The sequence below is a fragment of the Pedobacter sp. UYEF25 genome (assembly GCF_054061655.1).
In genome coordinates, this window is the sequence record NZ_JBSSEL010000014.1 from 1 (window position 1) to 57,671 (window position 57,671).

The window sequence follows — 57,671 nt, forward strand, 5'->3', positions numbered from 1 at the left end:
ATTAGAATTTGGGCGTCTTAACACGCTTTCCGCTAAATCTTTTCTTGGCCAAACGAGCCAAGAAAAGGATACCGCTCCAATCGTTGACGCGAGAAGTTACTTAGAAGACCTAAACATCAATCATGCTTCTCACACATTTTTTTCGCGATGGATCTTACAGTTTTCAGTACCGTCCCGCGTTCCTAAACGGGATTGAACCGGAAATCCTTTCGCCGAGGAACGAGGCAAAAGATTGCAGGGAAAAGCCCGAACGCCGTTCAAAATAACTGGAGCACTCCGTTTCCAAATAGAAGAAATTCTTCAAAGAGCATCAAAGAAATAAACCCTCCTCATTTTGGCTTATAAACAATACCAATAGTTTCTATTAGAATTTGGGCGTCTTAACACGCTTTCCGCTAAATCTTTTCTTGGCCAAACGAGCCAAGAAAAGGATACCGCTCCAATCGTTGACGCGAGAATTTACTTAGAAGACCTAAACATCAATCATGCTTCTCACCCGTTTTTGATGCGATGGATCTTACTGTTTTCAGTACCGTCCCGCGTTCCTAAACGGGATTGAACCGGAAATCCTTTCGCCGAGGAACGAGGCGAAAGATTGCAGGGAAAAGCCCGAACGCCGTTCAAAATAACTGGAGCACACCGTTTCCGGGCAATTAACTTATTAATGAAACCGTTATTCGAATTAAACAACACCAATCGTTTATATTAGAATTTGGGCGTCTTAACACGCTTTCCGCTAAATCTTTTCTTGGCCAAACGGGCCAAGGAAATCGTTGACGCGAGAATTTACTTAGAAGACCTAAACATCAATCATGCTTCTCACACATTTTTTTCGCGATGGCTCATACAGCTCAGCACCGTCCCGCGTTCCTAAACGGGATTGAACCGGAAATCCTTTCGCCGAGGAACGAGGCGAAAGATTGCAGGGAAAAGCCCGAACGCCGTTTAAAGTAACTGGAGCACATCGTTTCCAAATAGAAGAAATTCTTTAAAGAGCATCAAAGAAATAAACCGTCCTCATTTTGGCTTATAAACAATCCAGGTCGTTTCTATTAGAATTTGGGCGTCTTAACACGCTTTCCGCTAAATCTTTCTTGGCCAAACGAGCCAAGGAAAGGATACCGCTCCAACCGTTAACGCGAGAATTTACTTCGAGCATCTATTAGGATCTCTTGCAGGGCAAAGCCCGAACGCCGTTTAAAGTAACTGGAGCACATCGTTTCCCAAAAAAGAAAATCTGTCAGTTAACTTCTACGCAATAAGCGCTTATTTATTGATTTCCGTTAATCAAAACACATTTCGACAACATATTGCTATGAAATGGCGCATATATTTTGGATATTGGCGCCCTTTAGATGAAAATACTTTACGCAATTCAGGCAACAGGCAACGGACACATCAGCAGGGCGCGAGACATTATTCCGCTTTTGCAAAAACACGGCGAGGTGGATATTTTGTTGAGTGGCACGCAGGCAGATGTAGATTTAGGGTTTCCTATAAAGCATAGGTTACACGGTTTTAGCTTTGTTTATGGTACACACGGAGGCGTACACCACTATAAAACGTGGAAAAGCATGGACCTTTTTCAATTTAGAAAAGACATTAAAAGTTTGAAACTAGGGGATTATCAGCTAATTATAAATGATTTTGAGCCGGTAACCGCCTGGGCCTGCAAGCTCCAAGGATTGGAAAGCGTAGCCTTTGGCCATCAGGCATCGTTTAAATCTAAAAAAGTTCCCCGACCGAAAACAATTGATTGGGGAAAATTAATTTTAAGTCATTATGCGCCGACCACGCAACACATCGGTTTTCATTTTCTTAAATACGACAATTTTATTTTTACCCCCGTTATTCGCCAAGAGATAAGGGATTTAAAACCAGAAAACTTAGGGCATTATACGGTCTATCTGCCAGCAGTTGGCGACGAATTTTTAGTGGATTTGTTACAGCAGGTACCTGTTGCCTGGCAGGTTTTCTCTAAGCATAGCAAGCAAAGTTATCAGGCAGGAAATGTGACCGTACAGCCTGTAAACAACCTACTTTACAATAAAAGTTTAGCGGGTTGCACAGGTCTTTTAACTGGCGGTGGATTTGAAGGTCCTGCAGAAGCTCTTTTTCTACATAAAAAATTATTGGTTGCCCCAATGCGCTATCAATTTGAACAACAGTGTAATGCTTATGCACTTAAGCAGCTGGGACTGCCCATTATTTGGGGGAGCAATAAAAACTGGCTTCCAATGGTTAAAGATTGGGTGTGCAATCCACAAGATTTTAAGTTCCAGTTTCCGAATGAAACGGAGCAAATTATAAATGAAGTGGTCAGGAAATATGGGCGCAAGGATTGACAGGAAGTTTAAAGTGAGGCGAAGGCAAAATTAAAATTAAAGCAAAAAGGCCAAAGATGATTGCTGGCTATTGAAAGCATAACGATATTTTTACCATCGTTCTGCGCGCGCACTGCAAATCTCAGTCTCCCATCCGAAATCGTAAATAATTTCTTTACTTTGCCCATCTCTTTTAGGAATGATTAATCAGTTTAGAAAACTTACCCCCGTTAACATACTTTACTTGCTGTTATTTACGGCTTTTTTGCGCATTCCTATTCTTTATGAATTGCCTGATGAGCTGAGCAGCAACTTTTTAGGTCCTTTTGCGCATTTACTTATTAGGACAGATTTCGGCGACATCCTGTCGCCTTTCGCAAATGTGCTTCTCGCTGCCATTCTGACATTCGCACAGGCTTTAATTTTTAATACCGTTGTCAATAACCACAACTTGCTTGGCAAGCAGAGCTTTTTACCCGGCCTGCTCTACATCACTTCGGCGAGTCTCTTTATGCCATTCATGACGCTGAACCCTGTTTTGATGTGTAACTTTTTTCTCATTTGGGTTATCGCAAAGTTTTTGAGAGTGGGAAAAAGCAACAATGCATTGTTGATGATTTTCGACATTGGCCTTATCATCGGCGTTGGGAGTCTGATTTATTTCCCATTTATTGCCATGTTAGTGATGGTATTTTTAACGCTGCTGTTGTATAGACCGTTTAATTGGAGAGAATGGATGGTAGGGATATTGGGGTTTTTGACCGTCTTCTTCTTTTTAGCTGTGTTCTATTACTGGACTGATAATTTTGGCGTTTTCTATCAAATTTGGAAACCGCTTAGCAATAAATTTCCCACCATTTTTAAGATAGACTATAGCGACTATTTAGTGCTTGTTCCTATTTTGATCATCATTGTCTTGGCCCTACTTCAACTTAGACAAAGTTTTTTCAGAAGTTTTATCAGCACGCGCAAAGCCTACCAATTGTTATTTTTGATGTTTTTGGTGGCAGGCGCGAGTTTTTACCTTAATTCGGCCTTTAGAATTTGGCACTTCTTGCTTTGTGTACCACCAGGCGCAGTAATTCTTTCCTATTATTTCGCCAATGCAAAGAAATGGTGGTTTTACGAATCGCTATTTATAGTGCTGGTATTGTCGACGGAGTATTTTCTTTTTGTTTAACTTTTTTTAACAAAATAGACCGGCGATACTTGTTAAAGATTAATAGCTTTGTGCAATAATGTTACCTAAAGTATTGTTCTTATCTATTTTAAAACCGGAAGCGCTTAACAATTGGAGACGAATATTCTACAAGTTTTTAAAAATAGTTTGACGTTTTTTGGTTAATGAAGGTGTATGCGAAATTTATGTTTAGACATTGGCAATTCATTTACAAAGGCCGCGATATTTGATGGGTCGGTGCTTACGCATTTTAGCCGATTCGAAGCGTTTACCCTCCACGAACTTGAAACATTGCTGGAGGAATTTAATCCACATTATGCCATTATAAGTACAGTTGCCGATGCTGTTGAGCCTTTTGAGGAATTTCTAAAAGCACGCACGCATTACAAAAGGTTTTCTACGTTGACCAAAACCATTGTAGAAAACAACTATGAAACGCCCGCCACATTGGGCTTAGATAGATGGGCTGCCATGTTAGGGGCAAACGCCACTTTTAAAACGGAGGCGGTTTTGGTAATAGATGCAGGAACATGCATTACTTACGATTTGCTCACCGCCGACAGAAAGTATTATGGCGGGAGTATTAGTCCGGGAATTGCAATGCGGTTTAAGGCGATAAATACTTTTGCTGCAAGACTGCCCTTAATAACTTGGGATGCTGAAGCGGCAATTGATGAAGGAACAAATACCCGTACAGCCATTATAAATGGTGTTTTACAGGGCACAATTAATGAAATTAAGGGCTTTGTAGCCTCAAATACTGACAAACACAATGCTTTAAAGGTAATTATTACAGGTGGAGATGGTAATTTTTTGTTTAAGCAATTACAAAACAGCATCTTTGCGCCACAAATAATAATTGACCCTTTTTTAGTATTAAAGGGATTAAATGAAGCTATTTAGATTAAAATGTACAAAAAAATAAATTATATCGTTGCCATCATGGTGCTTGGTTTGGGTGCCGTTGCACAGGCACAGGTGACCACTTCCTCTCCTTACTCCAGCTACGGATTGGGAAATTACTCTGGTTCTTTTTTGCCGCAGTTAAGGGCCATGGGCGATATTTCTACTGCGATAAATAGATTGCCGGGATCTGGCTTTAATTACATCAACGTCGCAAATCCAGCTTCTTATGCCGGAATTAACTTTACTACACTAGATATGGGCATGAGTGGAACCTTTACTCAGTTTGATAAAAACACCACTAGCGCAAAAGATTTCAACGCTTCACTTAGTCATTTGGCTTTTGCAGCCCCGGTAACTCGCCGTTCGGGCTTAAGCCTTGGCCTTTTACCGTATACAAACTTGGGATATTCTTTCCAGAATACCGTTAAACAAGATACATTGTCTGTCAATCAACTTTACCGAGGCGAAGGTGGATTGTCGAAAGCTTTTTTAGGTTATGGCTACCGTTTTGGAGACCATTTGCGTATTGGTGGTAATTTAGAATATATTTTTGGAAATCTACAAACCTCTAGAGCTACCGAATACAATAGTGCTGGTGCCATTAACGCAAAACTGTTAAATAAAAATAGCATTGGTGGTGTCAATTTTTCTTATGGCGTCCAATACGACATTATAGCAGGTAAGAAAACGCTGATAACACTTGGTTATTCTGGAAGCTACAATGGAAAACTTAGTTCTACTCAATCCTTTTTTGCAACACAGTATACCTATAATGCAACCGGAGACGAGAACACTGCTGCAGATACGCTTAGCGCAGTTATAGGAAATAAATCTACCCTTAAATTACCTTTGATGCATAATTTTGGCATCTCGATGCAAGGCGAAAAGTGGTTGATCGGTGGCGATTTTAGGATGAGTAAATGGTCTGAGATGAACATTAATGGGGTAAATCAAAGTCTTCAAGACAGCTGGGGAGCTTCTTTGGGCGGTCAGTTTACACCAGACGCTGCTTCTTACAACAGTTATTTCAAACGGGTAGACTACAGACTTGGCTTTAAATATGATAAAACCTACATCAACATTGCCGGACAAGACGTAAATCAGTATGGCGCCTCCATCGGGTTTGGATTTCCGCTTCCGGCGGCCAATGCAGGAAAAACTTTCTACAAAATAAATTTCACCGCAGAAGCAGGTCAGCGGGGAACATTGGCCAACGACTTAATCAGAGAAAGGTATTTAAATCTACACCTTGGTTTTACGATTAACGATAAGTGGTTTCAACGCTACAAGGTTTATTAATGAAATGAAACAAATTGCTTTTTTGCTCAGCGCTTCTTTATTCATACCGCTTTTTTTAGCAGGATGTGTGGGCGATGATCTAAAAAACGTAAATGCCATTTCGTCTAAAAAAATAACTTTTTCTAGAGAGCGGACACTCGGTGTAGAGATTGTATACAGCGATTCTGCGCAGGTGAAGGCGAAAGGTGTGGCGCCTATTTTAGATAAAATCACTCCATCGTCTGGCGGTACCTACCAAGAAATGATTAAAGGAGTGAGTATAGATTTCTTCGACAAGGAAGGGAAAATAGACGGTACCCTAACTTCAGAATATGCCATTAAAAAGGATTCTGAGCAAAAAACAACTTTTAAAAAACACGTGGTGGTTAAAAATAGCAAAGGCGATACTTTCTCTTCTGAAGAATTGATATGGGATGAAGCTAAAAAGCTATTTTATTCAAATTTGCCGGTTACGGTAAATACGGTGGATGGAAACAGTGTGAGAGGCATGGACTTTGAGTCGCCCCAAGATTTTAGCACCTACAGAATAAGAACAGGGAGTGCAGAAATTAAGCCAAAAGAAAACCTTATTCCATAGTGCTTTCTAAGTAAAAAAACGAGAATGAGCACGGAATACCAGGCGACTTATTTTAGGTTTTAGGATAAAAAATAAGAGTTTTCTTTTTTAAGTCAATTTTGTATCTTGCGCCCTTTCAAAAAAAGATAATATAATAAAGTACAATATGGGAATAATGACATTTTTGCGCAATCGTGCCGGCTACATCTTGGTGTTTGCCATCGGTTTTGCAATTGTTGCGTTTTTGGTTGGTGATGCAATTAACGTGGGAAAGCCTTTTTGGGCTGCAAATCAAAAAGCTGTAGGCTCTATTGATGGGGTTACCGTAAACATAGATGATTTTGGTCCGAAGGTAGACCAAAGCTTAAATCAGTTTAAACAACAGTACGGCAACAACGTAAATCCTCAAATGACTGCCATGGCGGTAGATCAGGCTTGGAATCAAGAAATGGCCAGTGTGCTTTTAAATAAAGAATACGAAAGAACAGGCTTAACTGTTTCTGATGATGAGTTGTTAGACTTATTACAAGGTTCAAATCCAAGTCCGTTAATTAAGCAGTATTTTACAAATCCACAAACCGGGTTATTAGACCGTGCTTCTTTGATGAACTTCTTAAAGTCTAAAGATCCGGGCGCCATAAATCAAAGCAATTTGTTGCAACAGGAAGTTAAAAATCAGGCCTTGCAGAATAAATACAGCAACCTAATCCGTAACTCAATTTATGTAACTTCTTTGGAGGCGACAGACGAATACAACAACAGAAATAAGTTGGCGAACTTTAAATACACAGGTTTGGATTATGCCTCGATCCCAGATGCATCTGTAAAGCTCACAGAAGAAGACTACAATACCTATTACAGCGAAAATAAGGAACGATTCGACAATCCTCAGGAAACAAGAAGTTTTGAATATGTAAATTTCAATGTGTTGCCAACCAATGCAGATTCTGCATCTGTAAAAAAACAAGTGGATAAAATCTATTCAGAATTTCAAACTGCTCCGAACGACTCTTTGTTTGCAGCAATTAATTCTGACGTAAAAGTTCCATACACGTATACCGCAAAAGGAAAATTAGATCCTGCCGTAGATTCAGCTGTATTTGCGCTTCCTGCCGGAAGTTTTTACGGTCCAAAATTAACTGGCAATTCTTACAAAATGGCGAAAGTGATAGATACTCGCTTTTCGCCAGATTCTGTAAAAGCAAGTCATATTTTATTGGATCCTGCAAAATTAGGTGGAGAAGATCAAGCAATGAAACTTGCAGATTCTTTGAAAGCAGTGATTTCAAAAGGTGGCAATTTTGCTGAATTGGCAAAACAATACAGCATAGACGGATCGAAAGATAAAGGTGGCGAACTTGGTACATTTGCTCGTGGCGCGATGGTTCCAGAATTTGAAGAGGCTGCATTTAACGGAACACCCGGGGATTTAAAAGTGGTTAAATCACAATTCGGAATACATATCCTAAAAATCGAGAAACAAATTGGCTCGCAGAAGGTGGTTAAGATTGCCTACATTGAGAAAGCATTAGATCCAAGTAGCAGAACTAGAGACGCAGCTTATAAAGCAGCAAGCACGTTCCTAACCGATGTTAAAGGAAAAGATTTTGCGAAATATGCAAAGGAGAAAAACTTAAAAGTAGAAGTTGCAGATAAAGTAACGGCTGTACAAGGCTTTGCACCAAATTTGGACAATCCACGTAAAGTCATCCAAGCCGCATTTGCGGCAGATAAAGGGGATGTGTTGCCAGAAATCTACAACATGACCAATTCCTTTGTAATTGCGCATTTAACGGATGTTAAGCCTAAAGGCATTTTACCTTTAGAAGATGTGAAGAAAGAAATTGAACCAATGGTTATGGCCGCTGCGAAGGCAAAACTGTTGACCGATAAATTTAGCAAAGCTGGTACAGGAAGTTTGGACCAGATTGCCGGCAAAGTAGGGAGTAAGATTGAGCCAGTCCAAAATATTGTGTTTGCCAATCCGGTATTGCCTGGCGTTGCTCAAGAAGCTACTTTGGTAGGTAGTGTATTTGGCAGTCAACCTGGTAAATTATCGCAACCAGTTACTGGCGACAAGGGCGTATACGTGTTTAGTGTGGAAGGGTTTACGAATCCTGCGCCAATAGCGAATATGTTCCAGCAAAAGCAAACGATGTTACAAGCAGTAACTCAACGCAGCTTAGGCGCAGCATTTAAGGCCTTGCAAGACAACGCCAAGATTAAAGACAATCGTGTGAAATTCTATTAATTAGAAATATGTAATTTTGTAGCCGCAGCAAGTTTTGCTGCGGCTTTTTTTTGCTCAATATGGAAATTCAAGAAAATTTTGTTAATAAAGTCTTAAACAGTGGATTGATTACGCTAAACTTAGAAGAGTTTTATCACCAAGGTGAGCGTGTCGTTTATGACATCAAAGAAAACCTGTTTCAAGGGTTGATGCTGAGAGAAAAAGATTTTCGTGAATTTATCAAAGCCCATAACTGGGCTCAATATCAAGACAAGAATGTGGCTATTATTTGTTCTGCGGATGCAATAGTGCCCACTTGGGCCTACATGCTATTGGCCAACCGATTAAAAACTTACGCCAATGAGGCGGTTTTCTCTGACCTACAAGGATTGGAAACCGTGCTTTTTACCAAAGCATTGGCTAAGATACCACTCGAAAAATATGCCAACGAACGTGTGGTTGTTAAAGGCTGTGGAGCGATAGAAATCCCTGTTTCGGCTTATGTGGAGATTACAAATCTTTTGTCACCTATCGTAAAAAGCATTATGTTTGGTGAGCCATGTTCTACCGTACCCGTGTTTAAACGTAAAGATTAAATCCTGCGCAGCAGCTGATGGGCGTGAAATACTTTTAAATTCGATAAAACAGTTGAAGTTTTAATGAAATAAATAATTGGATTGTTTTTTGCGTTGTTTTACAGAAAACCTAAGAATTACCGAAGCGAATCACCATCCAAAAGCAAGTAAATGAAAAAAATCATTCTTCTTTTTACAAGTCTGTTTCTAATAGGCTATGCCCGAGCACAGCAAATGGAAGTGGTAAAAGAGCCTGTTTTTCAAAACGGCGAGGTGCTCAACTATAAGCTAAAGTATGGCTTTATTACGGCAGCGGAAGCAAGCATTAAAGTATCAAACTCGGATTTGAAATTTGATAACCGTCCTACTTTTCGGCTATCGGTTGATGCCCACACCTCTGGCACCTTTGATCTCTTTTATAAGGTTAGGGATCGATATGATTCTTACATCGACAAAGAAGCGCTCACCCCCTATTTTTACCAAGAAAATATTCGAGAAAGCAGTTATCGTCGGCAAGATAAAGCACGTTTTTACCAAGAAGGAAAGAAGGTGGTTTCTAATCGCGGCACATTTACTCCGCCCACAAATCAAACTTTCGATTTGGTATCTGCGTATTATTTTGCACGAAGTCTGGACATTTCCAAGTTAAAAATTGGCGATAAATTTAAAATTAATTACTTTTTACAAGATGACATCTCTGCTTTGGAAGTGGAATATATGGGTAAGGAAGTGGTAGATACAGAACTTGGAAAAATTCGCTGTTTAAAATTTAGTCCATCTATAAAACCTGGACGCATTTTTAAAAAAGACAGCAGACTGTATCTTTGGGTAACTGATGATGGCAACCGAGTACCAGTAAAAGCAGAGGTAGAGATTTTGGTTGGTGCGGTAACCATGGAATTGAAATCTGCCTCTGGCTTAAAATATCCGATAGCGAAATAAAATGATGATTGAAGTAGACCAAGTGCTCGTGCATGAAGACGTAATAACAGAAAGCTTTGTGTGCAATTTAAGTAAGTGTAAAGGCATTTGTTGTGTAGAAGGCGATGCTGGAGCACCTTTAGACCAGTCTGAAACCAGCATTTTAAAAGAAATTTATCCCAAAATAAAGCATCTTTTAAATGAAAAAGGGATTAAGGCGATAGAGGAACAGGGCACTTCTGTAGTAGATCTTGATGGCGACTTGACAACGCCCTGTGTGGATGGAAATAAGGAATGTGCCTACGTTTTGTTTGAGGGAGGCATTACCAAATGCGCCATAGAAAAGGCTTACGAGCTCGGCATTGTAGATTGGCAGAAACCACTTTCCTGCCACCTTTATCCGATTCGCATTACAAAATATCCAGAATTTGAAGTGCTAAACTACGATAGATGGCACATTTGCCATGATGCATGCACACTTGGTAGCGCATTGAAAGTACCCGTATACAGCTTTTTAAAAACCCCGTTGATTAGAAAATATGGGGAAGCGTGGTATAAAGAGCTTGAAGAATCTGTCGAAGCAATGCGCTAAGCAGGCATAAAAAAAGCCCCGGTTTCCCGAAGCTAAGTTCCTTAAAATTTTTTTTTTATATGACCCAGTTCCATCCATAGGTATCTGGTGCTAGGCCATATCTGATGTCGTTCAGCGTTTTAGCAATGCCGTTTGAAATTGGTCGAGAGGCAGGATTAGGCAACGTGTACAACTTACCTTGATAACCTATTTCGCCCAATTGAGTCACCGTTGCGGCAGTTCCTGCAGCAAAAGCCTCTGTTAATGTGCCATTCTCTATCCCTGCTATCACTTCCTTTACAGAAACCCTACGTTCTTCCACCACTATGCCTTCTGCTTTAGCGAGCGTAAGTATCGTGTCTCTCGTTACCCCATCTAACACCGTGCTACGGATTGATGGCGTAATCAATTTTCCATCTATTACAAATAACAAATTTGCTGTTCCAGCTTCCTCTATGTACTCGTGCGTGTTGGCATCAGTCCAAATAAGCTGGTCAAAACCTTGCTTTTTTGCTTCTTCAAACGGATAAAGAGAACGGCCATAATTGCCGGCAGTTTTTGCAAATCCTACTCCACCTTCATCTGCACGGGTATATTCTGTTTCTATTTTTACTTTTAATGCTTTATTGTAATATGGTCCGGTAGGTGTGGTGAGCAAAGCAAATTTATAGTTTTCTGATGCGCGAACGCCTAAATATGGATCGGTAGCGAACATTACAGGGCGGATGTATAGTGAATAGCCCTCTTGAGCCGGCACCCATCGCTCATCTAGTTTAACCAATGCAGCCAAACCCTCCATAAAAATATTTTCTGGCAAGGTTGCCATAGACATTCGTGAGGCAGATTTGTTAAAACGCTCGAAATTTTTCTGGGCTCTAAAAATGCTGATTTTTCCGTCAGGCAAACGATAGGCTTTTAAACCTTCAAAAATGGCCTGACCATAATGCAAAGCAGAAATTGCCGGACTCATTGCAATTGGACCGTAAGGCACAATCTGAAGATTTGTCCATTGTCCATCTTCAAAATCCGCCGTAAACATATGGTCGGAAAAAACCTTTCCGAAAGGCAGCTCACTAAAATCGGTGGTTGTTAAACGACTTTTATTTGCCTTGGTGATGCTTATGTCTAACGTATCTGTCATATTCTTTATTTTTTAGGTGCTAACAGCTGACATGGATTGGATTTAAATCCACAAAATCAACTTTAATTCGCAGGCAGCAAAATTAACAAAAATTGTGTCTTCTGAATTTAATCTTTATTTTTTCTCTAAATGATGGCGTCCATTACCCAAGCTTTCCCCCAATCTGCCAATTGTGATTCGGTAAATAAAAAAGGATAAAAAATTCTCTTTTGAAATCTGGGAGGCAGATATTTTTGCCAATTGGTGCCACCTGTTGCTACGAGTTCTGATGGCTTTTTATCCAAATATCTAACCGCAGACTTATAGTGCACCAAAGGCCAGTTTACATTTGCGAGCATGTCGAACCTGCGCATTTGATTTGCTAGTTCGTTAAGGTCATTGCCCTGCCCATCTAATTTATGGTATAAAGCTGCAAAATTATTTTGGACATGATCTTTTGCAAATTCTAAAAATGTTGATCCGTATTTTTTAATAAATTGTTTTAGGGTAAGCGTCTGCTTGCCAGTGGCAAGTTCTGTCGCACCAAATTTCCAATAAATGTGTTCAAATTGTTCCACTATGCTGGCGGTCTGCAAACTTTCGCGTTTTTCTTTTTGTACCAAGCGGCCAAAATCAGTGGCGGCAATTTCTATCAATCTATATTGTGCCGATTGAAAACCGCTGGCAGGAAGGAGCGACATTCTGAATTTTAAAAACTGTGCTTTCTCCATTCCGTCTACCATCACCTCGAAGGAAGTTGTTAAGGCGGTGAAATAGGCATTTATCCGCTTTAAGCGCGAGCAGAAAAAATCAGCGCCCAATTGCGGATGGTTACAGATCTGATTGCACTCATGCAAAGTGAGCTTAAAATACAGCTCGGTTATTTGGTGGTACATGATAAAAATCTCCTCATCTGGCAATGAGGTTTTAGGCGTCTGTAAGCTTAAAAGCGTATCTAAATGAATGTAGTCCCAGTAGGTTAAAAAATCTGCATTCAGCAACCCATCCAAATAAGCCGGCATGTCTTGACCAAGAGCGGCATATTTCTGCTGCAGCAATTCTATCTTTTCATTAATTTCGTCAGAAAACTTCATCAAATAGGTAATTTAATAGGTTGATCGCGTTTTTTTAATGGGCTATGTATCCTACCACATTGGCTTCCAGTCATTCTATGCGATGGCTTTCGAATCATAATTCAATCTGCCTGATCATATTTTTAACATTAAGTTCGATGATGTCTGTCATACAACTACAATTTAGATAGCTTAGGTCTTTAAAAAAAGCTGCCATTCCCTCCTTTAGCTGAAGTACATTTTCTGGTGGGGAAAGCTGCTCATGCTTAGATACGTCTCTCAAATCCTTAATTCTATGCCTTTCGCTTCTTACCCGATGTACGATGGAAGACCGCTCCTCTTGCTGGTACTGAAGCACCGTTTTATCGGTCAGTTTTTCCATGCTCATTTTTACATATGGATAATTTTCTTTGAAGAACTGCGGCTGATAAATTTTAATATTGCCCTCGTAAAATTCTTGGTCGAAATCTATTGCACGTATTCTAAATTGAATGTCGTCAAAATCGGGCGTTATTTGAACCACAAAATTATACGCCCTCATGTCTCCCAACAGCATAATCAGACAACGTTCATTAAATTTAACAAACTCTTTAGCGATGCGTGTAGGATTGTACCCAGGGGTAAATAGCTGTCCTTTGGTAAACACATCGCCCGGAATGCCTGCAATATGCTCCTCTACCAACGTATCTCCATCCACCACATAATTTACATGATTGGGAGAAAGGATTTCCTCCATTTCTAGGCCGTAAATTCTAGAGGCGTCTGCCTTCTTCACATAAAAATAATCATATACATCGTTTAACCGATTTACGATTCTAATGCGGAATGGATGCGTATTGCCGAACGTACAATATTCTATTTTATCTATGTATTTATGCTCGACAATGCGCAGGTTTCCGGAAGCCTTTAATTTTGCATAGAGTACTTTTAGGCCGTCATGTACGCGAGTTAATTGGCTCTGCGGATAAATTGGAGACTCCCAAAGAGAATCTTTACCAAACTTATCCATAATTGGAAAGGCTTCATCAAACGCAAGTAAGTCATTGTATTTGATCGGCATTTTTGCATCTCTTTGGTAGCTTTTCAAATACTTTTGCAAGGCTATTGAGATTGGATAAATGGGTTTCTTCTTAGATATTTTTACTTCCTGATCCATAACTAGGTTAATGTAAGAAAAAATTATAGCAAACAACGGTGCGGGAGTCTATTGGGCGAAAAATTTTTTGATCGAGCGAAAATCTAAGCTCACAAGCGCTTAAGAACCAAATTAAGTGCAATAGAAATAAACCGATGATGCTGTTAGTCATCCGATTAACATCTTTAATCTTTGCCCGAAAACCGTAGCTTGAAACCTATCGTACATTAAGGCAAATATTCAAAACTTAAAAAATAAAAAAATGAAAAAATTAGTTCTATCAGGAATTGCCATCTTAACGTTGGCGTTCACAAGTCAAGTTTTCGCTCAAAAAAATCCAATGGTTGGTGGAGCATCTATGTACGCTACAAAAGACATCGTAGACAACGCAGTAAACTCTAAAGACCATACAACTTTAGTTGCAGCGGTTAAAGCAGCAGGTTTAGTTGAAACATTAAAAAGCGCAGGACCATTCACTGTATTTGCACCAACTAATGAGGCATTCGACAAACTTCCAGCAGGAACTGTTGAAACATTGGTTAAACCAGAAAACAAAGCTACGCTAACAAAAATCTTAACTTACCACGTTGTTGCAGGTAAAATGGATAGCAAAGCAATTGCAAAAGCAATTAAAAAAGGCAACGGAAAAGCAGAATTGACAACTGTAGAAGGTGGTAAACTTACTGCTTCTATGCAAGGTGGAAAATTGATGTTGACAGATGAAAAAGGCGGAATGAGCACAGTAACGATTGCAGACGTTTATCAGAAAAACGGTGTAATTCACGTTGTTGATACCGTTTTAATGCCGAATTAAGATATTTGGATTGAGTTTGGTTTATGACCGTTTCTACTTTGGGGGTAGGAACGGTTTTTTTGTTAGTGAAATGTCTATTCTTAACCTATGGCTTTCAAAACGATCCTAGGCAGATTATACAAAATAACACCACCTCTTCCTTTAAAAGAGGTGAACAAGACAATCTTATCCGAATGAAATTTACAACTCAATTATTAAGCAGTATTTTTATAATGGAATAAAATTTACACTTTTGCTGATTGAGTTTCAAAAACTAGATGTCAATATTATGAGCTTCATTTTAAAACCTGTAGATACCGTAGAACAGATTAGTCCAGAAGATTTTAAGAAAAATTATCTGGATAAAAGACGTCCATTGGTTATAAAAGGGTTAACAAAAGATTGGCCTGCTAGAGAAAAATGGACGACCGACTATCTTAAAGAGATTGCCGGAGATTTAGAAGTGCCGCTGTACGACAATTCTAAGGCAGATCCATCAAAACCTATAAATGCGGCGACCGCTCACATGAAGTTTGGGGAGTATTTAGATTTGATCAAACGCGAACCAACTGAATTAAGGATATTCTTTTTTAACCTTTTTAAAAAGGTTCCAAGTCTTATCAACGATATTAAAATTCCAAAAGATTTGATGGGCGGTTTCATAGAGAGTATGCCTGCAATGTTTTTTGGAGGTTCTAACTCTTTTACTTTCTTACATTACGACATTGATTTGCCGCACATTTTTCACACTCATTTTGGTGGCAGAAAACACATCATCTTATTTGACAATGAGTGGAAAGAACGTCTTTACTGTTTGCCGAATGCAACTTATGCGTTAGAAGATTACGAAGTTGACAATCCCGATTTTAAAAAATTCCCTGCTTTAAACGGCGTTAAAGGTTATGAGACGTTTTTAGAACATGGCGATACCTTATTTATGCCTACCGGAATGTGGCATTGGATGAAGTATTTAGACGGGTCTTTTTCGCTAAGTTTGCGGGCTTGGGATGCCTCGATTGGCCGCAAAATTGCAAGCGTTTGGAGTCTCTTCACCCACGGCGCAGTAGATAGCGCGATTAAAATGATGTTTAAGGAAAAATATGCTGGTTATCGCGAGAAACTGGCCGTCGTTCGTGCTGAAAAAGCATTGGCTAAAAATAGGCCTTGATCGGCTTTCGTTCTAAAAATAAGGCAGACAGCTGTTTTAAATTTGCATTTGAATTAATTTCCGTTGCCTAACCTATCAATTAACACTCAGGCAAGCTCAAGGGTATGTTGATGGCCAATCCGCCGTCGGAAGTTTCCTTGTATTTTACGTTCATGTCTTGAGCGGTTTGCCACATGGTTTTTACCACGGCATCTAAACTTACCTTAGCCTTATCAGGGTTGCTTTGCAACGCAAGCTGACTGGCTGTAATGGCTTTTATAGCACCCATGGTATTTCGCTCAATACATGGCACTTGTACCAAACCGCCTATCGGATCGCATGTTAAGCCTAAATGATGTTCCATTGCGATTTCTGCAGCCATCAACACTTGTCGCTGGGAACCGCCCAAACATTCGGTAAGCGCTGCTGCTGCCATGGCAGATGACACCCCGATTTCGGCCTGGCACCCTCCCATGGCGGCAGATATGGTTGAGCCTTTTTTAAAAATACTCCCAATCTCTGAAGCGCATGCAATAAACTGGACAATCTTATCTTCCGTATACCCATCGCAAAAAGCCATAAAATATTGAAGTACCGCCGGAATTACGCCTGCAGCCCCATTGGTTGGCGCGGTTACTACACGGCCAAAAGACGCGTTTTCTTCATTTACCGCAAGGGCAAAACAACTTACCCAATCTAAAATATAATTAAATCCATTGCCTCCCATTTTAATGGCATTGAGCCAACTGTCATAATCATGATAGTCGTTGCTGCCGATCAGTTTTTTATTCAGTTTAGCTGCGCGTCTGCCAACCTCAAGGCCACCGGGTAAAAAGCCTCCAGTGTGGCAACCTCTATAAGTACAATCTCGCATCACTGCGAAATGCTGTAAAATACCTTTTCTCGTTTCTGCTTCCTTTCGCCAAGCGAGTTCATTTTCCAACACAATTTCACTCACTTTTAATCCGGTAGATAAACACCAATGAAGCAATTCCTTTGCATTTTCAATCGGAAACGGCAAATCTACCATATTACTGTCGTCTGTAAGCTCACCTTCCTTAACCACAAAACCTCCGCCGATTGAAAAATAGGTAGCGGAGAAAGCTGTACCATTTTTTAAAAGGGCTTGAAACGTTAAACCGTTGGGGTGAAAAGGAAGGGTTTCATTGAAAAGGTATAATAAATCCGAGTCATAATCAAACGGAATTATTACATGGTTTGCAAGCGTAAGCTGCTTGTTTGTTTTGATGGCATAAAAGGTTGGCATTACCAATTCCACATCGAACGTTACAGGATCTGCACCGGAAAGGCCTAAAAAAATAGCGATGTCTGTTCCGTGACCTCTACCTGTTTTTGCCAAAGATCCATACAGCAAAATTTTTATCCCCTCTATTTCTACCAATAGATTTTTTAATTGTAGCGAGGCAATAAATTGCTGTGCTGCACGCCAAGGGCCAAGCGTATGAGAGCTTGATGGACCAATGCCTATTTTAAAAATATCGAAAACAGAGATTTGCTCTTTCATTTAGCTAATTAATAAATTTCTGACTAAGAAATTCAAATATACCATAAGCAACTGTTTTTTTATATATTTAGACCAAACCTCATTCATTATGAAACTATCCTTTCTGACGCTCGTTTTTGTTGGCTTAACTTTAACTGTTGCCGCGCAACAAATCGAAAAGGTTTATCTCTTAAAAAACGATGGCAAAGAAGTTCAAACTAAAGATGAAGCAGATTTTATTAGGATAATTCAGCCACTGGACTCGACAAAGATGCGATTTGAATTTAAAGAACTATACAAAAATGGAAACCCAAAGACGCTCGGCTATTTATCTGCATATGAGCCTGAATTGAAGTTTGTAGGTTGGATTACAAGGTTGGACAGCAATGGGAAACGGCAAGAAGTTAAAAATTATCAAGATGGCGAGCCCGTAGGGATATCGACCGACTATTATTCTAACGGAAAAGTTAAAAGAAAAACCGAATTCCCTGGTTCAAAAGATGCTAAAACTCTAATCGAGAATAATATAAGTGATTTTTCTGACGATTTTCCGATGGAAAAGCGGATGTTTGAGGCAGATTCTACAGGCAAAGTATTTGTTGAAAATGGGAATGGGCATTTTCGTGAAGTAATTGACAGTGGCGAGGAGGAGAAAATTGAAGAAGGAAATTATATAAATGGTTATAAAAATGGCACATGGACTGGTTTTTATCCAAATCGACATGAGTCGTTTGTGGAAACCTACGTTAACGGTAAGATGCTTGGAGGAGAAACTACAAAAGACGGGGAAAAGTTTAAATACAAGGTAATAAGAAAAAAGCCAGAATTTCGAGGAGGAATTGCCGCTTGGTACCGCTATATTTCGAAAAATACGAGATACCCTGTCGATGCTACTGGAAACAGAATTAAGGGGGTAGTAAAAACTCGTTATCTAATCGCTGGAGACGGAAAAATCTCTGATGTGGAGATTGATGAGTCTAAAAATAGAACGCTAGATTTAGAAGCATCCCGCATTTTATATAAATCTCCAAGATGGCGGCCCGCACAATTTAGGGGCATTCCATTTAATTACGCTTACAATCAAAAATTTGACTTTCGACCTTAAGTTTACGAAGGTGCTAAAAATCAAACTCCACCAGTTTTTTATCATTTAACATTTTATCTACAAAACGCTTGTGATTTTTAGGACTTCCAATCGCAATCCAAACACCGCTGATTCTGCTGCCTGCCAATTGTTGTTTTCCTCGGGTAAATTTTAATTTAGAAGATCTTATTTCTTCTTCATAATGGTCTAAACTTTCGTTCTCGTAAATTTTTACGATTCGATAAACACGTCTGGTAAATCTGCGTTCGATAAGTTTTTCTATAAACGGAAAAACCAGTAGTGCTAAAATTACAACTACCGTTACACTAGTCGCTTGCTCAAAAAACCCTGCACCTACAGCCATTCCTATCGCAGCGACAATCCAAATGACGCATGCCGTTGTTAAGCCGTTCACTTTATTATCCTCTTTAAAAATTACACCTGCACCTAAAAAGCCGATCCCTGTAACAATGTTCGAAGCAATTCGATCATGACTATTCAACCCAATTTTTACAGAAAGAATTGTAAATAACGCGGCCCCCAAGCCGATCATAATCATGGTTTTTAATCCAGCAGATTTGCTATGATATTCTCTTTCAGCGCCGATCAATCCACACAACAATATAGTAAGTAAAAATTTGTTTACTTCACTTTGTGTGATAAACTGGCTGTGCTCGAACAATTGATTCATCAGCGTAAAGCTAATAAAAATCGTAGCATCTTAATCCGTTATATTCCCCATACTCGCCACTACTGGGGAAATACTTTTGATAACTCAGACCAAGTTCTGTGGTGCCGTCTGTATTGCTATAGTTTAATTTAGATGTGGTTGCATCATGACTTATGCCTACGCGAAATTTTTCTCGGTCATTGTTCTTGCCGAAAATATCGAATATAGCGGAGACCACAACCGCAGCATTCCCGTCTGACGTTCCGTTTTTTCTAAACCAAGCACCTACATTTACTCCTTTGTATTTGAATTGACCGCCAAAGCTAAAAGAAGTTATATTTGCTTGCTTATAAATCACTACAGATGGGATTATATAAGTTCCGTCTTGATTATACCGTTCTGGTTCTAATGCTATTTTATAGCTCAGCGTACCAGAAAGCCTGACTGGTAATTTTGTATTGATGCCTGTTAAAGATTCATCGGGGCGGTTAATGTGGTGAGCAGCCAACCCCAACATGGCTTTCCCGTAAACAAGATTCGTACCTGCAGCCGCATCAAAATAAAATTTACTGTCGATGTCGGGGCGTTCGGCTCCAGAAGCTAATCCAGAGTTATATCCGTATGTTGGATCTATTTGATCGCCAAAAACTAATTTGCTCCAATCTAACTTTAGGTTTGTAATGCCACCCTGAAGTCCGAAAGAAAGCGTGAAATTATCTCCAGGAATGATGTAGGCATAACTTGCTGCAATGTTATTTTTAAGCAGGTAGGCTGTTCCTTCGCTGCTGCGGTTAAACATGATGCCAAAACCGCTTCTAATTTCCGGAAAGTTCAAATCTCCAGACGCATGCACGTAGGAGTAATCGCTCTGAAGTCCGGTCCATTGATTTCTATAAAGCGCATTAAACCTTATGCTGCCTTTAAACTGGCCAGTAAGTGCGGGGTTTAAATAAAGTGGCGCATTGTAGAATTGTGAAAAAATCTGATCCTGCGCGCTGCCATACAACGATGCAAGGAGTAAAAAAACGATGGCTAGCGGTTTCTTTTTCATTATCTTATTAAATAAATTCCCCCTGCTTTTCGCGCTGGCTCGCCCTTATAAGACATGCCCTTCCATGCGGATCCATTGGTAAACTTTACTTCGGCTTTCCAGAAATAAACACCCTGCGGTTGAGGCACTCCTTTATAGGTTCCATCCCAACCGATAGATGGCGCTCCATCGCTTAGCTCGGTAGTTTCAAATACCAACATGCCCCATTTATTGAAAATGCTCAGCTTGTATTCTTTCATTCCGACTCCTTTTGCCTTAAAAGTTCTGATTTCGTCTTTTGCACTTCCGGGCATAAATGAATTTGGCAAATACAAAAATCCGGGCACACCGATAATGCGTACCGTTTGATAGGTTGTGCTTGCGCAACCGCCTTTATTGTACACTTTTAAATTCACTCGATAAATACCTGTATCTGGATATAAATGAACCGGATTTTGTAATCTGGACGTTACGCCATCCCCAAAATCCCATTCCCATATTACGCCTTCTGTAGAGCGGTTCAAGAAAGAAAAAGTATAATTTGGAATGGTGATTGAATTGCCTGGGTTTACTTCAAAGTCTGCCACCGGCGGCGGAACAAGGGTTATGTAATTTGGCAAAGTTGTAGAAGTTGTGCAGCCAAGTTGATTTGTTGCTGTTAATGTTACCGTAAAACTTTTACCTACACCAGTGTAAATGTGTGTCGGAGCATTATCGGTAGATGTTTGGCCGTCACCAAAATCCCAAAGATATCCTATTCCAGATTGAACCGTATTTTTAAAGGTTACTTTCAGTCCATCGCATCCATCTGTCTTATCGGCTGCGAAATTTAAGACCGGCTTATCATACACCACAATGGTTTCTGAAGTGGTTGCCGTAGAGCACCCGTTCGTTGCAACCAGTGTGACGGTATAGTTTCCTCCAGTGCTAAAAACGTGATTGAGCACCTCCGGCGATTTTGTAGTAATGGTAGTGCTTTGCTCGCCTGTAGTATTGTTAACAAAGGTGTACGTAAAGACATTTGCACCACTTGTATTGTTGTATAAATTTACGCTTAGCGGTGCACATCCCTGTTTTTCGTTGCTATTTATCACCAATTCTGGTACGATAGTATTTGGCGAAATGGTAATGGTATACGATGAAGTGGCTCCTCCGCAGTTATTTTCTGTACGCATGGTAACCACGTATTCCTTAATTTTGGAAGTGGTATATACATGGCTTACCAAACTTTTATCCGTTAAAGGTCCGGAATTTGTGCCATCGCCAAAATCGAAATAATACGTATTTGTATTTCCTGGAGATGTATTGGTAAAATTGATGGTTGCAGGGGAGCAAGCCGTCGTTCGGTCTGGCGAAAAAACCGATATGGCTTTTGCTTTTACCATTACGGTGCTTGTTTTTACGATGGTATTACAAGGTGTAGACGCTGTGAGCGTAACGGTGTAGGTTATGTCTTTACCTGTTGGGTCGGCTTCGAAAACAACTGTGCCTGGATTTGCAGCCGTAGATTTTTGCCCGTTCCCAAAATCCCACGCAAACGTTGCATCGGTTAATGGAGAAGAAGTATTCTTGAAAGTAACACTTAGCGGTCCGCACCCATCACTTAAATCTTGGGTAAAACTTCCCTGTAAAATATCGTAGGTAGAAAACGTGTGCTCGAAAATAGCAACATTACAACCATTTAAACTAGTGGTGACCAGCTTGATGGTTACTGTTTTATTTCCGCCAATAATCGTATAGACAGGAAAAGCAAGGCCAGTTCCAATTAAGGCATTGTCGGCATACCAAGTATATGTTTCATTGCTGGGATAACTTTCGGCGGTAATGCTTTTCGCATCTAATTCGAAAGGACTACAACCCTTATCACTAGTAAAATTAAATGTTGCTTTTGCAGGCTGGATGATGGTAACTTTTACCACATTACTGATGTTTTGGGCCGACCCGCAAGTTGCGCTCGTTACCACACGACGAAACCAACCATTTATAACCGTACCAGAAAGATCTAAATTTCGGTTATTTCCTCCGGAAATGTCTGACCAGTTTAGTCCAAAATCTGTGCTTTTTTGCCATTGGTAAGCGTAATTTCCATCTCCGCCGGTAGGAGCACTTCCCTGAAGCGGACTCAGTGATTTATCGAAACACACTACTTGATCGGAAGATATTGTATTATCGGCTAACGGGAGCCTGACTTTTAAATTGACTATGTTGCTAAAAGAAGTACAAATATTGCTATTTACCAATCTCCTGATGCTAATCGTTTCAGTAAAATTTAAACTTAAGTCCTTGTTGGTTTCCCCTGTAATTACGCTCCATGTAGCGCCGTTATCTGTGCTTTTTTCCCAAGAAAAAGTAAACTGACCGCCAACCCCTCCCGTTGGAACGTTACCAGTAAAAGTAGCGTTTGTTCCATTGCAAATGGTCACATCTTTACTGCCAATTGTATTGACAATGGGGGGATAAAAAGTTATTTTGACCTCATCAGAACTTGCCGAACAAGGTGCAGCGCCTATAATTGCCCATCTAAATGTATAAGTCTCGCCCGCAATTAAACCGGTTACCTGGGTATTGAACAAGCTCGGGTTTTGGATTACTACACTAGGCTGCCCAGATTCTAAAGTCCATTTTCCGGTTCCCGCACCCGCGTCGTTACCTGAAAGCTGAATGCCATTTCCACTGCATAAACTCATGTCTTTCCCAGCATCTGCAACTGGTACTGCAGGATAAACAGTGATGATTTTAGTAATTGGCGCTGCCGAACATTTTCCGGAAACCGCCGGGATAATTGTATAGGTAACGGTGGCGTTAGTGCTTCCGGTGTTTATAAGCTTATCATTGATAAAAGCATCGGTATTCGCTACGGCGCGAGAACTATTGCCAGTTACTGTTCCATTAATTGTGCTTGAATAAGCATAAGTAGTATTTGGAAGATTAGAAGCCAGCGTAATGTTGGTATTTGTACCGCTACAAATGGTTGCAGCAATTGCAGTTGCTGTAACAACAGGCAAAGGGCTTATATTAACCACCAAACTAAATGATGCTCCATTACAACCATCATACTGGGGAACAATGGTATAAACAACTTGGGCATTCTTGGTTAGATCTGTGTTAGTAAGTTGATCTGTTATTAACCCTGTGCCGCTTGTAGAATATCCCGTAGCATTCGCAGATCCTGTTGCTGTCCACGTAAAAATACTACCAGCAACATTGTTAGTCGGTTGGTATTTTAACACCTCGGTCGTGCAGATATTTAACGTTGCCTCGCTAGTCAGATCTAATTTGGGCTTAATGGTTAGGATAATTTCATCATCAATGGTTTTACACGGAGCAGCTAAAGCTGTTGTCGCCCTTAGGGTTACCGTCACTATTCCAGAGGTTCGCTCTTGTAATGTAGGCGTATAAGTGGCATTGAGTGCATCCCGATTTGGAAAAAAAACTCCGTTTCCGCCCACCCAACTGTGCCCAACCGAATTGTCGGATATTGCAGCATTTAACGTAAAACTGCTTTCTTTAAAGCAGATGCTTTGGTCAGGACCAGCGTCTACCTTTGGAGCAGGTTTAAAAGTGAGTTTTTGAGTCGCAGATGCTGTTCCGCAGCCATTTTGCTGAACCACAGTGACCGTGTATTCCGTGTAGTCGTCGAACTTGATTGATGGGTATTGTGAATGGGCATCTCCTTTTTCAAAACTATAAACACCTGTTCCGGTTACGGTCCAAGTATAAGTATCTGCCTGCGGATTCGGACTTCCAGTAAGCAAAGTATAAGTCGGCCCGGTAGTAACGTTGTTAAAATCATAGGTTGTCGGGTTACACAAAGTCACCTCTGGAGAAAGCGTTGCTTTCGGAGTTGTATTAACGACTACCGTTTGAGAGGCAGAAGAAACCAAACCGCAACTAGGTGTAGTGATCTGTAATAAAATTTTATATACACCGGGTTTGGTGAAGCTAAATTCCGGCTGTTTGCTCTGCAAATTTGTCCCTCCAATTGTTGCCACCGCAGGCGTAACCACCCAATTGTAGGTGTTGGCGCCAGAGCAAACATTATCTATGATTGACTTATCTATTGGAATTAATGTAGATGGCGTACATAATGTTGTTGTTGGAAGGGTAAACGCCGGCTTTGCAGGATCTTGAATGCAAGCCGTAGCAATAAACGGATCGGCATCGCAGGCTCCGGGATTAGAGGACATTAACGTTATTGTATGCGAACCTCTATCGAATTTATGGACAAAATTATAATTTATTTGCTTGTCTCGTTCTACTACGACACCATCTACCAACCAAGTATATAAAACATCATTTGGAGTACATTCCGGACCATTAGAATTTGGATTTTGCCCCGCAAAAGATGTATTCTTAAAAACAATGTTAGTGTTTGTACAACCCGGAGTTTGGAAGGTAAATGAATTTACTGGCCTGAGCACTACCTTTGCAGTTGTAGAAAGGGCAGTTCCGATGCTTGCGCAAAACTGATTGCTTGCGCTAATGGTGATGCCAAAAGCATTAGAAACATTACCGAATGTTGATCCACAGGAGGATTTAAGGTAAAGGTGGTCGACCGTGTTCTGATTGTTAATAATGTCACATATGGTATAAGAATCTGAGCTGCCGTCTCCCCAGTTTACGGTATAAATATTACCAGGAAAATTCTTCGCGAAACCCGTTGTATTGATTCCGTAGGTTAGCTTTGTTGGCAAACAAACTACGCTCTTACCAGAAGTTTCGAAAGCGATTGCATCATTGTTATTTAAAAAGAAGTATGCCCTTGTGCTTACTGTTCCATTAACTGTAGCTTTAATAAATGCAGTATAATGAGCAGGTTTAGCTATAAAACTTACATTTTGATTTTGGCTAAAAGCCAGATTGCTAATTCCGCTGTTAACTTCATTTTTTATACTTGCAGAAACCGTACTGCCAGTGGTAGAATTATTGGTAATGTTAAATGTTCTATCGTTATTGTTGGCAGAACAGACGCCAAAAACTTCTGGCTTTCCATCTCGTAGATTCGTTGCCATTTGTGGCGATGAATTAATCTCTGCTAAAACAGGAGTTCCTAGTTGAACAGTAAAAGGCTGTGAATCGTTAGAAATTAATACTGGGATGGTAGATTTTATCCGAATTTTATAACTTCCCGGAAGGGTGGTTATAGGTATTTGTCCATTAACAAATGTGGCGTAAAAGCCATTGAAGGTTCCAATTAGAGTTTCTGTACCGTTGGAGGAAACTAGGTAGGAATTAAAAACATTTCCTTGCTGCATACAAGTTCCACTACCAAGCGTAAAAGTAGCTGCAATGCCACTTCCTGGCGTATATGGTCCTGCATCAACCGTCGCGATAGACAGTTGCGAAAAAACCTTTATGCTTAAAAATAACAGGATTGTCGATAAAAAAACAATCCGAAAAAACTTTCCGAATTTCGGTGTCATTATGTCTCAATCAATACGAAGAGCACTAAACCTTAAAAGTGATATTGTCTAGTTACGGACAACGCTAGCTTCTAAAATGTTGGGTAAGATTCTTCGATAAGTTCGCTGGTTTTAATAAACCCACGAAATGTAAATAAAAGCCAAAGCGAACTTTAAAAATTTACACGAAAATATACTCCCATTTTGTTTGATTATTTCAACAGCCTGTCTATCAATTTTTTAAAATAAAATGGCCATCAAAACATCTGTCTTGACGGCCATTTTTTACACGAAATATAATTTGTTTATAAACGGAGCTTACATCATGCCGCCCATACCGCCGCCGCCCATTGGAGGCATTGATGAAGCGCCACCTTCTTCTGGCTCATCTGCTAAAACCACTTCGGTTGTTAACAACATGGCCGCAATGGAAGCTGCGTTTTCTAAAGCTACTCTGCTTACTTTTGTTGGATCGATAACGCCGGCTCCAATTAAATTCTCGTACACATCAGTACGCGCATTGTAACCGAAATCATCTTTTCCTTCTTTAACTTTCTGAACCACAATAGAACCTTCAACACCAGCATTTTCGCAAATCTGACGTAATGGTTCTTCAATTGCTCTACGAATGATTTGAATACCTGTATTCTCATCTTCGTTTTCACCTTTTAAGTTAACCAAAGCTTCTACCGCACGAATAAATGCAACTCCACCACCTGCAACAATACCTTCTTCCACTGCCGCTCTAGTAGCGTGCAAAGCATCATCAACACGGTCTTTCTTCTCTTTCATCTCCACCTCACTTGCAGCACCAACGTAAAGTACCGCCACACCGCCAGCTAACTTTGCCAAACGTTCTTGCAATTTCTCTTTATCGTAATCCGAAGTAGTGGTTTCTATTTGAGCTTTGATCTGGCTAACGCGAGACTTAATGTCCTCGCTATTGCCTGCACCATTAATTATAGTCGTGTTGTCTTTATCTACAACTACTTTTTCGGCTGTACCTAAATAAGTTAAATCTGCATTTTCTAATTTGTAGCCTCTTTCTTCTGATACCACAATGCCACCAGTTAAAATAGCGATGTCTTCTAACATTGCTTTTCTACGATCTCCAAAACCTGGTGCTTTAACAGCAACAACTTTTAATGAACCACGGATTTTGTTTACTACCAAAGTTGCCAATGCTTCGCCATCTAAATCTTCAGAAATAATGACTAAAGGTTTGCCAGTTTGAACAGTTTTTTCTAAAACAGGCAACAATTCCTTCATGTTACTAATCTTCTTATCGTAGATTAAAATGTAAGGAGTTTCTAATTCTGCTTCCATTTTATCTGCATTGGTCACAAAGTAAGGAGATAAATAACCTCTATCAAATTGCATCCCTTCTACTGTTCTTACTTCAGTTTCCGTACCTTTTGCTTCTTCAACAGTAATTACACCATCTTTACCAACCTTAGCCATTGCTTCTGCAATCAGCGCACCGATTACTTCGTCGTTATTGGCAGAAATAGACGCTACTTGCTTAATTTTGTTGTTGTCTTCACCAACTGTCTGAGACTGTGCCTGAAGATCCGCAACCACAGCTTTAACTGCTTTATCAATTCCTCGTTTCAAATCCATAGGATTTGCACCAGCAGCTACATTTTTAATTCCTGTAGTAATGATTGCTTGCGCCAATACAGTAGCAGTTGTTGTTCCATCACCCGCAATGTCTGCTGTTTTAGAAGCAACTTCTTTTACCATTTGAGCGCCCATGTTTTCAACGGCGTCTTTTAATTCAATTTCTTTCGCAACGGTTACACCATCTTTTGTAATTACTGGCGAACCAAATTTCTTATCGATAATTACGTTACGTCCTTTTGGACCTAAAGTTACCTTTACGGCATTTGCAAGAATGTCAACACCTCTTTTCAGGGCGTCGCGTGCTTCTACATTGTATTTAACTTGTTTTGACATTTTATATAGATTTGAGGTATGAGCAAGGAGAATCGAGACAAATGCATCTAACCCATTGCATACCTTTTTATTAATGATATATTTTTTGCTTTAAGTTTAGAGCTTTTCGCCTTTAAACTCAACTATCCAACTATCGCGTAGATATCTGTCTCGCGCATAATTAAATAATCTTTACCGTCAATAGGAAGTTCTGTACCACCGTACTTTCCGTACAATACTACATCTCCAACTTTTACAGATGGTTTTTTACCTTCAGCATCTTCATCGGATACCGACATTACGGTGCCTCTAGATGGTTTTTCTTTCGCTGTATCGGGTATATAAAGACCAGAAGCAGTTTTTTCTTCGGCCGCTGCCGGCTCTACAATTACCCTATTAGCTGTGCCAGCAATTGGTTTAAGATTTAACGACATAATTATTTTTAGTTTTTAATTTGATAAAAAAATTTATTACAATTCAGTCAACACTTTTTATGCCAATGGTGATGTATTGACAAATTTTCACCAAACTGTCAATTATTTCCTTTTGCTGGCAAATCGGAAAAAGTCTACGTGCCATGATGGCAGACGAGCAGAGGTTAGGGTTAGGAGTTAAAGGTTGAAAGTCGTGTTGCACAGTGATATTTCTCAAGGAGGATTCACGACTTGGTGAACGATAAAAGTCGAAAGTTGCGGGGCTTAGCGCATGTCGAAATTTTTCTGAAGTTAAGGTTGAAGGTTAAAATTTAAAAGTCGGATTGCACGAATGTATTTCTTAAGAAAGAATACACGATTTTTTTAAAGCCCGGCATGACCCTAAATCCGCAAAACATTCTATTGTTTAATAGCTAATTGCCCACAAGCTGCATCAATGTCCTTTCCTCGACTTCGCCTGATGTTTGTATTTATGCCTTGATTTTTAAGATGGTTTGCAAAAGCATCTATTTTATCACCTTCCGCATTGGTATAATCGGCAAAGGCGATGGGATTGTATTCTATTAAATTTACTTTACATGGAATGTGCTTGCAAAATTTGGCCAGGTCGGCGGCGTCTTCAAGCTCATCGTTAAAATTGTTAAAAACGATGTATTCATAGGTCACAGGATTTCTAGTCTTTGCAAAATAATATTTTAATGCATCTGCCAACGCGGCCAAAGTGTTTGACTCATTGATGGGCATAATCTCATTCCGCTTTTTATCATCTGCCGCGTGCAGCGACAAGGCAAGATTAAACTTTGCGCCATCATCTGCCAATTTTTTAATCATTTTTGCAATGCCAGCAGTAGAAACCGTGATGCGCTTATAACTCATGTTTAACCCATCTGGAGCGGTAATCCGCTCAATAGATTTCAGCACATTTGCATAATTTAGCAGTGGCTCGCCCATGCCCATATACACAATGTTGCTTAATGGGGTTTTATAATTCTCCTTCGCCTGCTTATCAATCAACACGACTTGGTCGTAAATTTCATCGGCATTTAAATTCCTTTTCCTATCCATATACCCTGTTGCACAGAATTTACAACTCAAACTACAACCCACTTGGGAACTTACACAGGCCGTCATCCGTTCATCTAACGGAATTAAAACGCCTTCTACAATATTGCCATCTGCCAAACGGAAAGCATTTTTTATCGTATCATCATTACTAACCTGGGAATTGCTGATTTTGACCGCATGGATGGCAAATTTCTCTTCCAGCGTATGGCGCAAGTCTTTAGAAAGATTACTCATTTCCTCAAAAGTTATGGCAGATTTTTCCCACAACCATTGATAAATCTGCTTTGCTCTAAAGCCCGATTGATTTAACACAAGCAAGTGTTCTTGCAATTGAGGCAAGGTTAAGGAACGTATATCTATTTTTTTGTTTGCAGAAATTACCATAATATTTATCGCCGCACAGGCTTAAAACGAGCATCGCAAAGTTAAGGAAAAAAAGGACTAAAGCGGGAAACCCTAAGACTAATGCGCACCTAGCTTGTAAATTCGGTGTAAGAAGGTCTTTTTTAACAAGCTAATGTAAGATTGAAATGTATACTGGTCAACTTTTCGCACAACTTCATTCAACTGTAGCTTGCAACTTTGCCAAAAACGTTATCTGCTGCCGCCAGAATAAGGCTTTACTATTCTTTTTCCTTTAAGTGTTTTTCTTTTACCAGGTGCAGCAATGGTTTTAGCGCTAGATTTCTTACCTGGTTTAGCAGTTAGTTTTTTACCGGCAGTTTTATGCTCAGGTTTTGGTTTTGCAAAAGTCCTTTTTGGTTTATCGTCTTTAATTAAATCTACACCTATTCCCCAAGTACTGGTTTTTTTCTTAGTATTCTTTGGTTTTGCAGTTCCCTGCGATGAAGATTTTTCTACACTTTCCATCAACGCGTTCATTTCATCTTCAGTAAGTTCCCTAAACTCGCCAGAAGGAATGCCTTTCAACGTGATGTTCATGATGCGTGTGCGTTCTAATTTGGTCACCTCATATCCAAAATGTTCGCACATCCTCCGTATTTGTCTATTCAATCCCTGAACCAAAATCAGGCTAAAAACAGTTGTACTTATCTGCCTAACTTTACATTTCCGAGTGTTCACACCTAAAATCGGCACACCGCCGGCCATCTGAATAATGAAATCTTCGGTAAGGGCTTTATTTACGGTAACCACGTATTCCTTTTCGTGTTTGTTGCCAGCTCTTAAAATCTTGTTAACAATATCGCCGTTATTGGTTAAAAAAATTAGACCAGAAGAATCTTTATCTAATCGGCCAATTGGGAAAATGCGCTCACTGTAATTTACGTAATCAACAATGTTTGCCGGTACATTTTTTTCTGTGGTACTAGTAATTCCAACAGGCTTATTAAATGCAATTAACACAAAAGCATCTTCTTGTTTGGGTTCGATGTTATGACCATTTACCATCACACGATCTCCAGCAACCACTTGGTCACCCACCGTTGCGCGTTTCCCGTTAATAAATACATTCCCTTTTTCTATAAATCGATCTGCCTCTCGTCTGGAACACAAGCCGCTTTCGCTGATAAATTTATTTAAACGTGTGGAAGAATTGGAATTCATGCTACAATTTTACTCAAAATTTTTTCTGTTCGATTATCAAAAGCTGTAAATAACTAACTTGCAAATAAAATTAGCTAAAATGAGGGCGGTAATACAAAGAGTGACAGAAGCCGTTTGTAAGGTTGATGGTAAAATTACAGGCGAAATATCAACTGGATTTTTAGTCCTTTTGGGCATAGAGAACGCAGACAAATTAGAGGATCTGGATTGGTTGGCAAAGAAAATTGTTGGACTTAGGGTTTTTGGAGATGAGCACGGATTGATGAACAAAGCCCTGGCCGATGTTGATGGGAACATTTTGCTTATCAGTCAGTTTACGCTGTTTGCCGCAACTAAAAAAGGCAACCGGCCGGGATTTACCCGTGCAGCAAAACCAGAAGTTGCCGTTCCTTTATATGAACAAATGATCTATAAAATATCAGCGTTGCTCAATAGAAAAATAGAAGCAGGAATTTTCGGTGCCGATATGAAAGTAAGTTTATTGAACGATGGACCGGTGACGATATTGATTGATACAAAAAATAAAGAGTAAAATTTTCGCTTAGAAAGACGAAAACCAACACAGTACTTTGTCCGATAAAACTAAATATATGCCAGCCAATTCATTACTTGGAAAAATAACTTATTCTCAAGCGAGTTTGGCTGCCCTTTTCTCTTTCATCGCATTAAAATTACTCTTGCCGTGCTTGCTGGTCAATCCAATTTATGAATTGCACCGCGACGAATTTTTACATTTAGATCAAGCAAATCACTTGGCTTGGGGCTTCCAATCAGTGCCTCCTGTAACGTCTATTTTTGCATTATTAATTAAATTTTTGGGAAAGAGCGAAGCGGTAATCCGTTTGATATCTGCAACTATTGGCGCAGCAACATTGGTGTTTACGTGGAAAATAGTTGGCGAACTTGGGGGTAATTTATATGCAAAGAGTTTATCGGCTATTGCATTAATTTGCTCAACCATTGGCCGATTAGACTTACTTTTTCAGCCAAATGCTTTTGATATATTGAGCTGGACCGCACTATATTTTTTTTTAATCAAATTTATTAAGACCAAAAAAACTGCCTTTCTTTATTATTCAGCGATCTGTGTAGGCATAGGTTTTTTAAATAAGTACAGCATTTTATTTTTATTAGCGGGTTTACTTCCTGCACTCATCTTTTCTTCTCAGCGGACGATTTTTAAAAATAAGCACTTCTATTTTGCAGCTTTCCTTACATTGCTAATTATGTTGCCGAATTTGCTTTGGCAATACAATCACAATTTTCCAGTGGTTTGGCACATGAAAGAGCTGGCGAAAACACAGTTGGATAAAATTAATAGAATTGATTTTTTGAAAGACCAATTGCTTTACTACGTCAATATTATTTTTATTGTGTTTGCAGGATTGCTTTCGTTGATGTTTTCTAAGCCCTTTAAAGATTACCGCTGGATAGTCATTGGGTTTGGTTTTTCAATCTTCCTTTTCATCTATTTTCGAGCCAAAAGCTATTATGCGGCAGGATTATATCCGATAATTATTGCTGCTGGCTGTGCTTATTTTGGGCGGGTATTGGATAGGCCATCTTTGCGATATCTAAAGGTATTGACCTTAATTATTCCAGTTATTTTTTTCTTATTCATATTAAGAGTGTCCTATCCATTTCTAACTCCGAAAAGGATTGTTCAAAAGCAAAAGATTTTCAGCAAAGTTGGTGTTCTAAAGTGGGAAGACGGTTTACAACATGAATTACCCCAAGATTTTGCAGATATGCTCGGCTGGAAGGAATTGGCCGACTTAACAGACCTCGCTTATACAAATGTTAAAGACAAATCTACTGTTTTGGTTCGGGCCGATAACTATGGAGAAGCGGGAGCAATTAATTATTATTCTCGTTTTAAAGACATCAATGCTGTTTCTTATCACGCAGATTATTTAAATTGGTTTAAACTGGATAAGCCAATTATAGATGCTATTTTTATTTTTGGCCCATACGACGATGATCCTAAACGGAATAAGGAAAAGCCTTTCTTTAAGAAGATTACCAAAATTGGCGAAGTCAAAAATCCTTACGCTCGAGAAAAAGGAACCAGCGTTTTCTTGCTCGAGGGTGCTAGTGAAGACGTTACTACCATCATAAAAGAAGAAATTAAACAACAACAACATGACTATTGAAGAAGCGCAACAAACGGTTGACCATTGGATTAAAACCACAGGAATACGTTATTTTAATGAGCTCACTAATATCGCGATATTGATGGAGGAAGTAGGCGAAGTAGCCAGAATTATTGCAAGAAAGTACGGCGAACAATCTTTTAAAAAAAGTGATGAAGCAGCAAACCTTGCGGACGAACTGGCGGATGTACTTTTTGTATTGATTTGTTTAGCAAATCAAACTGGTGTAAATTTAACAGATGCGCTACACAAAAATTTAGAGAAGAAAACAATCAGAGACGCAACGCGGCATAAGGAAAATAAAAAAATAAATCCTTAACGTTGTGGTGCTAGAATGGGTTTAAGACGCTACAAATTCCATCAAAGTTCTGTAGGCCACAAATTTATTCGCAAACTTTGCGTTAAGTTCTTGCTGAAGTGCCGGAGCAAATTCTGCTAGATATTCCTTATACTTTTCTTCGCTCGTTGCAACATATTGAGTACAATAAGTAACGCCCTCATTAGGAGAATCCAAGACGCGCAACAACCGATACGAAATAAATTTTTCTGTATCCATAACTGCAGGAACATGAACTTTTTGCATCCAATCTAACCAATCATTTGCAATACCTTCCTCTAAAATTAAGGTAACATTGTATAAAATCATACTGTAAAGTTAGAAAACGAATATTGTTTTTGGAGTTTTTCCAGCTAAATACCATCGTTACTCCTAAGCGCTCTAAATCGTTTGCGTGCGTCGGATACAAACATGCTGCCAGAATAATCTGTAATCAGTTTTTCAAAATAGATCTTGGCTTTATCTTTATCTTTCAACTTGGTCTCATATAAATCGCCGAGCATAAATAGTGCATCGTCGGTAAAAATTCCATCTTTGTATTGAATTGCCAGCTTTGTTAGCGTTTCTATTGCTTTGGTGTAATCAGCTTCGCTGATGTAGATTTGAGATTTGCTCATCAATACCGCATCTGCTAAGCTATTTTTTGGATAAACAGCATTTACGCTATCTAATTTTTGAATGGCTTGTTGCGTTTTATTTCTAAAAATCAGCATTTCTGCATCGGCGTACATCTTCAGTGCACTGCTGTCTTTAGGATCCTGGTTGTTATCCGTAATAAGTAAGCTCAAGTTTAGTGCATCATTTGCAATGAGCTGCGAAGTTGCCGCTTTAAGCACTTGACATTGCGACAATGCATATTCGAAATTTCCTTGATAGAACGACAATTTTGCGCTTTTAAAACTCGCTTCGTTTGCAATCTGTTGACCTTCAAACTGTTTTGCGACCTGCTCGTAAGTCAAAAATGCATCCCAAGGTTGTCTATTTAAAATATAGATGTCTCCCAATGATAGTTTGATTTCGCCAATAAGAGTTTCTGGCAAACCAGGTATTTCCAAAGTTTGTTCTAAAATTTCCTGCGCCTTCTTTGGATTATTTAAATAGTAAGCATTGAGCTGTGCAAGCTTTTGAGCCGCAAAAAGTGTATTTTTATTTTTGCCATACTTAGCCAGCAAATCTTCATATGCTCGAGCTAGTTTATTTACATCCTCTTCAGGTTTTACCCCTTCTATCAACAAACTGTATTTGGTATTCAGCAGCGCTACTTTGGCGGGAAGAAAGTAAGAATTTTCTTCCCCTTTAGCCACCAAATATTCATAGCCCTTAATTGCACTATCGAAAGCATTGTTGTTGGCAAAAACTTCCAAGGAGTTGAACAAGGTAGACCCATCATCTTTTGTTCTTTTATCAAATGCAATTAGTTGCCTTAGCGCCATATCGTATTGCTGCATCTGGATGTAATTCCAGGTTAAAAGCTTTACGTAAACCGTTGCATCGGGTTGTTTTTGGATCTTTTTTAAAATACCCGTTTGAAAATTTATGTAATCCGCATTGTCGTCGAAAGCGTTTGAAAGAACGCTTTCTGCCTGCGGCAAGAGTTCTGGCATAGTTGCCAACGCATCTAAATAAGCTTGCATTAACATTGGCTTATCTTTCCTAAACCGATAAAGATTTATCAGTTCGAAGGTAAAAGCGTTTGGATCTTCCAACAATACCCTGCCGCGTTTAAAGGTCTCTGCGGCTTCATCATAATTTCCATATTGATAGAAAGAATTGGCTAATATCCGAACTCTAAATTCGTCTTTCGGCAATTGATTGATCAATTTCATGAAAATTTTACCGGCATTTTTCTCGTCGCCTTGTTCCTGATAGATTTTACCTTGGGCAATTACATAATCGTCGTTTGTTGGATCTGCATTCGCTCGTTTTTTTATCAATGATTCTGCTTTGGCGTATTTTTTTAATTTTAGCAGCGTGCTAAAATAAACATTGAAGAAGAGGTCGCTATTTGGTTTTTCGAATACTTTCTCGAACAAAGCTGCAGCTTTTTCAAATTCGCCATCTCTATAATATTGTATGGCTAAACTGCTTTCGCTATCTGCGATCTGAGGCCTTTGACCAATAACTTGCGCAGAAACAGCGGTTGAAAAAAAACAAAGAAATACAAAAAAACACCTCAACATAGACCAACTGATTTGCGCCATAAATATAAGAATAAAGCGCCAAGGAAAAATGCCCGCTGCTTCACTTCTCGAAAAGAAAGCGTGTGCAGCGCTTGGTTATAAAAATGTTACTCTATGCTATGCAGTTTTGGTAAGTTAAAATGCTACATTGAGTCCCTAATATCAGTTTAAACTCTTTTTCATTAAGTGGCTGAAAGAATGAAATGGTTTCTGGTTTATTAATAAGATTCTATGTTAAAAGGAATAGGTATCATCATTTTATCTGCATTACTTTTCTGTTGTAAGAACAAGGAAACAGCGAATACTATACCTGTTGATGATTTTTTTAAATCGCGTGATAAGGCCTATTACCGTGTATCGCCAGATGGGAAAACCCTAGCCTACCTACAATTACAAAATAAGAAATCGGCGCTTTTCGTAGAAAATCTTGCTACAGGCCAAAAGAAACAGCTCACCAATTTAACCGATAAAGACATAAGCTTTTATTTTTGGACGAGCAGCAACGAACTTATTTTTTACGCTGAAGAAAATGGGAAAGATCGAAAATCTAATTTGTTCTTAGTCAATAGAAATGGGGGCAAACTTTTCCTGTTAAACGCGAGCAAAAAATCTAGCCTTCGTGTAATTGAGGATCAATTGATAGACGACAAATACATTGTGGTACTTTCCAATAAAAGAGACTCAACCGTTTTTGATGTTTACAGACTTAACGTGCGCGATGGAAGTATGCAAATGGCTGCAAAAAACCCAGGGAATGTTACTAGTTGGATGACCGATAACAAAGGGGTGTTGCGAATTGCGATAGCGAGCGATGGCGTAAATGAAACGTTATTGTTTCGTAAAAATGAACAGCAGCCATTTAAGCCCGTAGTAACCAATAATTTTAACAGTAGCTTAATGCCCATTGCTTTTTCTGAAAAGCAGCCTGACGTAATTTACGCAATTTCTAATGTAAACCGTGATAGGAATGCGTTGGTAACCATGAATTTATCTACCGGAAGAGAAGATAGTATTCTTTTTGCAAACGATAGTTTAGACGTCATTAGCGCTAAATACTCTCAAAAAAAAGGGAAAATATTGTTTGTGACCTGTGAGACCTGGCGGAAGGAAAAATTCTATCTTGATGACAGTACACGCTTGGCAAATACTAAAATAGACAAGCTGTTGCCAGGTTCTGAATGGAGGATTATAGATAAGGACAACGATGACCATGTCTTTGTTATCAGAACGTTCACTGATAGAAATCCAGGCTCCTATTATCTTTATACCAGTAGCAATAATAAGCTTAAAAAACTGGCCGACATTAATCCATCTATAAATGAGGAGGACATGAGTGCAACCAAACCCATTAGTTTTAAAACAGATGATGGGCTGACAATACATGGTTATCTCACACTTCCAAAAAAAGAAAGACTCACAAACTTACCGGTTGTTGTGCTGCCCCACGATGGGATACGAGGACGGAGTAGTTGGGGCTATGACGCCGAAGTACAGTTTTTAGCGAACAGAGGTTATGCCGTTTTACAAATCAATTACAGAGGCTCGTCCGGTTATGGAAAAGCATTTTATTCTGCCGGTTTTAAGGAATGGAACGGAAAGATTCAAAGTGATGTCAATACTGGTGTAAAATGGTTAATCAATCAAAAAATTGCCGATCCAAATAGAATTGCCATTTACGGCAACGGACTTGGCGGCTATTTGGCAATAAATTGTCTTTACAAAAATCCAAAAATGTACCGTTGTGGAGGTTCCAATTCTGGTGTTATCAATCTCTTTAGCTATCTGAAATCCATTCCTCCTTATTTTAAATCATATCTTCAAATGTATTATGAAGTGATCGGCAACCCGATCTCCGATTCAGAAGCTTTGCGCATGGCTTCTCCGGTTTTCCATGCCGATGAATTTGAGAGACCTGTTTTTATTGCTCAAAACCCCAATGATCCTGAAGTAAATGTGGCAGAAGGCATTCAATTTATTAAAGAACTTAAAAAGCGAAATGTACCAGTTACTTACGTCGAAAAAGAAGACAGTGCAAACCCAATTTTGAAGCAGCAAGCCCGAACAGAATTATACAAATCGCTAAAAGTATTTTTAGAGGAAAATTTAAAATAACAATGGCCGAAAAAGGGAAAAATGGATACCGGAATAGCTTAAGGCTGGGTGTTATTTTCTTTGTCTTAATTTCAATAGCTTTCATTACATCCTTGTTTTTGGCTTTTAAGTACAGCAAAAAATCTATAGAAAATGATTTCGCCTCAGAGAAAATAAATGTACTAGAAGAAAGTTTAAAACCTTACGCCGATTTTTTCCAGAATAAACTGCCTGAAATTTCTTACTATAATGGTTTTCTAGACTCCGCAACCGCTGCAAAATTTATTGGTAGCGTACTCATAAAATATCCTTTTGTTTCTAAAGTGGTTTTTTACGATACAGAAGTTAAAAATACGCCAGTAAAAGACGGAATGAATGTGGAAAAGCTTTCTATCGGGCCAAAATCCATCTATCAATTTGGTAAAAACGTTAGGGCAGATTCTGTAAAGTTGTTTTCTTTGGACAATACACGACGTTTTAAAGTTGGAGATGATTTTAATTTGATGGCTTATAAACTCGTCACTTTTGTAGATCAGTTAGACACTTCGCTAGTCCCGAATCAAGAAGATTTATTCACTAATTTTTCGGTTATTTCTCCGAACGATAGCCGAATTACCTATCTAAATATTCCCAGACTAGAGGACTTAAAAGTTTATAAAAAGATGATCAGGAAAAAATTGGATCCATCTCCAATCTATCAGCAAGATATGATGGTTTTTCAGTTAAACCCTTATTTGCTCAAGGTTATTAACACGCGTAAAAAACTTTATGAAACTGTAAAAGTAGTGCCTATTACGTATGATCCGATTAACAATTTACAAACCAACATTAATACCGACATTGCGCTGCCCGGTGCTTTCTCCAATTTTAAGCTGTACTTTACTTCTTCCAAAGCTCACATTAAAAGCGATGTTTTAATTTATTTCTTTCCAATTGCCGGGGTATTACTGCTTATTTATGGAGTACTGTTGCTGGTTGCATTTTTAATCTACAGAAATTTGCGCATAAATGGTAAAATATTTGAGCTGCAATATGACTTCGTAAACAATTTAACGCACGAGTTTAAAACACCAGTTAGCGTAATAAAAATTGCCGGCAACAATATAAAGAGCGGTTCTTCGCTTAGTCCTTCAGAGTTAAACCATTATGGCAAAATTTTAGACGAAGAAGCCGATAAGTTAAATGGATTAATTAACAAATTGTTAGCATTTACTCAGGTAGAAAATAGATCTATTCGGCTAAATAAAGACGAAGTAAACATCAAAGATTTTATAGAGGATACCATAGATACGCATCAGTTAAAGCATGATGATTTTCAAATTGAATATGAAATTACAGGTTTTAAAACTTTTATTACAGATCCTGTGTTACTAGGCAGCCTGTTCGATAACTTGGTAGAAAATGCCTACAAATATTCTAACCCGGGGAAAAAAAATCTTCAAATTAAGGCAGTATTAGAAAAAGGCTTTTTAGTTTTCTATTTTAGAGATAAAGGAATAGGCATCCCGCGAAGCGAATTGAAAAATGTGTTCAAAAAGTTTTTTAGGGTGCAAAACGAATACAATCAAACAGGAAGTGTTGGCTTAGGCTTAGCCTTTTGCAAAGAATTGGCTAATTTTATGCAAGGCGATATAACAGTTGAAAGTAAACTCGGTGTAGGTACTGAATTTAAAATTGTATTGCCTTATACGCACTAATTTACATGTATTATCAGTTAGATAATTAGGCTAAAGCACTTTAAAAAGAAATGATTTATTAAAGTATTATAACAATGACAAAAGAAGTTAAAATATTAATTGTTGAAGATGATGAAAATTTAAGATTCTTAATTTCGCATCGGTTAAAAACTGAAGGTTATTTAGTTTTGGAGGCAAAAGATGGAGAGGAAGGTGAGCGCATAATTTTAGAAGAGCAGCCCGATATTGTATTGTTAGATTGGATGTTGCCAGGTAAGCAAGGCGCCCAGGTGTGCGAAAGCGTTAGGAAAAAAGGCTTCGAAAACTTAATTATTATGCTTACTGCTAAAGCGCAAGATGTAGATAAAATAGATGCATTTAGTTTTGGCGCTTCTGATTATTTAACCAAACCGTTTAGTATGGGTGTATTGGTAGCGATGCTAGACAGTAAGGTAAAATTCGTAGTAAATAAAGATGTTACAGAGATCCACCGATTTGCCGACATGGAGCATCATCCAAATATCCATTCTTTAATTAAGAATGGTAAAAAGATAGAATTAACTATTCTGGAGAACCGAATCTTGCTTTATTTTTTACGTAATGCAGGCAAGGTTGTTAGCAGAGATGAGTTGATGTTGGCCGTTTGGGGATACAATTCCGATGTGAATACAAGAACATTAGACATGCACATTGTTAGGCTTAGAAAAAAAATAGAACACAACCCCGATAGTCCGCATTTATTACAAACAGTACGCGGAGTGGGTTATAAATTCGATGCAAATTGATCCACAAAGGTTAGATTAACGCCAAAAATTTAGTGCAAATGGGTAGAAGCCAGGAATTTATTGGGAGCAATCAAAAAATACATCACTTTGCCCGCAAAATTTGCGCCTTTAAATCTATCCTTTTGTCTCCTTAAAATGGCTTAGAGTATCGATCAAAAGTTCAAAAATTGACATACATTTTTTTCGGGGCGTTTTGGGTTCTTGAATTATTCCTTTGGTTGTGCAGAGGCCGCAGCGAAAGGATTTAGTTACTGTCCTTTGTGTTAGCGAGTAGCCAGATGTATGCAGGTGAAAGCGCCCAAATCTCCTTAATAATTTTTTGAAAACTTTAGCCTAAATGTTTCTGGCGGCTTCAGGCAAAATTTTGCCGGAATCGCTCATTTTTCGCAATCTGCCGCTACAGCTTAGTTTTGGCACGCGATGTATTCCCGGAAAAAAAAACCGTATACCGCGAACAAAAAGTATGAGCCATAGTTATGAACCATGCTAGCGCTCCTGATTGGAGTGGCATCCTTTCCATCGGCCTTTTCGGCTGTGGAAAGATACAACGGAAAGCAGGTAAAAGCGCCCAAATCTCTTTAATAATTTTTTGAAGCCTTAAGCCTAAATGTTTCCGGCGGCTTCAGGCAAAAATTTGCTGGAGTCGCTCATTCTCCGCAATCTGCCGCTACAGCTTAGTTTTGGCACGCGATGTATTCCTTGAAAAAATAACCGTGTACCGCTGACAAAAAGTATGAGCCATAGTTATGAACGTGGCAGCGATTGGCCATAAATATTGTAAAGTTGATCCTGACTTCGAAGGTATTTCTTCCTTTGTCTGCGTTTAACTTCTTAGATTTAAGCCCGTTTCAAGGTAAAAATTGTAATTTCCGGCAAGATTCCTACCCTACCTGGATAACCCAAGAAACCATAACCAACGTTTACGTATAACTGCTGGTGCGCTTCTCTGTAAAGTCCTGCCCATTCTTTATAAATGTATTGAATTGGACTCCACTGGATTTCTTTGAAGCGCAGTCCGAATTGCATACCGTGTGTATGTCCGCTAAACATAGCGTCTATTTGTGGATATTGAGGTAAAATTTGTGCACGCCAATGAGATGGATCATGACTTAATAGAAGCTTCACCGGCAAATCGTCGGTATTTTTTATGGTCGGCTCCATTTTTCCATATTTTGGAAAACGGCCCATTCCCCAATTTTCGACTCCTAGGATGCCTATCTCCGCTCCATTTACCTTTAATCGCCTATTTTCATTCCTAAGTAAACTGTAGCCCATTTGTTTATGCACGGTCACCATGTCCTCTAAATTTTTAACCTTTGCAGGCGAGGACTGCGCGCCGAAGAAGTAGTCGCCATAATCGTGGTTTCCCAAACTAGAAAAAACCCCCAATGGCGCTTTCACTTTAGAAAACATCTCTTGATAATCTCTCACCTCTTTGGTAAGGTTATTCACCAAATCTCCAGTAAAGAAAATGAAATCAGGTTTTTCCTTCATTAGCATTTCTACACCTCCTTTTACCGCGGTTTTATTATAAAAACTGCCGGAATGTATATCGGAGATTTGTCCAAGGGTGATCCCTTCGAAAGCTGAAGGCAAGTTGGGTAATATTAGGTCTACCCTTTTTATCGTGTAATCGTAAGCGCCAGAAATAATGCCCCAGCTCAGTGATGTTAGTGGCACCGCTGCGGTAATTAAACCTGCCTTTACCAAAAAAGAAGATCGAGAAATTGGTGCTTCGATTGATAATGCCGGATTGCCATTTGCCTTTGTTTCGACTTTTGACTTAACAAAATATCTCTGTAACTTAATCCAACCTCGTCTAATGTCATCAACAATTAGAAAAGGCAACATGACAAATTTACAAGCCACTGTTAGAAAGAAGGCAACGAGAATAATTGCACGAAGTGTTAAAATTAAATCTAGATAAATGCCACAAAATACGCCTATAATCAGGAGTGCGCTATATAGCCAATAAGCGACAGAAAAAACCTTTCTCGTAGAAGGTTTCCATTTATTAAAAGTTGATAAAATGGCTGAAAAGAAGTAAAAATCGAAAGCAGTTATAAAAATACAAGCAGCTATGATGAGGGGTAATCGACCCATGTTAAAGTTTATCGTTGTACAAAAATGGGCAGAATTGTGTTACTGCCCATTATAAATCATTATTGTATTTTATCTGAAATCATCCTCGTCCTGTTCGCTGTCAAACTCTTCGTTAAACAAACTCCCAAACATATCGCTAAAACCAAAACCCCCACTTACATAATTTTTATTTAATTGAGAATATTCTGCCAATCCGTGCAGCACAAATTCCATCAAAAGCAAGGTTTGACTTTCGCTCAACTTTGGATGAAAACGTTTAACAAGATCAAATAATTTAGGAACTTCCATCAAAGCCTTCTTATACTGTATGTTGCTTAGCGAGTCCGTTAAATCTAAGTTATTACCTTCAGTAAACCACTCTGTAATTTCGTTGTAAGGGTTAGCAGTTTTGCTTTTCTTAGCTTTTTCCGGGTCTGGAAAAAATTTAGTAAACATGCTTTTAATGGCTTTGCCAATTAGGATAGAAGCCACGTGAGCCGGACCTTCCAGTTCTCCTTCATAAACAAGCTCTATTTTTCCGGTGATGGCGGGAATAATTCCTGCTAAATCTGCAAGCCGCACTACCGTGTTTTTTTCTCCCGCAATAAGCATTCTGCGTTCCGCAGTACTAATTAAGTTTTCGTAAGCGGAAATGGTTAGCCTAGCCGAAACGCCAGATTTTTGATCGATAAATTCACTCTTTCGGGCTTCGAAAGCAATTTGTTCTATAAGATCTTTTATCAATCCATCAGCTTCGATTTTTTCTTTCTGATCTGCAGAAAGCCTAGCTTCTTGAAAAGTAATTTTTCTAGAAATCTCTACACTCTTTGGATAATGTGTAAGAATCTGACTTTCGATTCTATCTTTAAGCGGAGTGACAATACTTCCTCTATTGGTATAGTCCTCCGGATTTGCAGTAAAAACAAATTGGATATCTAAAGGTAAACGCAATTTGAAACCGCGGATTTGGATGTCCTTTTCTTGCAGCATATTGAAGAGCGCCACCTGAATTCTGGCCTGTAAATCCGGTAATTCATTTATTACAAAAATACCTCTGTGCGCCCGCGGTATCAATCCAAAATGAATAACTCGCTCGTCATTGTAGGTAAGTTTTAAGGTTGCGGCCTTAATAGGGTCTACATCGCCAATTAAATCTGCCACGGTAACATCGGGTGTAGCCAACTTTTCTGTATAACGCTCGCTTCGGTGCAACCAAGCAATTTCTGTTTCATCGCCTTTGGTCGCTATCTCGTTTCTCGCAAACCAAGAAATTGGATTCAAAGGATCATCAAAAATTTCGCTACCAACAATATACGGCACATATTCATCCAATAAATTTACCATCAACCTAGCAATTCGGGTTTTTGCTTGTCCGCGCAACCCTAAAAGCAGGATGTTGTGTCGTGATAAAATTGCTGTTTGCAACTCAGGAATGACAGTTTCATCATAACCAATGATGCCTTGAAATTCTGATTTTTTATCCTTTAAAACTTTAATTAAATTCTCTCTAAGTTCTTCTTTTACCGATCTAGTCTGGTAACCAGTGCTTTTTAATTGGCCTAATGTGGTATTTTGCATATGTGTTGAAGGAGTAAGGAACAAGGAGCAAAGATAAAAGACGCTTTGTAATGGATAGTCTATCTTCGTTTCTCGCTGCTAATTCTTTTATCTAGTTAATTATTTTAATGTTAATTTTTATTTAAGGAAAGAGGACGTGCCTAATATAGCTTATTGGTTTTTTTTCCTAGTTCTTTATGCTCAGGTCTATTTTACTGTTCTTCTTCTATTTTTGATGTAATCCTCGAAAATATATTCTCCCAACCCGGTTAAGGAGCTGTAAAATGCGCGACCGCCATTAACCTCAGTAAATTGCCTTACAAATTGTTGCAAATAAGGGTCTTTCGCAATCATAAATGTGGTAATGGGAATTTTTAATCGTTTACATTGCGCTGCCATATTTAAGGTTTTGTTAATCACCTTTCTATCTAAGCCCATGCTATTTTTATAATATTTGCCACCTTCTTTTAAACAAGTTGGTTTGCCATCAGTAATCATAAAAATTTGTTTGTTATGCGTTTTTCGCCTACGTAACAAATCCGTAGCCAACTCTAAACCTGCATAAGTGTTTGTATGATACGGACCAACTTGTAAATACGGCAAATCTTTTACAGAAATTGGCCAAGCATCATTTCCAAAAACCACAATGTCCAGGGTATCTTTTGGATATTTTGTTTTTATAAGTTCCGCCAATGCCATTGCAACCTTTTTGGCAGGCGTAATTCTATCTTCTCCATATAAAATCATGGAGTGAGAAATGTCTATCATTAGAACGGTTGAGGTTAAAGTCTTAAAATCTTTTTCCTCAACTTCCAAATCTCTTTCTGTGAGCGTAAAATTGCCGATGCCGTGGTTAATTTGGGCATTATGGATAGAGGCTGTCATGTCGATCTGATCCAGACTATCGCCAAAATTATATTCCCTCCTATCGGCATTTTTTTCTTCACCAATACCACTTTGATTGCTGTTGTGATTTCCTCTACCGCTTTTTTTAAGCTTACCGAAAATCTCCTCCAGCGCAGACTTTCTAATGGTCTGTTCTGTTTTGGCGGTGATCTTTATTTCCCCGGTTTTGTTGTCTTCGGTTAAATAGCCTTTATCCTTAAGCTCGTCGATAAAATCACCCATACCGTAATCGTTATTGGTAATTTTATACTGTTTATCTAGCTCATTTAACCAGCTTAAAGCCTCGTCGGCATCCCCGGCAGTATAATTAAGCAGTTCACTAAACAGTTTTAGCAGTTCATCAAAACCACCTTTTGGAGCGTCACTGGGTACATAATCTGAAAAACGAAAACCTCTCATGTGTTGTATTAACGGATAATCTAAGGTAAAAGTTTCACTGTGCATTAGTTTAAGCAGGGTGTCATTTTTAATCTTTTACATTTATATCCAGCATGATCTTTAAAGCGGATCGAGACTGGAGATCTTACGCCCTTTTATCGCCGAATTGTAGCTATATCTAAAGACGTAATCTGGTTTGTTTATTTATCTTTGCAATTGATATGCGTAAAACAATATTGTACGTTTTTCTTCTAACTCTATGCTATAGCGGCGCATCTGCACAGCTTTCTGAAAAACAATTGTCACAGGTAAAAGTCGATTTAATTAGGGCCGTAGAAAGTAGCAAAACGACAGACTCTTTATTTGATAAATTAAGTGAGCTGCAGCATAAAACGCCTTTGCTGGTGGCATACGTTGGTGCACTACAGGCGTTGAAAGCAAAGCATGTTTGGAATCCCTACAACAAGGTTGCAAATATCAATCGATCGCTAAAAACCTTGGCTCAAGCCGTAAAGATGGACAACAATAGTCTTGAGATTAGGTTTATTCGTTTTTCTGTCGAATACCATACTCCCGCATTTTTAGGTTTTGGAAAAAATTTAGAGGAGGACAGAAAGGAAATAATTAAGCATTACCGTACCGAAAATTTTAAATCAGCAGGAGACCAACTCGTTAAAAATATTGCAAAGTTTATGATAGAAAGCGACCGTTGTTCAGTCGAGGAAATTAAAATCTTAAAGAAATTTATTTAAATGACTTATACCTATCTGCTTATTAATTTAGGAGTTATATTTTTCCCGCTCATACTGTCATTCGACAAGAAAGTGCATTTCTTTAGTAAATGGAAATTTGTTTTACCGGCTATACTACTCACCGGAGTTGTTTTCCTAATTTGGGACCTCCTTTTTGTTAAACTTAATGTTTGGTCTTTTAATCCAGATTATATTATTGGAATTAAGTTTTTCGGGCTTCCTCTGGAGGAAATATTGTTCTTTTTAACTGTTCCTTATGCCTGTATTTTTATTTATGAATGTCTTAATGCGTATTTTCCATCCAACCAGCTGCAAAAGTACAGTCTGGTTTTAAGCAATTTATTACTTGGGATTTGCATCGCTTTTCTATATTTTGGATACAGCCGCTGGTACACCGTTATCAACTTTGGCTTTTTATTAGTTGTATTGGGATATGTAGAATATCTAAATCATAATCTGCGATTTATGTTTAAATTCTATCGTGCCTATCTTGTTGCATTAATTCCTTTTTACATCGTCAACGGATTTTTGACGTCCATTCCAGTTGTTATCTATAACAATGCAGAAAATATCGGAATCAGGATTGGCACGATTCCTTTTGAAGATCATTTTTACCTGATGGCCCTGCTGTTGATGAATATTTACTTATATGAAGTGCTTAAAAACCGAGGCAAAAATAAATGAATTTGCAACAGTACACCTTACAGCAGCTTGCGCTTAGAAACGGACAAGATAAACCACAAATTTGGGTGGCCTACCAAGGTTTAATTTATGATGTAAGCCAAAGTAGACTTTGGCGGGAAGGAAAGCACTACGAACATTGGGCAGGCCAAGACCTAACAGAAGAATTGGCAGAGGCGCCACACACACAAGAAGTCTTTGAGAAGTTTGAGGTAGTTGGGAAATTGTAATGCCAATATTGGGGAAGGTTTCCACTTCCCCAACCGGCGCTACAATTCTATATCAAAGGCACTCAACTTGATAAACTGAGCAATTCTTTCAGCTATTTCTTCGTCGGTAAGGTTTATCAATCTTTCCGCTCCAAACTTCTCTACACAGAAAGACGCCAGGGCAGAACCATAGATAATGGCGTTTTTCATATTGTTAAAATTTATCGTCTCAACCTTTGCCATATAGCCGATAAACCCTCCCGCAAATGTATCTCCAGCGCCTGTAGGATCGAAAACTTCGGCCAAGGGTAAAGCGGGGGCAGAAAACACTTCATCCTCGCTAAACAGCAATGCACCATGTTCGCCTTTTTTGATAATTAGATATTTTGGCCCCATTGCAAGAATTTTTTTGGCCGCCTTAACCAACGCATATTCTCCAGACAGCTGTCTCGCTTCCTCATCATTTATGGTCAATACATCAACCATTGTAATGGTTTCAAGCAAGTCATCCATCATAATGTCCATCCAAAAGTTCATGGTGTCCATCACAATAAGTTTCGGTCTGTTTTTTAAGCGTTTTATAACTGTTTGTTGTACTTGAGGGGTAAGATTACCCAGCAAAAGATATTCACAATCTTGGTAGCTTTCTGGAATAATGGGGTCAAAGTTTTCTAAAACGTTCAGTTCGGTCACCAAAGTATCGCGGCTGTTCATGTCATTTCGGTACTTTCCGCTCCAAAAAAATGACTTTTCACCTTCCTTTACTTGCAACCCTGCGGTATCAATGCCATGTTTTTTAAATATTTCTATATCGTTTTGAGGAAAGTCATCTCCCACTACGGCAACAATTTTTGTGCTTTTATTGAGGTAGGATGCCGCTAAACTTGCATAAGTGGCCGCACCACCAACAATTTTATCTGTCTTTCCAAACGGGGTTTCAATCGCATCAAACGCCACAGTACCAATGATTATCAGGCTCATATCTAAATCGTTAAAAATATTTAAAAAATTTTCTGTGCAAAGATTGCATAAATAATTTAAAAGCCCTAATATTGCATTCCCAAAAACAAAGACATAACGGGTTGCTTTTGCTTCATTTATTATTGTTTTTGGCAAGTGATCAGCAGCAATGTCGATGACAGATAACATTCCTTCTTAGCTCAGCTGGTTAGAGCATCTGACTGTTAATCAGAGGGTCGCTGGTTCGAGCCCAGCAGAGGGAGCCAAATTAGAGAAGCCTTGCCATGTCCGGCGAGGCTTTTTGGTTTTTAATCAAGACATATTTTAAACCCTACATTTTGCATTAAAAAACTTTCAGCATATGCGATGTTGGCTAGCTAACTTTCCTAGAAAAGGCGTGTAACCGAACATAACACTTAATAAAGAGCAATTTCTACATCCAAATATCGTCCGTTGAAACTTGCTACAGTTGACTTGGAATTGCAAATAGGGAACTGCAAACTGCGTTGGCTAATTCAGGAAAGTGGTTCTACAGAAAATAACGAAATTTCCCAAAAAGGTGGATTACTTAAATTGAAGGCACTTGCTTATAAAACAGATATTGCATTAAGTCTATTTGCACAGTAATTGGCTTATTGTATTTTACACTCCCTTTAAATCAAACCCAATTCTTAATTTTATGAAACGTCCAATAATTTTGCATTTCCTTGTTATTTGCCTGTTTGGATTCACTTTTGCGCAGGACAAACCCCAAAAAAACAAAAAAATAGTGGTGGCCTATGTAACTTCCTGGAGTAAAATTATTCCCAATCGTGACTTAATTACCCATATAAATTATGCTTTTGGACATGTAAACAGTTCTTTTAATGGGATAAGGATCGATAATCAAGAGCGACTAAAAGAAATTGTAGCGCTTAGAAACCAGTCGCCAAGTTTAAAAATACAACTTTCTATAGGAGGTTGGGGTAGTGGAGGTTTTAGTGAAATGGCGAATGACGACAATTTAAGAAACCTATTTGCCAAAGATTGTAAAAGAGTGGTTGATGAATTTTTGCTAGACGGTATTGATATTGATTGGGAATATCCAACTGCAGACTACGCAGGAATAGTTGCAAATCCGGATGATACCAAAAATTTTACGACAATGATGAGGGCAATTAGGAAGGAATTAGGAGCAGATAAATTACTTACGCTTGCAACAATCGCCAATGCTCGTTACATTAATTTTGCAAAAATTATAAACGACGTTGACTTTGTGAACATCATGGCCTATGACATGGCCTCTCCTCCTTTTCATCATTCCGGTTTGCATAAATCAAAATTTACAAAAGAAATCTCTGTTGCCGAAGCCGTTAGTTTGCACCTCAAAGCGGGTGTACCTCCTCAAAAATTGGTATTAGGTATTCCATTTTACGGTAGATGGGGCAAAGAAGAAAACAGTTTTATATATTATAACAAAATAATAGCACTTAAAGGATATAAAGAAAAATGGGATAAAGTAGCAAAAGCGCCTTACTTGATAAATGAAATGGGCCAGTTTGTTTGCTCTTTCGAAAATAAGAAGTCTATCGCAGCAAAGTGCAAATTTATAAAAGAAAAAGGTCTGTTGGGAATCATGTATTGGGACTATGCTGGAAATGATAGCGAGTTAACTTTAAGCAAAGCAGTAGCATCGGGAATTCTTTTAAATTAGGCAATTTGTTCAAACGATTAAATCTTTGTCCTTGCTTGTTTTTTTTGAACTAAAAATTAAAAATACGTTTTGTAAATGCCGATATATTGACTTAATTTGTGAGGAGTCGATAGTTTTAAAAACTAACTATCCAAGCAATTATTTTATAAACTGACAAGTAGAATTTCCATTTACCCATTGCAGAATTTTTCGCATCTACCGCTTTTCTACATGACTATACACGGGCGAGTTTGTGCATTTCGGGGGCTAAAGATCGCACTCAAAACTTGCGGAAATAGCTAACAAGTATTTTAAGCAAAGGCCTTTCTATTGCTCGGGTGGGCGCACTAAAAACAGGTAGAACAGACAATTTTTTTTAAATCAAAACGGGTTTTTCAAACGATTGAACATCATTAGATATTAGAGTAGTTGAGAATTAAGTTTTCACCTAATTGGCTAAAAAAAACTGAAAAGCGCTATGAAATTGATCAAAATTATTCTTCCGTTGCTCTTAACTTTAATAAATTGTCCTTTATCGGGAATTGCGCATCAACATGTGGAAGTTATGGATTCCACCGCGCAAGAAAACGATATAAAAGTGCTAGTAAATCAAGTTGCCTATAACACCAAGAGCAATAAAGAAGCGATCATTAAGAGTGATAAAATTTTTCCGACCAAACTTGCTTTTCAAGTACAAAATACAGCAAATGATCGCATTGTATTTACTGGCATAATCAAGAAAGCGGAACAAGTAAAGGACTGGAGCGGCGAAATAAGTTACCGAAAATTAGATTTTTCATCATTTCAAAAACCGGGGACTTATCGCATAGTCTTCGAGTTTCAACAAAAACAATACGCTTCCCCTACGTTCAAAATTGGAGACGATGAATTGGCTAAAATTGCTTTTCCAGCCATCGCATCTTTCTTCTATCACCAAAGAGCAAATTCGCGCCAAGAACAGGAAGCAGATAAACACGTTAAGTTATATGGAAGCGAAAAGACGGTGGATCTAAGGGGCGGCTGGTGTGATGCTTCGGGCGATGTCAGCAAGTATTTTTCTCATTTGGCTTATACCAATTTTATGCTGCCCCAGCAAATCCCGATGGTTACCTGGGCAATGGTTAACACTGTTGAAAATGTTCCGTCGTTTTTGAAAGACATAAATGCTAAAGAAAATTATACCAAAGAAGCACTCTATGGCGCTGATTATTTGATGCGTTCACTTTCTCCCGACGGGTATTTTTACATGACGGTTTTCAGCTATTTTGATAAAGACCCAAATGCCAGACGGATTGTTGGTTTGTTGGCGGATAGTAAAACCACTGCAGATTATCAAGCAGCTTACCGCGAAGGAGGCGGAATGGCAATCGCTGCCTTGGCTCGCATCTCGAAATGGAATTTAGGTGGAGATTTCACTGCCAAGCAATACTTGGCTACTGCAGAAAGAGCTTTTGATCACCTTCAAAAGTTTAGCTTAAACTATGATGACGATGGAAAGAATAATATTATAGATGATTATTGTGCATTAATGGCTGCCACAGAACTGTGGAAAGCAACGCAAAAACTAATTTACCAAAACGAAGCTCGAAAAAGAGCGGAGCACTTAAACGAAAGACTTTCTACCGAAGGTTATTTTATTGCGGATGATGATCGACGTCCATTTTGGCATGCGGCAGATGCTGGTTTGCCAATAGTTGCTTTGGTTCGATACCTAGATGAAGAAACAAACCATACTTACCGCGAAAAAGCATTGAAAAGTATAAAAAGCTTTTTAGATTTTCAATTAAAGATCAACCAAGAAACAGCAAATCCTTTTGACTATGCAAGGCAGGTTTTTAACTTTAATGGAAACAATAAACATGGTTTTTTTATTCCACATGAAAACGAAAGTGGCTGGTGGTGGCAAGGAGAAGATGCAAGACTTGCTTCTTTGGCAACAGCGGTTATTCTTGGTGGGCGTTTGGTTTATCCTGATAAAAATGGAGCTTTAGGCATTAAATCCTCCTTGGCAGCATTTGCCTTCCATCAAATTGATTGGATTTTAGGCCGCAACCCTTACAACATGTGCATGATGTATGGCCAAGGCACAAACAATGTTCCATATATGGCTTCTATGTATGGGCATGGAACTGGTATTGGCGGGATTTCTAACGGAATTACCGGAAAGGACGGCAATCCAGACGGCTCGGGGATAGATTTTAAAGTTGAGGATAACGGAAACGAATGGCGTTGGAGCGAGCAATGGATTCCGCATACAGGCTGGTTTTTACAGGCAGTTACCGCAATTACAAATAAAGATTTTGATGATAAAAAGTAGATTTTTAATCCTAGCTATTCTTCTTTTCATCGGATTAGAAGCAGTTAAAGCGCAACAAAGAAATATTAAAGCGTTGGTTTTAACCGAGCGTGGGGGGCAACACGAAGGTTTTGTAGTAGCAGCACTTGGATGGTTGCAACCTTTTGCAACCAAAAACCATATAGAACTCACTGTCATCAACAATACCGAACCAATAAACGAAGCTTACCTTGCTGATTTTTCATTGTTCATTCAGCTTAATTATCCGCCATACAATTGGACGGATACCGCAAAAGGCGCATTGGAGAAATACATCGACGAGGGTAGAGGCGGTTGGGTGGGTTTTCACCATGCCACACTTTTGGGCCAATTTGATGGATTCGGACTTTGGCAATGGTTTTCGGATTTTATGGGAGGAATTCAGTTTAAAAACTACATAGCCGACAGGGCATCTGGAACGGTTAGCGTAGAAGCAACAAAGCACCCGGTAATGCGTGGTTTACCAAGAAGTTTTATCATCCCGGATGATGAATGGTATATCTTTGATAAAAATCCTCGTTCCAATGTAACTGTTCTGGCAAACGTAGATGAATCTAGCTACCAACCTCCAACGGATATAAAGATGGGCGATCATCCTGTGATTTGGGTTAACCCAAATAAAAAAGCTAAGAACGTATATTTTTTAATGGGACACCACGCCAATTTATTAAGGTCGGAGGAGTTTAAAAAAATGTTTGCCAACGCCATTTTATGGGCATCAAAAAAATAATAAAAAATGAATAAACTATCCCTTTCACGTTGTACAGTTCTGCTGCTGTTCTTGAGTCTTACTTCGGCAAAAGCCCAATTTCCAAGATTTAAAGTATTGGCTTTTTACAGTAACAATGTAGAGCCGGATCATCAGCAATTTGCAAATGATGCGATAAAGTTTTTTAAAGATTTAACCATAGGCGACGGTTTTGTGTTTGATACCACCAGCAACTTTAACGATTTAAACGTGAAAAAGCTGAAAGATTATCAGCTAGTAATGATGCTTAATGATTTTCCTCATAGCATTGATCAAAGAGCAGCTTTTGAAAAATATATGGACAATGGTGGCGGTTGGATGGGCTTTCATGTTTCCGCATATAACGATAAGGATACCAAATGGCCATGGTTTGTTAACTTTTTAGGCGGCGCTGTTTTTTACACTAATAATTGGCCACCAATGCCCGCTAAAATTGTAATCGACGAAAAGCAGAGCCCGGTTACTAAAGCCTTACCTCCAACTTTTATTGCACCTATTAATGAATGGTATCAATGGAAACCAAGTCCGAGAGCAAACAAAGACGTTAAAGTTTTTGCAAGCTTGGCTGCAGATAACTATCCGTTTGGCTTAAAAGACATTATACAGGGCGGCGATACACCGGTAGTTTGGAGCAATACCAATTATCGGATGATTTACCTAAACATGGGACATGCCGGGCATATTTTTACGGATGCAACGCAAAACATGCTTATTATAAACGCTTTAAAATGGGTAATAGCAACGGATAAAAAAGGAGATGTTTTTAAACGTTAAGAAATATTTGACAGAAGAAAGATTTTACCGTTTGCGCATGATGCACAATTTATCCTCTTTTCTGATTTTCTTACTTTTAGGAACGTCGGCCAAAATGATTTGAATCTATGGGAGGGAATATTGATGAATGGATTTAAGATCAATTTGCCATGGAGCATTGTTATGGCAGCTCGGCATACAATTGTTGCCAATTTGAGTTTTGGAAAAATTAATCACAAAAACTAGTATTTATGTTCATTACGTCAAAATAACTTATCTTTCAGATTGATAAATACCTAAACGTATAGGCTTTGTTAACACAATATGCCATAGGTGGTTTTTCCTGGATCGGAAAGAAGCTGCACTAGCGCAAAGAAAGTAGCGCCACATCCTGTAAAATGTTTCGTCGTAGTCGGCTTTTATGCTTTCCCAGCGCTCTTCAAAGTTTTTTAACCACGCAAGTAAAGTTGGATCGTAATAAGTGCCGAAATTGTGCCAATCTTCCAAAACAAATAATCCCTGCCAAGCTTTAGAAAGTTGGCTTGCAGAGGGCAACATTCCATTAGGAAAAATATACTTGTCTATCCAAGGATCAGTCGTCTTAGCGTCGTAATTGCCGCCGATAGAATGAATTAAAAATATCCCATCATCTGTTAGATTTTTAGCAGCGACTTCCATATATTTCCTAAAATTCCGATATCCAACATGCTCTAACATCCCAATAGAAACAATTCGCTCAAATTTCTCATTTACATCACGATAATCCTGCACTCGGATCTCAACTGGCAGGCCTTTGTTATTCTCTTGAGCAAGTTCGGCTTGGGGTTTAGAGATGGTAATTCCGACCACAGAAACGCCGTAATTTTGTGCAGCATATTTGGCAAAACCTCCCCAGCCGCATCCTATTTCTAGCAATCGCATACCCTTTTCTAATTTAAGCTTGCGACAAATCAATTCAAGTTTTGCCTCCTGTGCTTCTTCCAAGTTAGTGGCTGTTTGCCAATAACCGCAAGAGTACATCATTCTAGTATCAAGCATTTGCTCAAAAAGCTTGTTGCCTATGTCGTAATGTTTATGCACAACCTCTTTAGATCGAACCGTTGTTTGCATGTTTTTAAACTTTGCTTTTAAAAAATAAAAAGCGGTGTTAATGTCTCTTGGCAATTTTTTATCCAACCGATGATATAAAACCCGATGCAAAAATTCATCAACTGCTTCGCAATCCCACCATCCGTCCATATATGCCTCGCCAAAAGCCAACGCGCCACCCCCTACAATTCTGCTATAAAGTTTCGGGTTGTTTACTTGTATATCCCAGGGCCTGTCTCCATCAACAACTACATCAACAGTTGCAAAAGCTTTACGGAAAATTTCTTTGAGTGAAATCATGAGCTGATTATTTTTTCTCTTGAGCCATCAAAAATAGAAATTTTATCTGCTTATCAAACATCTGTAAAACTGTGTGCTAAACGGCTATAAATTCTAAATAGAGACTTAGGTTCCAAAAGAGAACACACAAAATAATCCTTTTGAGACCATTAATCCCAATAGTCTAGCTAACAAATTTAAAGAATGGTAATCCCTATCTAAGAGGAAATGCGAAAGCCTTAAACTGCTTTTTTCATTCCTTTAATTAGAACAAGGGGTACAAAAGGAATAATAAAAAGGAATTGTATCATTTGCACAAAGGAATAATAAACCCCCACCAGTTGTCTGAATACCGCATCTTACAACACAAAAAAACATCGCAAGTTGTCCCTCACGCTACAGAAACACTTCTGATAAAACCGATATAAAATTTCCAGTTTATTTTGTGCGAACGTTGTTTGATAATATTGCTATTTATAAAAGAACCACCCTTTTTTTATGTCTACAAATCGCTTATATTTATCTGGTGGCAACTCGCTAAAAAGGTTAATTGATATCAGTATACACGCAATAAGTCAATTAATGCTAAAAATTAGTACCCTGCAGCGACTAAGCAAAATTATCGAATTGGTTTAAAATCAAAAATATGGAAAGAAGGAATTTTATCAAAAGTGGTTCAATTGCAGGACTTTCACTAGCCTCAATAGGGGCGTTTGCATTCGGCGAGAAAAACAATAATGTTTTATTACCGCAAAAATTCTTTTCTGACGATTTCGAGTTAGATGAAATTACAATAGATGAACTTCAGGAACAAATGGCTAGCGGTAAGTTGTCATCAAGAGCCATTACGCAACTGTACCTTGACCGAATAAAAGCCATCGATAAGCACGGCCCGTCTATAAATGCAGTAATCGAGCTAAATCCAGATGCCCTGATGATTGCAGAAGCGATGGATAAAGAAAGAAAATCTGGAAAATTAAGAGGGCCGATGCATGGCGTTCCTGTGCTTATAAAAGACAATATAAACACGGGCGACGGCATGATGACCACTGCTGGTGCACTTGCACTGGTGGGCAACAAAGCCGGAAAAGATGCTTTTATCATCAGTCAACTTCGAGCCTCAGGCGCAGTACTATTGGGGAAAACCAATCTAAGTGAATGGGCAAACTTTAGATCGACGAGAGCATGTAGTGGCTGGAGCAGCAGAGGAGGTCAAACTAAAAATCCAAACGTGTTAGATCGAAGTGCTTGTGGCTCGAGCTCAGGCTCGGGGGCAGCTGTTGCAGCCAACTTATGCTCCGTAGCTATCGGTACAGAAACAGATGGTTCTGTAATAGCGCCTTCCTCTTTCTGCGGGATTGTGGGGATAAAACCTACTGTTGGCTTATTAAGCCGCCATGGCATTATTCCTATATCCGCCACGCAAGATACTGCTGGCCCAATGGCCAGAACGGTAAAAGATGCTGCAATATTATTGGGCGTTTTAGCCGGAATAGACGCCGCAGACTCCGTAACGGCCAATAGCAACGGCAAAGCGCAAAAAGACTATACAAAATATCTGGTTAAAAATGGATTAAAAGGAAAAAAAATAGGAATTGAAAAATCATTTTTAAAAGGGCATGAGGGCGTTGTCGGTTTATTAAATGAAGCAATTGAAGTACTAAAAAAACAAGGCGCAACCATAGTAGAAATCGAACTGCTAAAAGAAACCAATAAATTGGGGGATGCTGAATTGACTGTACTAAAATATGAATTTAAAGATGGCGTAAATAACTATCTCGCCACTGCCAATGCTCCTGTAAAAACACTTGCAGAAGTAATCGAGTGGAACAAAAAGAACGCTGCGAAAGCAATGCCTTTCTTTAAACAAGAGTTGCTGGAAAGCTGTGAGCAAAAAGGCCCGCTTACTGATCAAGATTATAAAGATGCGTTGGCTCTTTCCACTAGCGCAAGAAAAATAATAGATGACATGTTGCAAAAAAATCACTTGGATGCCTTGTGCGGCACTAGCATCGGTTTACCTGGTTGCATAGATTTGATAAATGGTGATTACGATACGGGATTCTATTTTTGCCCGCCCGCAGCTATGGCTGGATATCCACACATAACGGTCCCTATGGGCAATGTTAACAATTTGCCCATAGGGCTATCATTTGTGGGCACTGCGTATGACGAACCCGGAATTTTAACCCTAGCTTACGCTTATGAACAGGCAACCAAAAAAAGAAAAATACCAAAATTTGTAGAGGTTGTGATGGGATAATTTTTTGATCAGCAAGTAAAAAAATAAATCCTAAACCTTGTTTTAGGTTGAGGAAATTCATTGACTGATTTGATAGCTACTTCAAATGATTTTTTACTATTTCTTCTAAATCTGTAATGTCAAATGGTTTTGCAAGATAACTATCTGCGCCAGCCTGATCAGCCAACTTTTCAATATCGGTGTTTGCGGAGAAATAGATTACTGGAATGTTTTTTAAAGCAGGATTGTTCTTTAACGTTCGGGTTGCATTAATGCCGCCTAAGTCTGGCAACCAATTGTCCATAAAGATTAGATCTGGCATAAAAGACCCTACCTGATCTTCTATGTTCCTTGCATTTTCTGACGTTTTTATCTCGTAGCCCGCCTCTTCTAAGATGTACGTACAAATCTCTAAAATATCTTTGTCATCATCAAAAACTAAGACTCTCTTTTTACTTTGCATAATGTCTTTAAAATTATCTATTTAAATGATTTATAAAATCAGCCATCTTATCTGCATCTATTACTAAACTCTTTTTTAAAGAACTAATGGCAACCTCTGGCATATAAGGCATAATAGCAGTTTTTGGATTCTGTATCACTACAGTGCCGCCTAATTGAGCAACTCTTTTTAATCCTTCCGTTCCATCAGCGTTTGACCCCGAAAGCAAGATACAAACCAAATTTTCTTTGTAGATTTCTGCTGTAGCTTGAAAAGCAACATCTATAGACGGCCGGGAATAATTTACCTTTTCAGAATAATCTAATGAAAAGCTTTTATCCTCCTCTATTAACACATGGTAATTTGCCGGAGCTAGATAAATAATACCTTCTCTTACAAAGCTTTTTTCTTCTACTTCCCTAACTGACAGAAGCGTGCGGCTTTGCAAGAGCTTTACCAGCATAGATTCATTTCCAGACTTCCTATGCACCACTATCAAAATAGGAAAATCGATATCGACTTTTAGCAACGGTAGTACTTCTAGTAAAACATTTAAACTTCCCGCAGAGCCGCCAATAACCATAGCTTTACAACATATTGTATCTACAGTTTGCGCCATATTTTTTCCTTATTAATTCTACTAAACTGTTTTCTATTTTCCCAAAAATCTAAACTTTCCTTACTTCCCAAAGCAAGATAGCCTAATTTTTCTAAGCTATTATCGAACAAATTAAATACGATATGCTGGAGATCTTTATCGAAATAGATCAGCACATTTCTACAAAGAATAAGTTGAAATTCGTTAAACGAATGATCTGAAACCAAATTGTGTGTGGAAAAGATC

Annotated in this window: 49 protein-coding genes and 1 tRNA gene (1 of these 50 running past the window's edge); 29 read left to right on the forward strand and 21 right to left on the reverse strand. The window is 38.8% G+C overall.

Annotation, left to right across the window (positions count from 1 at the left end):
* The 10 genes from ACVWYG_RS13440 to ACVWYG_RS13485 form a co-directional block, all read left to right on the forward strand.
* The coding region (locus ACVWYG_RS13440) for a hypothetical protein (RefSeq protein ID WP_457270750.1) at positions 1-196 on the forward strand (196 nt) is incomplete at its 5' end.
* Positions 197-1,355: 1,159 nt separating this feature from the next.
* On the forward strand, positions 1,356-2,345 hold the full coding sequence (locus ACVWYG_RS13445) for a glycosyltransferase family protein (protein WP_457270751.1): 990 nt from the start codon (positions 1,356-1,358) through the stop codon (positions 2,343-2,345).
* Between the two features lie 178 nt (positions 2,346-2,523).
* Complete coding sequence (locus ACVWYG_RS13450; RefSeq protein WP_457270752.1) at positions 2,524-3,504, forward strand: DUF6427 family protein; 981 nt, start codon at positions 2,524-2,526, stop codon at positions 3,502-3,504.
* Positions 3,505-3,678: 174 nt separating this feature from the next.
* Positions 3,679-4,407 carry a type III pantothenate kinase gene (locus ACVWYG_RS13455; protein ID WP_457270753.1) on the forward strand — a complete coding sequence of 243 codons (729 nt, stop codon included), beginning with the start codon at positions 3,679-3,681 and terminating at the stop codon, positions 4,405-4,407.
* Between the two features lie 6 nt (positions 4,408-4,413).
* A complete protein-coding gene (locus ACVWYG_RS13460; RefSeq protein ID WP_457270754.1) occupies positions 4,414-5,709 on the forward strand; it encodes a hypothetical protein in 1,296 nt (431 codons plus the stop codon).
* Positions 5,710-5,713: 4 nt separating this feature from the next.
* The gene (gene lptC / locus ACVWYG_RS13465; protein WP_457270755.1) at positions 5,714-6,286 is read left to right on the forward strand and encodes an LPS export ABC transporter periplasmic protein LptC; all 573 of its coding nucleotides are present in this window, start codon (positions 5,714-5,716) and stop codon (positions 6,284-6,286) included.
* Between the two features lie 145 nt (positions 6,287-6,431).
* Positions 6,432-8,516 carry a SurA N-terminal domain-containing protein gene (locus tag ACVWYG_RS13470; RefSeq protein ID WP_457270756.1) on the forward strand — a complete coding sequence of 695 codons (2,085 nt, stop codon included), beginning with the start codon at positions 6,432-6,434 and terminating at the stop codon, positions 8,514-8,516.
* 59 nt (positions 8,517-8,575) lie between these two features.
* Complete coding sequence (locus ACVWYG_RS13475; RefSeq protein ID WP_457270757.1) at positions 8,576-9,091, forward strand: DUF2480 family protein; 516 nt, start codon at positions 8,576-8,578, stop codon at positions 9,089-9,091.
* Between the two features lie 150 nt (positions 9,092-9,241).
* Positions 9,242-10,012: a DUF3108 domain-containing protein gene (locus ACVWYG_RS13480; protein WP_457270758.1), complete on the forward strand. Its 771-nt coding sequence runs from the start codon at positions 9,242-9,244 to the stop codon at positions 10,010-10,012.
* Between the two features lie 4 nt (positions 10,013-10,016).
* Complete coding sequence (locus ACVWYG_RS13485) at positions 10,017-10,583, forward strand: DUF3109 family protein (protein WP_457270852.1); 567 nt, start codon at positions 10,017-10,019, stop codon at positions 10,581-10,583.
* A 55-nt stretch (positions 10,584-10,638) separates the two neighbouring features.
* Here the strand turns inward: ACVWYG_RS13485 and ACVWYG_RS13490 are convergent, their stop codons facing one another.
* The 3 genes from ACVWYG_RS13490 to ACVWYG_RS13500 all read right to left on the reverse strand — a co-directional run bounded on the left by ACVWYG_RS13490 (position 10,639) and on the right by ACVWYG_RS13500 (position 13,911).
* Positions 10,639-11,703 carry a branched-chain amino acid aminotransferase gene (locus ACVWYG_RS13490; protein ID WP_457270759.1) on the reverse strand — a complete coding sequence of 355 codons (1,065 nt, stop codon included), beginning with the start codon at positions 11,701-11,703 and terminating at the stop codon, positions 10,639-10,641.
* 125 nt (positions 11,704-11,828) lie between these two features.
* Positions 11,829-12,776, reverse strand: a complete 948-nt coding sequence (locus tag ACVWYG_RS13495) for a tryptophan 2,3-dioxygenase family protein (protein WP_457270760.1) — start codon at positions 12,774-12,776, stop codon at positions 11,829-11,831.
* Between the two features lie 94 nt (positions 12,777-12,870).
* The gene (locus ACVWYG_RS13500) at positions 12,871-13,911 is read right to left on the reverse strand and encodes a hypothetical protein (RefSeq protein ID WP_457270761.1); all 1,041 of its coding nucleotides are present in this window, start codon (positions 13,909-13,911) and stop codon (positions 12,871-12,873) included.
* Between the two features lie 241 nt (positions 13,912-14,152).
* Between ACVWYG_RS13500 and ACVWYG_RS13505 the strand changes: the two genes are divergently transcribed.
* Positions 14,153-14,704 carry a fasciclin domain-containing protein gene (locus ACVWYG_RS13505; protein ID WP_457270762.1) on the forward strand — a complete coding sequence of 184 codons (552 nt, stop codon included), beginning with the start codon at positions 14,153-14,155 and terminating at the stop codon, positions 14,702-14,704.
* Positions 14,705-14,972: 268 nt separating this feature from the next.
* Positions 14,973-15,851: a cupin-like domain-containing protein gene (locus ACVWYG_RS13510; RefSeq protein WP_457270763.1), complete on the forward strand. Its 879-nt coding sequence runs from the start codon at positions 14,973-14,975 to the stop codon at positions 15,849-15,851.
* A 79-nt stretch (positions 15,852-15,930) separates the two neighbouring features.
* On the opposite strand, the gene ACVWYG_RS13515 is transcribed toward ACVWYG_RS13510, so the two are convergent.
* Complete coding sequence (locus ACVWYG_RS13515) at positions 15,931-17,355, reverse strand: L-serine ammonia-lyase (RefSeq protein WP_457270764.1); 1,425 nt, start codon at positions 17,353-17,355, stop codon at positions 15,931-15,933.
* Between the two features lie 88 nt (positions 17,356-17,443).
* On the opposite strand from ACVWYG_RS13515, the gene ACVWYG_RS13520 reads away from it, so the two are divergent.
* On the forward strand, positions 17,444-18,439 hold the full coding sequence (locus ACVWYG_RS13520; protein ID WP_457270765.1) for an energy transducer TonB: 996 nt from the start codon (positions 17,444-17,446) through the stop codon (positions 18,437-18,439).
* Positions 18,440-18,452: 13 nt separating this feature from the next.
* Here ACVWYG_RS13520 and ACVWYG_RS13525 read toward each other — a convergent pair whose 3' ends face one another.
* The 7 genes from ACVWYG_RS13525 to rluF all read right to left on the reverse strand — a co-directional run bounded on the left by ACVWYG_RS13525 (position 18,453) and on the right by rluF (position 30,520).
* Positions 18,453-19,109 (reverse strand): MgtC/SapB family protein, encoded by a 657-nt coding sequence (locus tag ACVWYG_RS13525; RefSeq protein ID WP_457270766.1) that lies wholly within the window; start codon positions 19,107-19,109, stop codon positions 18,453-18,455.
* Between the two features lie 10 nt (positions 19,110-19,119).
* Positions 19,120-20,139, reverse strand: coding sequence for a PorP/SprF family type IX secretion system membrane protein (locus tag ACVWYG_RS13530; RefSeq protein WP_457270767.1), 1,020 nt, complete (start codon positions 20,137-20,139; stop codon positions 19,120-19,122).
* Positions 20,139-25,541, reverse strand: coding sequence for a PKD domain-containing protein (locus ACVWYG_RS13535; protein WP_457270768.1), 5,403 nt, complete (start codon positions 25,539-25,541; stop codon positions 20,139-20,141). Before ACVWYG_RS13535 ends, ACVWYG_RS13530 begins: the two co-directional genes overlap by 1 nt.
* Before the next feature lie 297 nt (positions 25,542-25,838).
* A complete protein-coding gene (gene groL / locus ACVWYG_RS13540) occupies positions 25,839-27,476 on the reverse strand; it encodes a chaperonin GroEL (protein WP_457270769.1) in 1,638 nt (545 codons plus the stop codon).
* Positions 27,477-27,598: 122 nt separating this feature from the next.
* Positions 27,599-27,889, reverse strand: coding sequence for a co-chaperone GroES (locus ACVWYG_RS13545; protein ID WP_354359291.1), 291 nt, complete (start codon positions 27,887-27,889; stop codon positions 27,599-27,601).
* 399 nt (positions 27,890-28,288) lie between these two features.
* Complete coding sequence (gene rlmN / locus ACVWYG_RS13550; protein ID WP_457270770.1) at positions 28,289-29,338, reverse strand: 23S rRNA (adenine(2503)-C(2))-methyltransferase RlmN; 1,050 nt, start codon at positions 29,336-29,338, stop codon at positions 28,289-28,291.
* A gap of 210 nt (positions 29,339-29,548) precedes the next feature.
* A complete protein-coding gene (gene rluF / locus ACVWYG_RS13555; protein WP_457270771.1) occupies positions 29,549-30,520 on the reverse strand; it encodes a 23S rRNA pseudouridine(2604) synthase RluF in 972 nt (323 codons plus the stop codon).
* A gap of 79 nt (positions 30,521-30,599) precedes the next feature.
* Here rluF and dtd point away from each other — a divergent pair, with 79 nt between their 5' ends.
* The 3 genes from dtd to ACVWYG_RS13570 are packed head-to-tail and all read left to right on the forward strand — an operon-like array spanning position 30,600 to position 32,992.
* Complete coding sequence (dtd, locus tag ACVWYG_RS13560) at positions 30,600-31,052, forward strand: D-aminoacyl-tRNA deacylase (RefSeq protein WP_457270772.1); 453 nt, start codon at positions 30,600-30,602, stop codon at positions 31,050-31,052.
* 58 nt (positions 31,053-31,110) lie between these two features.
* Positions 31,111-32,673 carry a glycosyltransferase family 39 protein gene (locus ACVWYG_RS13565; protein ID WP_457270773.1) on the forward strand — a complete coding sequence of 521 codons (1,563 nt, stop codon included), beginning with the start codon at positions 31,111-31,113 and terminating at the stop codon, positions 32,671-32,673.
* Entirely contained in the window at positions 32,663-32,992 is a 330-nt protein-coding gene (locus ACVWYG_RS13570; RefSeq protein WP_457270774.1) for a nucleotide pyrophosphohydrolase, read from the forward strand. Before ACVWYG_RS13565 ends, ACVWYG_RS13570 begins: the two co-directional genes overlap by 11 nt.
* A 21-nt stretch (positions 32,993-33,013) precedes the next feature.
* Here ACVWYG_RS13570 and ACVWYG_RS13575 read toward each other — a convergent pair whose 3' ends face one another.
* Entirely contained in the window at positions 33,014-33,319 is a 306-nt protein-coding gene (locus tag ACVWYG_RS13575) for a DUF4286 family protein (protein WP_457270775.1), read from the reverse strand.
* Between the two features lie 44 nt (positions 33,320-33,363).
* Positions 33,364-35,211 carry a tetratricopeptide repeat protein gene (locus ACVWYG_RS13580; protein WP_457270776.1) on the reverse strand — a complete coding sequence of 616 codons (1,848 nt, stop codon included), beginning with the start codon at positions 35,209-35,211 and terminating at the stop codon, positions 33,364-33,366.
* A 210-nt stretch (positions 35,212-35,421) separates the two neighbouring features.
* On the opposite strand from ACVWYG_RS13580, the gene ACVWYG_RS13585 reads away from it, so the two are divergent.
* From ACVWYG_RS13585 to ACVWYG_RS13595, 3 genes are all read left to right on the forward strand, one after another.
* On the forward strand, positions 35,422-37,302 hold the full coding sequence (locus ACVWYG_RS13585; RefSeq protein WP_457270777.1) for a S9 family peptidase: 1,881 nt from the start codon (positions 35,422-35,424) through the stop codon (positions 37,300-37,302).
* Positions 37,303-37,304: 2 nt separating this feature from the next.
* Entirely contained in the window at positions 37,305-38,978 is a 1,674-nt protein-coding gene (locus ACVWYG_RS13590) for a sensor histidine kinase (RefSeq protein ID WP_457270778.1), read from the forward strand.
* Positions 38,979-39,052: 74 nt separating this feature from the next.
* Complete coding sequence (locus tag ACVWYG_RS13595; RefSeq protein ID WP_457270779.1) at positions 39,053-39,742, forward strand: response regulator transcription factor; 690 nt, start codon at positions 39,053-39,055, stop codon at positions 39,740-39,742.
* 837 nt (positions 39,743-40,579) lie between these two features.
* On the opposite strand, the gene ACVWYG_RS13600 is transcribed toward ACVWYG_RS13595, so the two are convergent.
* The 3 genes from ACVWYG_RS13600 to ACVWYG_RS13610 all read right to left on the reverse strand — a co-directional run bounded on the left by ACVWYG_RS13600 (position 40,580) and on the right by ACVWYG_RS13610 (position 44,686).
* A complete protein-coding gene (locus ACVWYG_RS13600; protein ID WP_457270780.1) occupies positions 40,580-41,845 on the reverse strand; it encodes a metallophosphoesterase in 1,266 nt (421 codons plus the stop codon).
* 69 nt (positions 41,846-41,914) lie between these two features.
* Complete coding sequence (locus tag ACVWYG_RS13605; RefSeq protein WP_457270781.1) at positions 41,915-43,402, reverse strand: sigma 54-interacting transcriptional regulator; 1,488 nt, start codon at positions 43,400-43,402, stop codon at positions 41,915-41,917.
* A gap of 186 nt (positions 43,403-43,588) precedes the next feature.
* Positions 43,589-44,686, reverse strand: coding sequence for a vWA domain-containing protein (locus ACVWYG_RS13610; protein WP_457270853.1), 1,098 nt, complete (start codon positions 44,684-44,686; stop codon positions 43,589-43,591).
* 200 nt (positions 44,687-44,886) lie between these two features.
* Here ACVWYG_RS13610 and ACVWYG_RS13615 point away from each other — a divergent pair, with 200 nt between their 5' ends.
* From ACVWYG_RS13615 to ACVWYG_RS13625, 3 genes are read left to right on the forward strand one after another with little or no spacing between them, the layout of a single operon-like run.
* Complete coding sequence (locus ACVWYG_RS13615; RefSeq protein WP_457270782.1) at positions 44,887-45,417, forward strand: hypothetical protein; 531 nt, start codon at positions 44,887-44,889, stop codon at positions 45,415-45,417.
* Positions 45,418-46,101 (forward strand): lycopene cyclase domain-containing protein, encoded by a 684-nt coding sequence (locus tag ACVWYG_RS13620; protein WP_457270783.1) that lies wholly within the window; start codon positions 45,418-45,420, stop codon positions 46,099-46,101.
* A complete protein-coding gene (locus tag ACVWYG_RS13625) occupies positions 46,098-46,328 on the forward strand; it encodes a cytochrome b5 domain-containing protein (protein WP_457270784.1) in 231 nt (76 codons plus the stop codon). Before ACVWYG_RS13620 ends, ACVWYG_RS13625 begins: the two co-directional genes overlap by 4 nt.
* Positions 46,329-46,367: 39 nt before the next feature.
* Here the strand turns inward: ACVWYG_RS13625 and ACVWYG_RS13630 are convergent, their stop codons facing one another.
* Positions 46,368-47,288 carry a PfkB family carbohydrate kinase gene (locus ACVWYG_RS13630; protein WP_457270785.1) on the reverse strand — a complete coding sequence of 307 codons (921 nt, stop codon included), beginning with the start codon at positions 47,286-47,288 and terminating at the stop codon, positions 46,368-46,370.
* Positions 47,289-47,456: 168 nt separating this feature from the next.
* On the opposite strand from ACVWYG_RS13630, the gene ACVWYG_RS13635 reads away from it, so the two are divergent.
* The 6 genes from ACVWYG_RS13635 (at position 47,457) to ACVWYG_RS13660 (ending at position 52,796) form a co-directional block, all read left to right on the forward strand.
* Positions 47,457-47,533 (forward strand) — tRNA-Asn (locus tag ACVWYG_RS13635).
* Between the two features lie 208 nt (positions 47,534-47,741).
* Positions 47,742-47,894 (forward strand): hypothetical protein, encoded by a 153-nt coding sequence (locus ACVWYG_RS13640; RefSeq protein WP_457270786.1) that lies wholly within the window; start codon positions 47,742-47,744, stop codon positions 47,892-47,894.
* Positions 47,895-47,946: 52 nt separating this feature from the next.
* Positions 47,947-48,960, forward strand: coding sequence for a glycoside hydrolase family 18 protein (locus tag ACVWYG_RS13645; RefSeq protein WP_457270787.1), 1,014 nt, complete (start codon positions 47,947-47,949; stop codon positions 48,958-48,960).
* Positions 48,961-49,417: 457 nt separating this feature from the next.
* Entirely contained in the window at positions 49,418-51,256 is a 1,839-nt protein-coding gene (locus ACVWYG_RS13650) for a glycoside hydrolase family 9 protein (protein WP_457270788.1), read from the forward strand.
* On the forward strand, positions 51,243-52,004 hold the full coding sequence (locus ACVWYG_RS13655; protein WP_457270789.1) for a ThuA domain-containing protein: 762 nt from the start codon (positions 51,243-51,245) through the stop codon (positions 52,002-52,004). The genes ACVWYG_RS13650 and ACVWYG_RS13655 overlap by 14 nt, the downstream gene beginning before the upstream one ends.
* 6 nt (positions 52,005-52,010) lie before the next feature.
* Complete coding sequence (locus tag ACVWYG_RS13660) at positions 52,011-52,796, forward strand: ThuA domain-containing protein (RefSeq protein ID WP_457270790.1); 786 nt, start codon at positions 52,011-52,013, stop codon at positions 52,794-52,796.
* A 252-nt stretch (positions 52,797-53,048) separates the two neighbouring features.
* Here the strand turns inward: ACVWYG_RS13660 and cfa are convergent, their stop codons facing one another.
* Positions 53,049-54,164, reverse strand: coding sequence for a cyclopropane fatty acyl phospholipid synthase (gene cfa, locus ACVWYG_RS13665; RefSeq protein ID WP_457270791.1), 1,116 nt, complete (start codon positions 54,162-54,164; stop codon positions 53,049-53,051).
* A gap of 625 nt (positions 54,165-54,789) precedes the next feature.
* Between cfa and ACVWYG_RS13670 the strand changes: the two genes are divergently transcribed.
* A complete protein-coding gene (locus ACVWYG_RS13670) occupies positions 54,790-56,406 on the forward strand; it encodes an amidase (protein WP_457270792.1) in 1,617 nt (538 codons plus the stop codon).
* A 76-nt stretch (positions 56,407-56,482) separates the two neighbouring features.
* Here the strand turns inward: ACVWYG_RS13670 and ACVWYG_RS13675 are convergent, their stop codons facing one another.
* The 3 genes in view from ACVWYG_RS13675 to ACVWYG_RS13685 are tightly spaced (at most 13 nt apart) and all read right to left on the reverse strand, a layout consistent with a single transcriptional unit that may run on beyond the window.
* Complete coding sequence (locus tag ACVWYG_RS13675; protein ID WP_457270793.1) at positions 56,483-56,848, reverse strand: response regulator; 366 nt, start codon at positions 56,846-56,848, stop codon at positions 56,483-56,485.
* Positions 56,849-56,861: 13 nt separating this feature from the next.
* A complete protein-coding gene (locus ACVWYG_RS13680; RefSeq protein ID WP_457270794.1) occupies positions 56,862-57,446 on the reverse strand; it encodes a chemotaxis protein CheB in 585 nt (194 codons plus the stop codon).
* Positions 57,431-57,671 carry the final stretch of a CheR family methyltransferase gene (locus ACVWYG_RS13685; RefSeq protein WP_457270795.1) on the reverse strand. 581 nt of this gene lie beyond the right edge of the window, so only the last 241 of its 822 coding nucleotides appear in the window; its start codon lies off the right edge, out of view; its stop codon occupies positions 57,431-57,433. Before ACVWYG_RS13685 ends, ACVWYG_RS13680 begins: the two co-directional genes overlap by 16 nt.

Excerpts from the sequence above, each read along its gene's own strand:
- ACVWYG_RS13445 (WP_457270751.1), top strand. The coding sequence starts at position 1,356 with ATGAAAATACTTTACGCAATTCAGGCAACAGGCAACGGACACATCAGC.
- ACVWYG_RS13450 (WP_457270752.1), top strand. The coding sequence starts at position 2,524 with ATGATTAATCAGTTTAGAAAACTTACCCCCGTTAACATACTTTACTTG.
- ACVWYG_RS13455 (WP_457270753.1), top strand. The coding sequence starts at position 3,679 with ATGCGAAATTTATGTTTAGACATTGGCAATTCATTTACAAAGGCCGCG.
- ACVWYG_RS13460 (WP_457270754.1), top strand. The coding sequence starts at position 4,414 with ATGTACAAAAAAATAAATTATATCGTTGCCATCATGGTGCTTGGTTTG.
- lptC (WP_457270755.1), top strand. The coding sequence starts at position 5,714 with ATGAAACAAATTGCTTTTTTGCTCAGCGCTTCTTTATTCATACCGCTT.
- ACVWYG_RS13470 (WP_457270756.1), top strand. The coding sequence starts at position 6,432 with ATGGGAATAATGACATTTTTGCGCAATCGTGCCGGCTACATCTTGGTG.
- ACVWYG_RS13475 (WP_457270757.1), top strand. The coding sequence starts at position 8,576 with ATGGAAATTCAAGAAAATTTTGTTAATAAAGTCTTAAACAGTGGATTG.
- ACVWYG_RS13480 (WP_457270758.1), top strand. The coding sequence starts at position 9,242 with ATGAAAAAAATCATTCTTCTTTTTACAAGTCTGTTTCTAATAGGCTAT.
- ACVWYG_RS13485 (WP_457270852.1), top strand. The coding sequence starts at position 10,017 with ATGATTGAAGTAGACCAAGTGCTCGTGCATGAAGACGTAATAACAGAA.
- ACVWYG_RS13490 (WP_457270759.1), bottom strand. The coding sequence starts at position 11,703 with ATGACAGATACGTTAGACATAAGCATCACCAAGGCAAATAAAAGTCGT.
- ACVWYG_RS13495 (WP_457270760.1), bottom strand. The coding sequence starts at position 12,776 with ATGAAGTTTTCTGACGAAATTAATGAAAAGATAGAATTGCTGCAGCAG.
- ACVWYG_RS13500 (WP_457270761.1), bottom strand. The coding sequence starts at position 13,911 with ATGGATCAGGAAGTAAAAATATCTAAGAAGAAACCCATTTATCCAATC.
- ACVWYG_RS13505 (WP_457270762.1), top strand. The coding sequence starts at position 14,153 with ATGAAAAAATTAGTTCTATCAGGAATTGCCATCTTAACGTTGGCGTTC.
- ACVWYG_RS13510 (WP_457270763.1), top strand. The coding sequence starts at position 14,973 with ATGAGCTTCATTTTAAAACCTGTAGATACCGTAGAACAGATTAGTCCA.
- ACVWYG_RS13515 (WP_457270764.1), bottom strand. The coding sequence starts at position 17,355 with ATGAAAGAGCAAATCTCTGTTTTCGATATTTTTAAAATAGGCATTGGT.
- ACVWYG_RS13520 (WP_457270765.1), top strand. The coding sequence starts at position 17,444 with ATGAAACTATCCTTTCTGACGCTCGTTTTTGTTGGCTTAACTTTAACT.
- ACVWYG_RS13525 (WP_457270766.1), bottom strand. The coding sequence starts at position 19,109 with ATGAATCAATTGTTCGAGCACAGCCAGTTTATCACACAAAGTGAAGTA.
- ACVWYG_RS13530 (WP_457270767.1), bottom strand. The coding sequence starts at position 20,139 with ATGAAAAAGAAACCGCTAGCCATCGTTTTTTTACTCCTTGCATCGTTG.
- ACVWYG_RS13535 (WP_457270768.1), bottom strand. The coding sequence starts at position 25,541 with ATGACACCGAAATTCGGAAAGTTTTTTCGGATTGTTTTTTTATCGACA.
- groL (WP_457270769.1), bottom strand. The coding sequence starts at position 27,476 with ATGTCAAAACAAGTTAAATACAATGTAGAAGCACGCGACGCCCTGAAA.
- ACVWYG_RS13545 (WP_354359291.1), bottom strand. The coding sequence starts at position 27,889 with ATGTCGTTAAATCTTAAACCAATTGCTGGCACAGCTAATAGGGTAATT.
- rlmN (WP_457270770.1), bottom strand. The coding sequence starts at position 29,338 with ATGGTAATTTCTGCAAACAAAAAAATAGATATACGTTCCTTAACCTTG.
- rluF (WP_457270771.1), bottom strand. The coding sequence starts at position 30,520 with ATGAATTCCAATTCTTCCACACGTTTAAATAAATTTATCAGCGAAAGC.
- dtd (WP_457270772.1), top strand. The coding sequence starts at position 30,600 with ATGAGGGCGGTAATACAAAGAGTGACAGAAGCCGTTTGTAAGGTTGAT.
- ACVWYG_RS13565 (WP_457270773.1), top strand. The coding sequence starts at position 31,111 with ATGCCAGCCAATTCATTACTTGGAAAAATAACTTATTCTCAAGCGAGT.
- ACVWYG_RS13570 (WP_457270774.1), top strand. The coding sequence starts at position 32,663 with ATGACTATTGAAGAAGCGCAACAAACGGTTGACCATTGGATTAAAACC.
- ACVWYG_RS13575 (WP_457270775.1), bottom strand. The coding sequence starts at position 33,319 with ATGATTTTATACAATGTTACCTTAATTTTAGAGGAAGGTATTGCAAAT.
- ACVWYG_RS13580 (WP_457270776.1), bottom strand. The coding sequence starts at position 35,211 with ATGGCGCAAATCAGTTGGTCTATGTTGAGGTGTTTTTTTGTATTTCTT.
- ACVWYG_RS13585 (WP_457270777.1), top strand. The coding sequence starts at position 35,422 with ATGTTAAAAGGAATAGGTATCATCATTTTATCTGCATTACTTTTCTGT.
- ACVWYG_RS13590 (WP_457270778.1), top strand. The coding sequence starts at position 37,305 with ATGGCCGAAAAAGGGAAAAATGGATACCGGAATAGCTTAAGGCTGGGT.
- ACVWYG_RS13595 (WP_457270779.1), top strand. The coding sequence starts at position 39,053 with ATGACAAAAGAAGTTAAAATATTAATTGTTGAAGATGATGAAAATTTA.
- ACVWYG_RS13600 (WP_457270780.1), bottom strand. The coding sequence starts at position 41,845 with ATGGGTCGATTACCCCTCATCATAGCTGCTTGTATTTTTATAACTGCT.
- ACVWYG_RS13605 (WP_457270781.1), bottom strand. The coding sequence starts at position 43,402 with ATGCAAAATACCACATTAGGCCAATTAAAAAGCACTGGTTACCAGACT.
- ACVWYG_RS13610 (WP_457270853.1), bottom strand. The coding sequence starts at position 44,686 with ATGAGAGGTTTTCGTTTTTCAGATTATGTACCCAGTGACGCTCCAAAA.
- ACVWYG_RS13615 (WP_457270782.1), top strand. The coding sequence starts at position 44,887 with ATGCGTAAAACAATATTGTACGTTTTTCTTCTAACTCTATGCTATAGC.
- ACVWYG_RS13620 (WP_457270783.1), top strand. The coding sequence starts at position 45,418 with ATGACTTATACCTATCTGCTTATTAATTTAGGAGTTATATTTTTCCCG.
- ACVWYG_RS13625 (WP_457270784.1), top strand. The coding sequence starts at position 46,098 with ATGAATTTGCAACAGTACACCTTACAGCAGCTTGCGCTTAGAAACGGA.
- ACVWYG_RS13630 (WP_457270785.1), bottom strand. The coding sequence starts at position 47,288 with ATGAGCCTGATAATCATTGGTACTGTGGCGTTTGATGCGATTGAAACC.
- ACVWYG_RS13645 (WP_457270787.1), top strand. The coding sequence starts at position 47,947 with ATGAAACGTCCAATAATTTTGCATTTCCTTGTTATTTGCCTGTTTGGA.
- ACVWYG_RS13650 (WP_457270788.1), top strand. The coding sequence starts at position 49,418 with ATGAAATTGATCAAAATTATTCTTCCGTTGCTCTTAACTTTAATAAAT.
- ACVWYG_RS13655 (WP_457270789.1), top strand. The coding sequence starts at position 51,243 with ATGATAAAAAGTAGATTTTTAATCCTAGCTATTCTTCTTTTCATCGGA.
- ACVWYG_RS13660 (WP_457270790.1), top strand. The coding sequence starts at position 52,011 with ATGAATAAACTATCCCTTTCACGTTGTACAGTTCTGCTGCTGTTCTTG.
- cfa (WP_457270791.1), bottom strand. The coding sequence starts at position 54,164 with ATGATTTCACTCAAAGAAATTTTCCGTAAAGCTTTTGCAACTGTTGAT.
- ACVWYG_RS13670 (WP_457270792.1), top strand. The coding sequence starts at position 54,790 with ATGGAAAGAAGGAATTTTATCAAAAGTGGTTCAATTGCAGGACTTTCA.
- ACVWYG_RS13675 (WP_457270793.1), bottom strand. The coding sequence starts at position 56,848 with ATGCAAAGTAAAAAGAGAGTCTTAGTTTTTGATGATGACAAAGATATT.
- ACVWYG_RS13680 (WP_457270794.1), bottom strand. The coding sequence starts at position 57,446 with ATGGCGCAAACTGTAGATACAATATGTTGTAAAGCTATGGTTATTGGC.